Raw genomic sequence first — 56,214 nt, 5'->3', positions numbered from 1 at the left:
TCGGCGGCGGACTCCGCGGCCTGGGCCAGGGCGCCGGTGGTGCGCAGCGGCACCTCCTTGATGAACAGCGTCACGATGAAGGCCAGGGCGGCGATCGGCGCGACGTACAGGAAGATGTCCGCGATGCCGTGCCCGTAGGCGCTCTCCAGCCAGGTGCGGATGGGCGCGGGCAGCAGGTCCATGTCGGGGATCTGGCCGGAGCCCATGGCCTTGCCGGCCGCCAGCTGCTCCTCGGGCTTGAGCTGCCCGATGCTGTCCTTGGCGTAGTGGCTGATCCGGGTCGACATGATCGAGCCGAGCACCGAGACGCCGACCGCACCGCCGAGGGACCGGAAGAAGGTCACCGTGGAGGACGCGGCACCCAGGTCGCTCGGGGCCACCTGGTTCTGCGTGCACAGCACGAGGTTCTGCATCATCATGCCGACGCCGAGACCCATCAGCGCCATGAAGATGCCGATGTGCCAGTACGGGGTGTCGTAGCGCATGCTGCTCAGCAGGCCGAGGCCCGCCGTCAGCAGCACACCGCCGGCCAGCAGCCAGCCCTTCCACTTGCCGGTCTTGGTGATGACCTGACCGGAGACCGTGGAGGAGACGAACAGACCGCCGATCATCGGGATGGTCATGACGCCCGACATGGTGGGCGACTTGTCCCGGGCCAGCTGGAAGTACTGGCTGAAGTAGACGGTGCCCGCGAACATCGCGATACCGACGAACAGCGAGGCGATCGACGCCAGGGTGATGGTGCGGTTCTTGAACAGGCGCAGCGGGATGATCGGCTCGCTGGCCCTGGACTCGACGAAGAGGAAGATCAGCGTCAGGACGACGGCGCCGCCGACCATCACGCCGGTCTGCCAGGACATCCAGGCGTACTTGTCGTCGGCGAAGGTGACCCAGACGAGCAGCAGGCAGACGGCCGCCGTGACGAAGAAGGCGCCGGCCCAGTCGACCTTGACCTTCCGCTTGGTCACCGGCAGGTGCAGCGTCTTCTGCAGCACGATCAGCGCGATGATCGCGAAGGGCACGCCGACGTACAGGCACCAGCGCCAGCCGAGCCAGCTGGTGTCGGTGATGACGCCGCCGAGCAGCGGGCCGCCGACGGTGGCGACGGCGAAGGTCGCGCCGAGGTAGCCGGAGTACCGGCCGCGCTCACGCGGGGAGATCATCGCGGCCATGATGATCTGGGCCAGGGCGGACAGACCGCCGGCGCCCAGACCCTGGATGGCACGGGCGGTGATCAGCATGCCCGAGTTCTGCGACAGGCCGGCCACGACGGAGCCGAGGACGTAGACGCAGAGGGCTATCTGGACCAGGGCCTTCTTGCTGACCAGGTCGGCGAGCTTGCCCCACAGCGGGGTGGAGGCGGTCATCGTCAGCAGCGAGGCGGTGACGACCCAGGTGTAGGCGCTCTGGCCGCCACCGAGGTCGCCCACGATCTCGGGCAGGGCGTTGGTGACGATGGTCGAGGACAGGATGGCGCAGAACATGCCGAGCAGCAGCCCGGACAGCGCCTCCATGATCTGCCGGTGCGACATCGGAGCGTCTCCGGCGGAGCCTCCCCCGTGCTTGGCATGAGCCCGCACACCGGCTGGTGTGGTCGTTGCCATGGACTTCCTTTGCTTACGTGGTGACTGCGGGTGTACGGGTGGTCTGTTCGACCGCGGGTGGTACGGCGGGCCGGCCCACGGGGGACCGGCAGTCGTCGAAGCTCGCCCGGAGCCTGGTCATGAGCCGGGTGAGCTGGCCGACCTCCTCGTCGGACCAGTCGCTCAGGCGGTGGGCCAGCAGCTGGGTCGTCCGTTCGGACAGGTCGTCCAGCTGGGCCTGGCCCTCGGGCGTCAGGCGCAGGATGCGCGAGCGCTTGTCCGCCGGGTCCGGGGAGCGTTCGATCCAGCCCCGCTCGGCGATGTGGGCGACATGGCGGCTGGTCACCGACATGTCCACCGCGAGCAGCTCCGCGAGCTTGCTCATGCGCATGTCGCCATGGCGGCCCAGCAGCGTCAGTACGGCGGCCGATCCGCCGGGGCAGTCGGCCGGGAGGATCCGGCCCAGTTCCCGTTTCACGGCGCCGAAGGCGCTGAACTGGCGGATCAGCTCCTCGTACTGCGCCCTCTCGGCCATGCGCACCTCCCGCATTCGTTGCTTAGGGCAACCATAGGAGCGGTTGGTTGCTACAGGCAAATAAAAAGGGGCCCAGGGTCATAAAAAGTTGGCAAAGGCAAGTATTGCGATAGTAAACGCCCAGGTGGGCGGCGGTGACCTGGGACAACGGCTTGTCGGAGCCCCCCACTTGGGCCGGAACCGCGTATTCGCTAGTGTCTCGGCCCATGGCTAACAACCAGGGCCCCCAGGGCAACTACGACCCCGCAGGCAGCACCCAGATGTTCCGCGCGTTCGTCGACGAGGGCGCCCCCCAGGCCCGGCAGGCGGACCCCGTCGCCTCCTCGGGCCCCCGCATCGGCCTGATCGTCGGCGTCCTGGCCGCCGTGGTGGTCGTCGCGGCCGTTGCCTGGCTGGCGCTGAAGTAGCGGGCGGACCCCCTTACGACACGACCGCCGCGGCCCCCTGGAGGGTGCCGCGGCGGTCGTCGTGCCGTCACGGGGCGCCGCGGGCGGCGGCGCGGCGGTCTCAGTCCGAGATCAGGCCCTCGCGCAGCTGCGACAGGGTGCGGGTGAGCAGCCGCGAGACGTGCATCTGCGAGATGCCGACCTCCTCGCCGATCTGCGACTGGGTCATGTTGGCGAAGAAGCGCAGCATGATGATCCGCCGCTCCCGCGGCGGCAGCTTGGCCAGCAGCGGCTTCAGGGACTCGCGGTACTCCACGCCCTCCAGCGCCGTGTCCTCGTAGCCGAGCCGGTCCGCCAGCGAGCCCTCGCCGCCGTCGTCCTCCGGGGCCGGGGAGTCCAGCGAGGAGGCGGTGTACGCGTTGCCCACCGCGAGGCCGTCGACGACGTCCTCCTCGGACACGCCCAGCACGGCGGCCAGTTCGCCCACGGTCGGAGAGCGGTCCAGCTTCTGGGAGAGCTCGTCGCTGGCCTTGGTCAGCGCCAGGCGCAGCTCCTGGAGCCGGCGCGGGACGCGCACGGACCACGAGGTGTCCCGGAAGAACCGCTTGATCTCGCCCACGACCGTCGGCATCGCGAAGGTCGGGAACTCCACGCCCCGCTCGCAGTCGAAGCGGTCGATCGCCTTGATCAGGCCGATGGTGCCGACCTGGACGATGTCCTCCATCGGCTCGTTGCGGGAGCGGAAGCGGGCGGCGGCGTAGCGCACCAGCGGGAGGTTGAGCTCGATCAGGGTGTCCCGGACGTACGCGCGCTCCGGGCTGTCCTCGTCGAGGGCGGCGAGCCGCAGGAACAGGGAGCGGGACAGGGTGCGGGTGTCGATGTTCGTCGAGGCCGCCAGGGCGGGGGCTTCGGCTGCCGGGAGGGCCTGGGCCGGCACGGCGTCGAGGGTCGGGACGTCATCGATGGCGCCGAGCGCCTGGAGCGCGTCGGGCGCGGTCTCGCTCTCCGCGAGCGCGAGCACCTTCGAGCTGCCCTGGTCTGCGGACATGCCACCCCCTTTGGGTCGCGGGACGGTCGCGGCGGACGCTCCCACGGCGGGAACGCAGCCTTCACCTGAATTACCGGCGCCGGAGCCCCGGCAAACGCGTCTCCGGCAGAATGTCACATGTCGGCAACGCGCTGTAGTGACATGTCGACATGCGAGACGTGAAAACCCCCTGGAAACAGGGGGTATGACGGTCTGTCGGACGAAAACCGCCGCCAAAGACCCTGGTGAGCGATTCGCTCGTCCCGGTGACCGCTCGGTCGTGCTTTCGGTTGTGCGCCGGGTTGCGTATCCAGATTATGCGTCGATCCGGTTGGCGGACCTCAATCGCTGGAAACTACGCGCCAGTAGCCGCGACACGTGCATCTGCGAGACGCCGAGCTCCGCGCTGATCTGCGACTGGGTGAGATTGCTGTAGTAGCGCAGCAGCAGGATGCGCTGCTCCCGCTCCGGGAGCTGGACGAGCAGATGACGGACGAGGTCGCGGTGCTCGACGCCGTCCAGCGCGGGGTCCTCGTAGCCCAGCCGGTCGAGCAGCCCCGGCAGCCCGTCGCCCTCCTGCGCGGCCTCCAGCGAGGTGGCGTGGTACGACCGGCCGGCCTCGATGCAGGAGAGCACCTCGTCCTCGCCGATGCGCAGCCGCTCCGCGATCTCGGCCGTGGTCGGGGAGCGCCCGAAGGCGGTCGTCAGGTCCTCGGTCGCGCTGTTGACCTGCACCCACAGCTCGTGCAGGCGGCGCGGCACGTGCACGGTGCGCACGTTGTCGCGGAAGTAGCGCTTGATCTCGCCGACCACGGTGGGCATGGCGAAGGTCGGGAACTGTACGCCGCGGTCCGGGTCGAAGCGGTCGATGGCGTTGATGAGCCCGATGGTGCCGACCTGGACGACGTCCTCCATCGGCTCGTTGCGCGAGCGGAAGCGCCCGGCGGCGTAGCGGACCAGCGGGAGGTTGGCCTCGATGAGCGCCGCGCGCACGCGGTCGTGCTCCGGCGTGCCCGGCTCCAGTCCTTTGAGCTCCCCGAAGAGCACCTGGGTCAGGGCCCGGGTGTCGGCGCCCCGGCTGCGCTGCTGCGCTGCGGGCCGCGCGGGCGCCTCCTGGGCCTGTGCGGGGGGCGCGGGCGGTGCCTGAGGCGCAGTACTGGCCGGCACGGTCAACTCCACCTCGTGTCCGTCAACTCATCCGTCAACTCTCCGTCAAAAGCGGTCATAGCATCACAAGACATGCGCACGGTGTGCAAGCACCCCATAACGCCGTGTTGGGGACATTCGGGGCGGGCGGGGTGCGGTCGTCCCCGGACACGGACCAGCCCCCCGACGTTTCCGGCGGGGGGCTGGTCGGTGCGCGGTGCCTCAGAACTCGTAGTCGGCGATCACCCAGGTGGCGAACTCCCGCCACAGCGCGACGCCCGCCTGGTGCGCCGGGTGCTCGAGGTAGCGCTTCAGGGCGTCGGCGTCGTCCACGGCGGAGTTGATGGCGAAGTCGTAGGCGATCGGGCGGTCGCTGATGTTCCAGGCGCACTCCCAGAAGCGGAGCTCCTCGATCCGGCCGCCGAGGGCCCGGAAGGCCTCGACGCCCTTCACGACGCGCGGGTCGTCGCGCTCGACGCCCTCGTTCAGCTTGAACAGCACCAGGTGACGGATCATCACTTTCCTCCGTTGGCGGCCCAGGTCATGAAGTCCCCGACGGCTCCCGCGGCGTCGGAGATGCCCTGGAACCCGATCTGGACATAGTCGGCGGCCTTGGCCGGGTCCGTGATGATCACGTACAGCACGAAGACCACGAGCACGTAGACGGCGATCTTCTTCGCGTTCACCGCCACCGCGGCCTCCCCCTGGGACTTCCTCGGACTCTGCGCTACCGGCGGTGAGTGTAACTGTCCGCTCCCGTGTGCGATCAATGCCCCGTTTCGGCGGTGGGCCCCGGCGTCGCCCGGGAAAGGCGAAGGGCCCAGTCCTCGGACTGGGCCCTTCTGTGGCGGTAGCGGAGGGATTTGAACCCTCGGTGACTTGCGCCACACTCGCTTTCGAGGCGAGCTCCTTCGGCCGCTCGGACACGCTACCGAGAGAGACCTTACAGCACAGTGCGGCGTGGTTCGAAATCCATATCCCGCGGCCCCGCCGAGGGGGTCAGCGTTCGCGGAAGAAGTCGGTGAGCAGCAGGGCGCACTCCTCGGCGAGCACGCCCTCGATCACCTCGGGCCGGTGGTTGAGCCGCCGGTCGCGCAGCACGTCCCACAGGGAGCCGGCCGCGCCCGCCTTGTCGTCGCGGGCGCCGTAGACCACGCGGTCCACGCGGGACTGCACCAGTGCGCCCGCGCACATCGTGCACGGCTCCAGGGTGACGACGAGTGTGCAGCCGGTCAGCCGCCACCGGTCGCCGAGCCGCGCGGCGGCCCGCCGGACCGCCAGCACTTCCGCGTGGGCCGTCGGGTCGCCGGTGGCCTCGCGTTCGTTGTGCCCGGCCGCCAGCACGGTGGTGCCGTCCGGGGCCAGCACGACGGCGCCGACGGGAACGTCCCCGCCCCGGGCGGCCAGCCCGGCCTCGGCGAGGGCGAGCCGCATCGCGGGCCGCCACGGGTCGCGCACCGGGTCCGCCGCGGCCGGGCCGTACGCGGCGGGGTCCCGGTCCGGGGCCGGCGGCACCGGACCCGGACCCTCGTCGATCGGTGCGGTCAGCGGACCGCCTCCAGCACCTCGGAGACGCCGAGTGCCTCGGCGATCTCGCCGACCGCGTCCCCGGACAGCGACCGCAGCTCCTTCTCGCTGACGCCGAGGTCGTCGAGGACCTGGGCGTCACCGACCGGGCCGTGCGGCACGGAGGACTCGCCGGCGTCCGCGTCGTCGCCGTCGGCCTCGTCCTCGGGTTCGCCGTCCTCGGTGCCGTCGAGGTCGAGGGCGTCGAGGTCGGCGACGTCGTCACCGGGCTCCCGGCCGAGCAGCTCGTCGGTGAGGAGGATCTCGCCGTAGCTGCTGCGGGCGGCCGCGGCGGCGTCCGAGACGTAGATGCGCGGATCCTCCTCGCCGTCCACGCGGACGACGCCGAACCACGCGTCCTCCTGCTCGATCAGCACGAGCACCGTGTCCTCGTCGGGAGAGGCTTCCCGGGCCAGGTCGGTCAGATCCGACAGGGTCTCCACATCGTCGAGCTCCGTGTCGCTCGCTTCCCACCCGTCTTCGGTGCGCGCGAGCAGTGCGGTGAAGTACACCGTGACTCTCCCACTGGTCGTAGGCGTGCCGGTTGGGGGTCCCCCCGGCGGAGGTTGTGGGCGGGGCAAGCGGTCCTCCGAGCCCCACCCACTCGGAATCGTGGCAGAAACAAGGCTTTCGGGGGACGTCTTCGGCGCCCTGTGTCCCGCTGTTTTGATCGCGGGTCCGTGCGTACGTGTCCGTGCCGGACCCGGCGGCGCAGTACGTGCCGCCACTCGCGGATCGTACGCGGCTTTGCCCCGGGGCCGTGCACCCCCGTTCCCGTGCCGTCGGCGCGGCGCGCGATCTTCCCCCGACGGGCTCTGGAAAGGGACCCCGCGCTACCAGCGGAAGGTGCGCATGCGCATCGCGTGGCGCAGCCGGGCGGTCTTGGCGCGGCGCGGCTGGACGCGGTCCCGCAGCTCCCGGGCCTCCGCGAGGTCGCGCAGGAACTGGGCCCGGCGCCGTCGGCGCTCGGACTCCGCGTCCGGCCCCGGCCTGTGCTGCGTCCCCGTCCTTCGAGGCGTCCCCGGCTCCTCGCTCGGGGACGACGTGTCGCGTGTGTCCCGGTCAGGCACAGTCTCACCACCCAGCGTCCGTCCCTCCCACCTTCCCCCGGACGGACGGTTCGACGCCTGCGGGCGGGTGAAGGACCCGCCACGGACGCTTGCCCGCCCGCGGGGAGGCCGGGGAAGCCGGTGGGGGAAGCCGGTGGGACGGGGCCCGGTTACTGTGGGGGACATGCGTCTCCACGTCGTCGACCACCCCCTGGTCGCCCACAAGCTCACCACCCTGCGCGACCGGCGCACGGACTCCGCGACCTTCCGCCGCCTCGCCGACGAGCTGGTCACCCTGCTCGCCTACGAGGCCACGCGCGACGTGCGCACCGAACAGGTCGACATCCAGACGCCGGTGACACAGACCACCGGCGTCAAGCTCTCCCACCCGCGCCCGCTGGTGGTGCCGATCCTGCGGGCCGGCCTCGGCATGCTCGACGGCATGGTCCGGCTGCTGCCGACCGCCGAGGTGGGCTTCCTCGGCATGGTGCGTAACGAGGAGACGCTGCAGGCCTCCACCTACGCCACCCGCATGCCGGACGACCTCTCGGGACGCCAGGTGTACGTCCTGGACCCGATGCTGGCCACCGGCGGCACGCTGGTAGCGGCCATCCAGGAGCTGATCAAGCGCGGCGCCGACGACGTGACGGCCGTGGTGCTGCTGGCGGCGCCCGAGGGCGTCGAGGTGATGGAGCGCGAGCTGGCCGGCACCCCGGTGACGGTCGTGACGGCCTCGGTCGACGAACGCCTCAACGACCAGGGTTACATCGTGCCGGGCCTCGGCGACGCGGGCGACCGGATGTACGGAGCGGCCGAGTAGCGGCCCGACGTCACCGTACTGCTGCTCAGCAGTCCTTCTTCTCCGCGGCGGACGCCGGCTGCGGTGCGGCCATCCGGGTCAGCGCCGCGTCGGCGTCCGCTCGCGCCGCGAGCCCCTTGAAGCCGTCGCCGATGATCAGGTCCACGGTGGCGCCCTTGCGGGCCGCGTCGGTGCGGCGCTCGGCGGCCGGGAGCTGGGTGCCGAGCACGGGCAGCGAGCCCTTCAGGGCCGCGGCGGGCCCGAGCAGCACACCCGAGCCGGCGACCTTCTTGTCGAACTCCGCGGGCGCGTTGCTCACGTCGCCGATGCGGAAGCCGCGCTTCTTCAGCTCGTCGGCGGTCTGCTGGGCCAGGCCCTTGCGGGTCGTGGCGTTCAGGACGTTGACGGTGATCTGCGCCGGCTTCGGCACGGCCACGGCGGCCGGCGAGGCGCTGGCGCGGGCCGGGGCGGTCCGGCAGGCGGCGGCACCGGCCGCCGAGGCCTCGTCGCCGCCGGTGAAGACGTCGATGAGCTGCAGGGTGCCCCAGCCGAGGAGGCCGAGGACGGTGGCGCAGGCGACGCCGGCGAACGCGAGCCTGCCGCGTCGCCGGGCCGGGCGCATCCGCGGGTACTTGTCCCCCGTGATCTTGTACTGGCCGCCCATGCCAGGGGGAGTCAGCATGCTCATGGGCGCAGCGTAGTGCGCTTGGGCGGTGATGCCTATTAGATGATCAGTCGGTGTTCCGCGGTTCGGTGCAATGCAACCCGAAAGGGTCAAGCCGCGGCGTCGCGGGGCCGGGGCGGAGCTCGCCGGGGCCCGGTCAGTCGAGTTCGAGGACGCGCGCGTGCAGCACCTGACGCTGTTGCAGCGCGGCGCGGACCGCGCGGTGGAGGCCGTCTTCCAGATAGAGGTCGCCCTGCCACTTCACGACGTGCGCGAAGAGGTCGCCGTAGAACGTGGAGTCCTCGGCGAGGAGGGTTTCCAGGTCCAGTTGGCCCTTGGTCGTCACGAGCTGATCGAGGCGGACCGGGCGCGGCGCGACGTCCGCCCACTGCCGGGTGCTTTCCCGGCCGTGGTCGGGGTACGGCCGGCCGTTTCCGATGCGCTTGAAGATCACACGGAAAGCCTACCGGCCCGGGCGTCGCGGGCGCAGCCATGGCGGGGCAGTGCGGCGCCGGAAAGATGCCGTAAACGAGGGCAATCGGGAAGGCGGCCCGGGTGGGACGGCCGTGGGGGCGTCCCACCCGGGCGCGGTGACCGCGGACTCGCCGGTCAGTCACGCCTCTCTTCCCGCGCGGGCGGCCGCTGTTGGCGCGGGGTCCGCGGTCCGGGCTCGGGTCCCGTGGGCGTGCGGCGGGCGGCTTCGGCGCGCAGGAGGGCGCGCAGGACGGCGTAGGGGTCGTGGGGCATGGCTGTGCTCCTGAGGGTGCGTTCCGTGGGCGGGCCGGGGGACCGGTGCGGCGGTCCGGTCAGCAGCGCAGGACCACGGAGCGCGTGCCGCGCGGGGAGTGCGGCGGAGCGGGGGGTACCGGGCGGCCGTCGGCGCGGGCGGGCCCGGCGGTCCGGGGCAGGGGGGTCCTCCGGGGCGTCGGCAGGCGCCGGGCGAGCCGGTCGGGTGCCCTCGGGGCGGTGTCGAGGTGGTCGTACTCGGCGGCCGTGCCGCCCGCGCCGCCGGCTCCGCCGCTCTCGACGGCCGGCACCGGGGGCGGCGGCCCCGCCAGGGCCCGTGCGTGTGCGCAGGGCACGAGCAGGGCCAGCAGCAGGACGAGGGCCCGCACCCAGGCGTCGCGGTGCCCCGCGCGGGCGGCGTTGACGGGGCGGTCGGTGCGCCCGGCGCGGACGGTGCGAGCGGCACGGACCGGGCCGGCGGCGCTGACGGTGCGCCCGGCGTGGGCGGCGCCGACGGGGCGTGGGGTGCGTCGCGGGCTCGGGGAGGTGGGGGGCGGCATGGGCACGCAGCTCATGGCCGGGCTCGCGGTGCGGTGGCCCATGGCACCGGCGTGCGGTGGGGGCGGGTGGGGCGTGTCCGGACCGGCGGTGACGCGGTGTCCGGCGTGGCTCGGTGCGGTGGAGTGCGGTGCGGTGGAGTGCGGTGCGGTGGGGTGCGGCGCGGGTGTGCGGGGCGTGTACCGGATGGCCGTGCCGTGGCGACCGGTGCGGCTGGGGGCGCCGACGGGCGGTGCGGGCACACCCGGCGTGTCCCGGTGGCCGGCACGGCGCGTGGCCGGGGCGGGCGGCGCGGGGGCGTGCGGGTCGTGTCCCCGTCCGGCGTACGCCCTGCGGGGCGCGCCGGACGGTGGGGTGTGCCGTTCACACGGTGTGCGGGATCTGGCGGGCCCGGCCGCGGATGCCGAAGGCCGTGACGATCTCGACCACGCCGACGACCACGAGCCACCAGCCGCCCAGCAGGGTGAGGACGGCGACCGACTCGACCGGCGAGACGATCAGGACGATGCCGGCGAACACCGTGACGATGCCGAGGAAGAGGTGCCAGCCGCGCGCGGGCATCGCCGGGTCGTGGGCGGCGGCCACGGTCTGGGTGATGCCGCGGAACAGCCAGCCGACGCCGATCCACAGCGCGAGCAGCAGCACCGACTGGAGCAGGCCGCGGAAGCAGAACAGGCCCAGCAGGATCGACACGGCGCCGCTGATGAAGGCGAGGACGCGCAGCGAGGTCCTGCTGTGGGTGCCGAAGGCGGACGCGAGTTGCAGGACGCCGCTGACGACGAGGTAGAGGCCGAACAGCACCCCGGCGACCCGCAGGGAGGCGCCCGGCCAGACCAGGACGAGCACGCCGAGCACCAGCGAGGCGATCCCGGTGAGCAGGACCGCCTGCCAGGCGGTGCGGGACAGGGTGTGCAGGGGCCCTTCGAAGGGCGGCTCGGGCTCGTACCCGCCGGGCGGGCGGGTGTGCGTCCCGTGCCGGGCGTGGACCCCCCGGTCGTCGTACGACGGGCCCCCGGGGGAGCCGTTCGGTGGCTCGGTCATGGTCCATGCTGAAATCGGCCGCGGCGGTCCCGCCACCCGGAGCGGTCCACCGGACTGACCCGGCGGGCGGACGGGCGCCGCCCGACGGACCCGTCCGTCACTCGCCGGCGGCCTTCGCGGCCTTCGCCGCCGCCTTCATCTCCTGCTTGTGCGCACGCACCTTGGTCAGCGACTCGGGGCCGGTGATGTCGGCGACCGAGCGGAACGACTTGGGCTCCCCGTAGGCCCCCGCCGCCTCCCGCCAGCCCTCGGGACGGACGCCGAGCTGCTTGCCCAGCAGGGCCAGGAAGATCTGGGCCTTCTGCTTGCCGAAGCCGGGCAGCTCCTGGAGCCGCTTCAGCAGCTCCTTGCCGGTGCCGACGCCCCGCCAGACCGCCTCGGCGTCACCGTCGTAGGTCTCGACGAGGTACCGGCACAGCTGCTGGATGCGGCCCGCCATGGAGCCGGGGTAGCGGTGCACGGCGGGCTTCTCGGAGAGCAGGGCCGCGAACGCCTCGGGGTCGTACGCGGCGATGTCGTGGGCGTCCAGGTCCTCGGCGTTCATGCGGCGGGCGATGGTCGACGGGCCCTTGAACGCCCACTCCATGGGGACTTGCTGGTCCAGCAGCATGCCGACCAGCGCGGCGAGCGGGCTGCGGCCGAGGAGTTCGTCGGCCTCGGGGTCCTGGGCGAGGTGAAGAGTGACGTCCATGCCCCGATGATCGCCTGTGCGGGCTCAGGTCGCGCGCCAGTACCCCAGCGCGTTCACCCGCTGCCTGGGCACGCCCAGGTCCTTGCGGACGTGGCCGGCCAGGGCCCGGGTCGTCGCCGTGTCGCAGGCGATCCAGACATACGGCTCGGAGGTCTCGCGGAGCAGTCCGGGCAGCGCGTCCTTCACCTCGGCGACCAGGTGGGCGCCCTCGTCGCGGCGCGGGACCGTGCGGATCTCGTGCCGCGACGGGTCGGTGCGCAGTGGCAGGCCCTCGGTCTCGCCCTCGAACCAGATGGTCGCCGGGACCGTGTCCAGCGCGTCCAGGAGCGAGTTCAGGGCCGGCAGGGAGGCCGGGTCGGCGACGGCGAAGAGGCGCGTGGGCGCCGGGTCGGGGTCCTGGAAGCCGGTGCCCTGGACCGTCGCCTCGATGGTGTCGCCGGGCTTCGCGGCCCGCGCCCAGTCGCTGGCGCACCCCTCGTGCAGGGCGAACTCCATGCCGAAGGTGCCGGTCGCCGGGTCCGGGTCGACCAGCGTGTACGCCCGCTGGTGCGGTTTGCCCGCGTTGTCGAACCAGAGGCGCACCCACATCGTGGGGTGGACGCCGGTCGCCGCCAGCAGGCCGCCGTCGGACAGGCGCAGCCGCCGGAAGTGCGGGGTGACGTCCTCGGCGTCCGTCACGGTGAACTCGAAGTCCTTGGCGCGCATCAGCTTGAGGACCGCGCCCTCCCAACCCCGCCCCTGCCCCATGGGTCGCTCACCTTTCACGTACGATTCCGCCACGACGTCTGACTTAGGTGAGCCTAACCTAAAGGAAAGTAGAGGCACAGGGGTGAGCGCCGAGACCTACCGCGATGCCTGGGGGATCCCGCATCTGCGCGCGGACAGCGCGGGCGAGCTCGCCCGCGCCCAGGGCCGCGTGACCGCACACGACCGGGCCTGGCAGCTCGAGGTGGAGCGGCACCGCGCCCAGGGCACCTCGGCAGCCTTCCTCGGGGCCGAGGCGCTGCCCTGGGACCGCTTCGTGCGCCGGGCCCGGCTGGCCGACACCGCCCGCCGCTGCTTCGCGGCCCTGGAGGATCGGGACCCGGAGACGGCCGCGTGGGTGCGGGCGTACGTCGACGGCGTGAACGAGTCGCTCGCGCGGGACGAGCCCGCCCCCGAGTTCGCGGCGGCCGGCCTCGCCCCCGGCCGCTGGGAGCCCTGGACCCCGCTCGCCGTCTGGCTCGCCACCCACATCCTCTTCGCCGGCTTCCCCGCCAAGCTCTGGCGCGAGCACATCGCCGGACACCTCGGCCCGGACGCCGTCGCCCTGTTCGCCGCCGACGGGCCCGGCACCGCGGGCAGCAACGGCTGGCTGGTGAGCGGCGAACGGACCGTCACCGGACACGCGGTCATCGCCGGCGACCCGCACCGCTACATCGAGGACCCCGGCGTCTACCAGCAGATCCACCTGTCCTGCCCGGAGTTCGACGTCGTCGGCCTCGCCGTGCCCGGCGTCCCAGGCATCGCCCACTTCGGTCACACCGGCACGGTCGCCTGGGCCATCACCAACGCCATGGCCGACTACCAGGACCTGTACCGCGAGCGGCTGCGCCGCACCGGCGCCGGCGTCGAGGCGCTCGGCCCGGACGGCGCCTGGCACCGGGCCGCCCGGCACACCGAGCTGATCGAGGTCGCGGGCGAGGAGACCGTCGAGGTCGAGGTCATCGAGACCGACCGCGGCCCGGTGATCGCCGGCGGACCCGAGGGCCTGGACGACGGCACCCAGGTCGCCCTGGCCCTGCGCCACCCGCCCCGCGTCACCGCCGAGCTGGGCTTCTCCGCCCTGCTGCCGCTGCTGCGGGCCCGCCGGACCACCGACGTGGACCGGGCCCTGGACGCGTGGGTCGAACCGGTCAACGTCGTGCAGGCCGCCGACACCGAGGGCGGGCTGCTGCACCGGGTCGCGGGCCGGGTGCCGGTGCGGGCCGCCGCCAACGGCCTGGGCCCGGTGCCCGCCTGGGAGCCCGGCCACGCATGGCGGGGCTGGCACGAGACGCCCCGTGCCGGGCTCACCGACGGCGTCGCCGTGATGGCCAACCAGCGCGGCCCGGCCGCCCCCCTCGGCGTCGAGTTCGCCCCGCCGCACCGCGCCGAGCGCATCGCCGCCCTGCTCGCCGCCAGGGACCGCTGGTCGGCCGACGGCATGCCCGCCATCCACACCGACACCCACCTCGCCTCCTCCGCCCCGCTCCTCGACCTGCTGGCCACCCTGGACGCCCTCACGCCCGAGGCCGCCGCCCTGCGCGAGCGTCTCCTCGCCTGGGACCGCCGCATGGACGCCGGCAGCAGCGACGCCGCGGCCTACGCGGCCGTGCGCGGCGCGCTCGTACGGCACCTGGCGGCCCACCCGGCCCTCGCCGTGGCCGCCGTCCCGCCCGCGTACCCCGAGGTGCTCCTGCCCTGGCTCGCGCTCGTGCCGCGCGTCGCCTACGCCCTCGAACACCTGCTGCGCGCCGAGGACCTGTACGGCATCGACCGCGCCGCCACCGCCCGCGCCGCCCTGGAGGAGGTGGCCGCGCAGCAGCCCTCGGGCACCTGGGGCGACGTCCACCGCCTCGCCCCCTGGCGGGCCCTGCCGGACGCCGCCCGCGAGGAGCCCGGCCTCTCCGGCGACCACGACTGCGTGCTGTGCACCTCCGCCGTCCCCGGCCTCACCGACCGCGCCGCCCGCGGCCCCGCCGCCCGGTACGTCTGGGACCTGGCCGACCGTCAGGACAGCCGCTGGGTGGTCCCCCACGGCGCCTCGGGCCGGCCCGGATCGCCCCACCACCACGACCAGCAGCCCCTGTGGCTCGCGGGGGAACTCGCTCCGGTGGTCACCGACTTCGACCGGCTCGTGAAGGAGACCGATGTCTGACCCGTACCTCTCCCGTACCCCCGTCCACGAGCAGGTGATCGACGGCTTCGGCACCGTCCGCGTCCTGCCCGTCGACCCTGACGCCGACGCCGGGGTGATCCACGGCTGGGTCAGCGAGGAGCGGGCCGCCTTCTGGGGCATGAACGGCCTCACGCCCGGTCAGGTCGCCGATGTCTACGCCCACATGGCCGGTCTCGACACCCACCACGCCTTCCTGGTGGTCAAGGACGGCGAGCCCGTCGCGCTGTTCCAGACCTACGAACCCGGGGCCGACCGGGTGAGCGAGTGCTACGACGTCGAACCCGGCGACATCGGCGTCCACCTGCTGCTCGCCCCCAGCGGGACGGCCGGCCCGCGGCACGGCTGGACCGCCGCACTGACCGGGGCCCTCGTGGCCTACGTCCTGCTGGGGCTGGACCGCCGCCGGATCGTGGTCGACCCGGACGTGCGCAACGTCAAGGCCGTCGGCCGCTTCCTCCGGCAGGGCTTCACCGCCGGACCCGAGGTCCTGCTGCCGGAGATCGACCTCCCGGAGGTGCACCTGCCCGAGAAGAAGGCGCAACTCGCCTTCCTGCGCCGGGAGGTAGCCTTCCCGGAGTGACCCCGGTGACCCCAGAGGACCTCGTCGCGCACTACGGGCTGGAGCCGATCCCGAAGGAGGGCGGCCTGTTCCGGCGGACCTGGGCCGGACCCCAGGGCCCGGACGGCCGCCCCTCGGGCTCGGCCATCGTCGCCCTGCTGACCGCCCGCCCGGGCGACTTCTCCGCCCTGCACCGCCTGCCCGCCGACGAGGTCTGGCACTTCTACCTCGGCGACCCGCTGGAGCTGCTGCTCCTCGGTCCGGACGGCGGCACACGCACGGCGGTCCTCGGCCCGGACGTCCTGGGCGGGCAGCACGTGCAGTTCACCGTCCCCGCCGGGACCTGGATGGGCGGCAGGGTGACGGCGGGCGGCGGGTGGACCCTGTTCGGCTGCACGATGGCGCCCGGATTCACCTACGGGGACTACGAACACGGCGACGCGGACCTCCTCACGGCGCGCTATCCGGCCGAGGCCGCGCGGATCGTGGAACTGTGCCGGCCATGAATCTCCTCGACGGTCAGGTCGCCCTGGTCACGGGCGCGGGCGGCGGCATCGGCCGGGGCATCGCGCTGCGGTTCGCCGAGGAGGGCGCGGCCGTCGCGGTGCACTGCCGCACGGCGGTGGGACCGGCGCGGGACGTGGCCGGGCGGATCCGGGACCACGGCGGCCGGGCGGTGGTGCTGCGGGCCGGCCTCACCGACGAGGACGCCTGCCGGCGCCTGGTCGAGGACGCCGCCGACTGGGGCGGCGGACGGCTCACCGCGCTGGTCAACAACGCGGGCGTGCAGCCGGTGCGCGAGTTGCCCGGAATGACGGCCGCCGAGTGGCGGGCGGTGGTGGACACCAACCTCACCGGCGTCTTCGCCTGCACGCAGGCCGCGGCCCGGATCATGCGGGCCCAGGACGGCGGGGGCACGGTCACCCACATCGCCTCCGTCGAGGCCGGTGCCCCCGCCCCCGGCCACGCGCACTACAGCGCCTCCAAGGCCGCGGTCGTGATGCACGCCCGTGCGGCGGCCCTGGAATACGGCCCGTGGGGCGTCAGGGTCAACTCCGTCTCGCCGGGCCTCATCGACCGGGACGGACTGGAGGAGGCCTGGCCGGAGGGCGTACGCCGGTGGCGGCGGGCGGCGCCCACCGGACGGCTGGGGCGCCCGGAGGACGTCGGCGACGCGTGCGTGTTCCTCGCCTCGCGGCTGGCGTCCTGGATCACGGGCCACGACCTGGTCGTGGACGGCGGGGTCACGGCACGCCCGACGTGGTGAGGACGGATCCGACCCCGCGGTGAGCACGACGCCCGCCACGCCCGTACGTATCCCCGAGGCGGCGGGTTCCGGGGCGACGGAGATGTGACGTGAGGCGTGGCGGTGCTGGTGGTGCGGCCGGGGCGGGATACACGGGATGTGCGGCAAAGGGCCCCCGCCGGTTCCGGACACGGCCGGGGGCGCGGGGAGCCGTGCTGCTGGCGGCCCTGCTGGTCCTCATCCTCCTCGGCGGTGCCGGTCCGGCGTCAGCCCACGCCGCGCTCCGCTCCACCGACCCCGGCGACGGCGCCGTCCTCCGGCGGGCCCCCGGCACCGTCACCCTGACCTTCACCGAGTCCGTCGGCCTGCGCGACGACTCCTTCCGCGTCCTCGACCCCGGCGGCCACCGCGTGCGCACCGAGGACGCCGGGCACGCGGACGGCCGCTCCGACACGGCCCGCGTCACCCTGCCGGGCAAGCTCGCCGAGGGCACCTACACCGTGGCCTGGCGGGTGGTGTCGGCCGACAGCCACCCCGTCTCCGGCGCCTTCACCTTCTCCGTCGGCAAGCCCTCGTCGACCGCGGCCGCGATCGCCGCCGGGCCCACCGAGGACCCGCTCACCACCACCCTCCACCGGATCGCCCGCTACCTCGCCCACCTCGCCGCCGCCCTGCTCATCGGCACGGCCGCCTTCGTCGCCCTGTGCCGCCCGCCGGACCCCGCCGCGCTGCGCCGCCCGCTGGTGGCGGGCTGGTGGACGCTGCTGGCGGCCACCGTGGCGCTGCTGGTGCTGCGCGCCCCGTACGAGGCGGGGACCGGCCCCGCGACGGCCCTGGACGCCGCCGCCCTCGGCGACACCGTCACCGGCCGCCCCGGCGTGCTGCTGCTGACCCGGCTGGCGCTGCTCGTGCCCACCGCGCTCTTCCTCGCCCGCGCGTCCCGCCGCCGCGAGCACGGCCCCCTCACCATCGCGACGGGCACCGCCCTGGCCGCCGGCCTGGCCCTGACCTGGGCCGCCGCCGAGCACGCGGCCGCCGGCCCGCAGGTGCCCCTGGCGGTGACGTCCTCCGTACTGCACCTGCTGGCCATGGCCGTCTGGCTCGGCGGCCTCGTGGCCCTGCTCACCACGCTGCGCGGCTCCCCGGACGCCGCCACGGTCGCCCGCTTCTCCCGCACCGCCCTCGCCTGCGTGACCGTCCTGGCCGTCACCGGCGTCTACCAGTCCTGGCGCGGCCTCGGTTCCTGGCCGGCGCTGACCGGGACGACGTACGGGCGGCTGCTGCTGGCCAAGCTGGCCGGGGTGTGCGTCCTGCTGGCGGTGGCGGCGGTGTCGCGACGGTGGACGGGCGCGCTGGTGGCGACGGAGGCGGCGAGGACATCCGTACGGGAGCGGGAGATCCTCGTTCCGGCGGGCGCCGCGGCGGCACCCGCGGGAACGTCCGCGGGGCTGCCCGTTGGCCCGTCCGCAGGGGACGGGCCCGAGCCCGCCGACGAGGCCACCGCCCACCGCCGGGGCCTGCGCCGGTCCGTCCTGGCCGAGGCCGTCGTCGCGGGCGTCGTCCTCGTGCTGACGACCCTGCTCACCAGCACCCCGCCGGGCCGCGCGGAGACCGGGGCGGCGCGCTCGGCACCGGCGGGCGGGGTGCTGCCGGCGTCCGTCACCACGATCCCCTTCGACACGGGCGCCTCCGGCGGCCGGGGCACGGTCCAGATCACCCTGGACCCCGGCCGGACCGGCGACAACGCGGTGCAGGCCATCGTCTTCGGCCCCGACCAGAGCCTGGCCGCGGTCCCCGAACTCCGCCTCTCCTTCACCCTCCCCGACCAGGACATCGGCCCGATCTCCGCCGAACTGGTCGACCGGGGCGGCTACTGGAGCGCCAACTCCCTGACCCTCCCCCTCCCGGGCACCTGGACCATGAAGGCGACGGTCCGCGTCACGGAGGTGGACCAGGTGAGCGAGACGAGGCGGATCCGGGTCCTGCCCTGAGCGGAGAGGCCGTCGCTCAGGCCACCCGCAGCCCGGGGTCGGCGGAGCTCAGCCGTTCCCGCACGGCCGCCGCCTTCTCCCGGCTGTCGCTCAGGGAGTACGCGTTCCGCAGCCCCTTCCAGGCGCGGCCCAGTGCGGAGGAGCCGGCCGCGACCAGCTGGACCTCGCGGCCGTCCGTCCGGTCGGTGACGTAGATCTGCACCAGCCAGCCGCCGAGCGCCGTCTTGAGCGACGCGTAGGCCTGGAAGTCGGCGTTCCGCGCGAAGGGGTCGTCGCCTCCCGGGACGGTGCCGAACTCGACCTTCCGGGAGAGCTGGAGCGTCGAGCCGAAGATCTCCTTGATCGCCTCGACGCTGAGAGTGGTGTGCAGATGCAGAACGTCCTCGGCCATGTGCGGTCCCGTCCCCTGATTGGTGTCCCGGCGTGATGTGCTCGGCAGCGTGGCACGCGACCGGCCGGCGCGGGGCCGATGGACGGAGAACGACCACCCGGCCGCCAGAAGTCAGCCGGTTCCCGCCCGCTCACGACGCCGAAGGGCACTTTTGTGACGTACGGCATGAGCGGAAGAGGGGGGAGAGAGGGGGACGGGGGCCGGGGGCCGGGGACAACGTCGAAGGGCCCCACCGCGAACGGTGGGGCCCTTCGACATCGTGCCCGGTGAGGCACTGGCGGAGGATACGAGATTCGAACTCGTGAGGGGTTGCCCCCAACACGCTTTCCAAGCGTGCGCCCTAGGCCTCTAGGCGAATCCTCCGCGGCAAACATTACATGACGCCGGAGAGTGCTTGCGAACTCGTTCTCGGGGCCACCCATCGGGTAACCTGTGGCGCAGCCCCTCACGCGGCGCTATCTGACTGAACTCCCCCAGGGCCGGAAGGCAGCAAGGGTAGGTCGGCTCTGGCGGGTGCGTGGGGGGCGCTTGCGTTCTGCGGGCGGTCCGGTTGTCGGTGGGCGCCTATAACCTCGTATGCGTGTCGTCTCTCGCGCTCTACCGCCGTTACCGCCCGGAGTCCTTCGCCGAGGTCATCGGGCAGGGGCATGTCACCGACCCGCTGCAGCAGGCGCTGCGGAACAACCGGGTCAACCACGCGTACCTGTTCAGCGGTCCGCGCGGATGCGGCAAGACGACCAGCGCGCGCATCCTGGCCCGCTGCCTGAACTGCGAGCAGGGGCCGACGCCGACGCCGTGCGGCGAGTGCCAGTCCTGCCGCGACCTCGCGCGGAACGGGCCGGGTTCGATCGACGTCATCGAGATCGACGCCGCGTCGCACGGTGGTGTGGACGACGCCCGTGACCTGCGGGAGAAGGCCTTCTTCGGGCCCGCTCACAGCCGGTACAAGATCTACATCATCGACGAGGCCCACATGGTCTCCCCGCAGGGCTTCAACGCCTTGCTGAAGGTCGTCGAGGAGCCCCCGGAGCATCTGAAGTTCATCTTCGCGACCACCGAGCCCGAGAAGGTCATCGGGACCATCCGGTCGCGGACCCACCACTACCCGTTCCGGCTCGTGCCGCCCGGCACCCTGCGCGACTATCTCGCCGAGGTGTGCGGCAAGGAGAACATCCCCGTCGAGGACGGCGTGCTGCCGCTGGTGGTGCGGGCGGGCGCCGGTTCCGTGCGTGACTCCATGTCCGTCATGGACCAGCTCCTCGCTGGCGCCGGCCCTGAGGGTGTGACGTACGACATGACGACCGCCCTCCTCGGCTACACGGACGGTTCGCTGCTCGACTCCGTCGTCGAGGCGTTCGCCTCGGGGGAGGGCTCGGCCGCGTTCGAGGTCGTGGACCGGGTGATCGAGAGCGGCAACGACCCGCGGCGTTTCGTCACCGACCTCCTGGAGCGGCTGCGCGACCTCGTCATCCTCGCCGCTGTGCCCGACGCCGCGGAGAAGGGGCTGATCGACGCCCCCGCCGACGTTCTCGAGCGGATGCAGGCCCAGGCGCGCTCGTTCGGCGCGGCCGAGCTGAGCCGTGCCGCCGACCTCGTCAACGAGGGCCTCACCGAGATGCGCGGCGCCCACTCGCCCCGCCTCCAGCTGGAGCTGATCTGCGCGCGCGTGCTGCTGCCCGCCGCGTACGGCGACGAGCGGTCGGTGATGGCCCGGCTGGACCGGATCGAGCGCGGGGTGCAGTTCTCGGCGGGTGCCGGAGCGCCCGCCATGGAGTACGTGCCCGGGCCCGAGGCGCATGCCGGTCCCCCCAGTGCCGTGAGCCCGGCGCCCGCCGCGCCGGTCCCGCCGGGCGGCGGTCCGGCCGCGGCCCGTGCGGCGGTCCGGGGGTCCGGTGCCGGGGAGGGTGCCCCGGCTTCGGCGCCGGGTGCCGGTGCCGCTCCTACGCCCCCTTCCGCTCCTACGTCCCCTTCCGCGCCTGCGCCTACTCCCGCGCCCGGCGGTGGGCAGCCGTCGGCGCCTGCCCCTGCCGCCGCGCCGGGCGCCTGGCCCACCGCGGCGCCCGCGGGTGGCGGGCGGCGGCCCGGCGGCTGGCCCACGGCGGCACCGGCGGGCGGCGGACAGCCCCAGGCGTCGGCCGGCCGGCCCCCGGCCCCGCCCGCGCCGGCCCCCGCCGCGACGCCCGCAGCCCCGGTCCCGTCGCCGGTGCCGAGCGGCGGGCCCGACCCGCGCTCGCTGTGGCCGAACATCCTGGAGGCGGTCAAGAACCGCCGCCGCTTCACCTGGATCCTGCTCAGCCAGAACGCCCAGGTGACCGGCTTCGACGGCACCACCCTCCAGATCGGCTTCGTCAACGCCGGAGCCCGCGACAACTTCCTGAGCAGCGGCAGCGAGGACGTGCTGCGACAGGCCCTCGCCGAGCAGTTCAACGTGCAGTGGAAGGTCGACGCGGTCGTCGACCCCTCCGGCGGCTCGGCACCCCCGCCCTCCACCGGCCCGTCCGGCGGTTACGGAGGCGGTGGCTACGGCGGCCCGGCCGGCGGCGCGCCCGCGCAGCGTCCGGCGGCCCCGGCACCCGCCGAGCCGTCGCCCCGGGGCGACGGCCCGTCCGCGGCGTCCCCCGCGCACGGCTCGACGGCATCGGCGTCCGCCCCGGCCGCCCCCGCCGCCCGGCCCACGGCCCCCGAGCCGCCGCCCCCGGTCTCCCCGGAGGACGACATCCCAGAGGACGACGACCCCGACCTCGACGAGTCGGCCCTCTCCGGCAAGGACCTGCTCGTACGGGAGCTGGGGGCGACGGTGGTGGAGGAGATCGCGAACGAGTAGGCGCCCGCGCCCGCTCGCGCGGCGTCCGCACTGGAGGAACGCACAAGCCCTCCCGGCCCGCCCCTTCGGAAGCCCGCACAAACCGGCCCCGCCCGTTCCCATTAGGCTGGCCCCGTGAAGGTCCTTGTCATCGGCGGCGGCGCCCGCGAACACGCCCTGTGCCGTTCCCTGTCCCTCGACCCCGACGTCACCGCGCTGCACTGCGCACCCGGCAACGCCGGTATCGCCGAGGTCGCCGAACTGCACCAGGTCGACGCCCTCGACGGCGCGGCCGTCACCGCGCTGGCCACGGAGCTGGGCGCCGACCTGGTCGTCGTCGGGCCCGAGGCGCCCCTCGTCGCCGGGGTCTCCGACGCCGTGCGCGAGGCCGGTATCCCGGTCTTCGGCCCCTCCGGGCAGGCCGCGCGGCTCGAGGGCTCCAAGGCCTTCGCGAAGGACGTGATGGCCGGTGCCGGGGTGCCCACGGCCCGCTCGTACGTCTGCACGACCCCCGCCGAGGTCGACGCGGCCCTCGACGCCTTCGGCGCCCCCTACGTGGTCAAGGACGACGGCCTCGCCGCCGGCAAGGGCGTCGTCGTCACCGGCGACGTCGAGGCCGCCCGGGCGCACGCCAACGCCTGCGAGCGCGTGGTCGTCGAGGAGTACCTCGACGGCCCCGAGGTCTCCCTCTTCGCCATCACCGACGGCGAGAACGTGCGCCCCCTCCAGCCCGCCCAGGACTTCAAGCGCGCCCTCGACGGCGACGAGGGGCCGAACACCGGCGGCATGGGCGCGTACTCGCCGCTGCCGTGGGCCGACCCCAAGCTGGTCGACGAGGTCGTGCAGAGCGTGCTCCAGCCGACCGTCGACGAGATGCGCCGCCGCGGCACACCCTTCTCCGGACTGCTGTACGCCGGTCTCGCGATCACCTCGCGCGGGGTGCGCGTGATCGAGTTCAACGCCCGCTTCGGCGACCCCGAGACCCAGGTCGTGCTGGCCCGCCTGAAGACCCCGCTCGCCGGTCTGCTGATGGCCGCCGCCACCGGCAACCTCGCCGACCTCGAGCCGCTGCGCTGGAGCGACGAGGCGGCCGTCACCGTGGTCGTCGCCTCGCACAACTACCCCGGCACCCCGCGCACCGGCGACCCGATCACCGGCCTCGACGAGGTGGCCGCCGAGGACGCCCCGCACGCCTACGTCCTGCACGCCGGCACCCGCACCGAGGGCGACACCGTCGTCAGCGCCGGCGGCCGCGTCCTGTCCGTCACCGCCACGGGCAGCGACCTCACCGAGGCCCGCGACCGTGCCTACCGGGCCGTCGCCCGCATCGGCCTCGACGGCTCCCAGCACCGTACGGACATCGCGGCGAAGGCCGCCGCCGACGCGGCGGCGGGCACCACGGGGGCCTGACCGCCCCCGGAGCGGCCCGCTCCGCACCCCGCCCCACAGGCCCCGGCTCCCTCCCAGGAGCTGGGGCCTGATCCTTGCTGTCCGTCATCCACCTTTCCCCAAAGCCATTCCATCGGGTGACCGATGCACCATACGGCTGACGGGCGCTAAGGCCCCAACTATGGTGCCGCGCAAGCGTTCCGGCAGTGTTCCGGCACTTGGCCCACCGGCATTGCGATGTCAGTGGCGGGTGCCACAGTGGGGGAGTGAGCAACAGCGGGAGCGCCGTCCCAGGGCAGCAAGGAGGGGGTGAGGTCCGGCCGTGACCGGTATCGGTGGAGTGGAGTCGGGCGCGCGGGCCGCGCGCTCCCGGGCGCTGGCCGTGCTGCGGGTCCGCAGCCGGGCGCTGGCCGTCGCCCTGCTGCCCGCTGCCGCCGCCGTGATCCTGCTCGTGGGCGGTTCCACCGGGCACCTGGTGGGTGCCGGCTGGGACGCCGCCCGCTGGACGGTGTCCGTGCTGGCGCTCCTCGTCCTGGCGTCCGCCGCGGGGGTCGCCCTCGTCGTCGCCCGCGCCCGGCCCGCCATGACCCCGACGGTCCCGGTCACCGAGGAGTCGGCGCCGGACCTCTACCGGATGGTGCGCGACCTCGCCGACCGGCTCGAGGTGCCCGCGCCGTCCGCGATAGCGCTCACGCCGGACTGCGACAGCTGGCTGGAGGACCGCACCCACCCGGCCCACGGCCCGCCGTCCGGGGAGCGGCACGGCGACGTGGCCGGTCCGGGCGGACCGGTGCACCGCCGTGACCCCGCCGCGCCCGTCCTCGTCATCGGCTCGCCCTTCCTGTGGTGGATGCGCGTGGGCGAGCTGCGCGCGGTCCTCGCCCCGGTCGTCGCCGGTACGGGACCGTCGGCGCACCCCGACATAGCCGCGGCCCGGCGCTTCATACGAGGCCTGGACGCCGCGGTGGCGGTGGCCTCGGCGAGGGACCGAGGGCTGTCCCGCGCGGTGTGCAGAGGGCTCGGCCAGGTGTCCCGGCTGCTGCTGCACAGCTGCCGCGTCCACGCCGCCGAGATGGAGCGGGGGGTCGCCGCGGCGGCCGCCGAGCGCGCACAGGCTGTGGACTACGGGCTGCGGATCGTCGCCCAGGAGCAGGTCGGGCTGGCGTACGCGGGCTGGGACCGGCTGCTGACCCGGGTGGCGCTGCCCGCCTGGCGGATGGGCCGCTGGCCCGCCCGGCTGGACGTGGGCGTCGTCGCGGCGCTCACGGAGCTGTCCCGCCGCGACCGTCTGGCCGAGGGCTTCGCCTCGCGCCTGGGCGAGCGCCCCGCCTGCGACCTGCTGGAGGAGCCCGGCCTGATCGACGAGTCGGTCTCCCTGCTCGCCGCGCGCCTCTTCCACGGGGGACCCGCGAAGACCGGACCGGACTGGGCGCCGGTGGGCTGGGACGAGTATCCGGAGGAGGTCGTCGACCGGGCCTGGCGCACGGACGCGGCCCGCCTCCACCGCGTCCTCGACACCCTGGGCGTCCGTCGCACGGCGGAGGGCGCCTCCGCCGGCGCCGACGGCCCCACCCTGGCCCGCGTCCTGGACCACCTCACGGACCGCCCCGGCCCGACGCCGCCCGGCCCGGCACCGTCCGGCCCCACCCCGTCCGACCCGCCGGCGGACCGTGACGTGCAGGCGACCGGTGCCCCCACCTCCGGCGACGACGAGGACGACCTCGCCGACACCACTCCCCGGGGCGCCGCCCTGGCCGCCGGGCTGAGCGCGCAGCTGGCCCGCGAGGAGGCCGCGGCCCCGCCCCCCGCCGTGTCAGGGGCGGCGACGGGCCGGACCGGCCCCGACAGCGCCCTGTGGGACGACCGTGCGCTGCCCCTCCTCCCGCTCCAGCCGCCGCGCACCGGCCGCGAGGTCCTCACCGACCACATCACGGCGATGGTGTGCTGCGCCGCCATGGACACCGCCGGAGCCGCGCCCGGCCTCGACTGGCTCGACGGCCCGTCCCTCCTGGTCAACGGCGTCCGCGCCGCCGACCTGGCCCCCCGCGTCCGCAGCCTCGTCGAGACCGGCGACCCCGCCCCCCTGCGCGCCTGGCTGACCGAGCTCGGCATACGCGCGGAGAAGCCGGTACGCCTGGTCTGAGGCCGTGGCTCCAGGGAACCGGACCCTTCGACTCCACTTTCGGTCACTTCGCGACGAACAGTGACAGCACGCACGCCAGATGTGATGTGCTGGGGACCGATCGCGCACATGGCAAGGGCGTTCGTCATACGCACGACCACGGGGGCACGAGGGAGGGGGCGGTCCCATGGGGCCCGAGCACGTTCGCCGTTGGGAGTCGGGAGCACTCGCGCACGCCGTGACGGATCCCTTCGGCCAGGGACCCGTCCCGTGGCTGCGCGGCGGGGAGACCTACTTCAGCGACACCGGCCAGGTCGTCCCCTGGTACATCGACGCGGACCCGGAGCCGCCCGTGACCGGAACGGGCCGGCGGGGCGCGGCCACGGACCGGCGCTCCGCCACCGGAGGCCCTCGCGCCGCCGACGACGTGCACCGTCAGATCAAGGGCTTCACCGCCACGGGTGCCGCCGCGCCCGGCGAGGCCATCGACTTCCACATCACCGTCGACCCGCCGCAGCAGTTCAGCGTCGACGTCTACCGGATCGGCCACTACGGCGGAGACGGCGCCGCCAAGATCACCACCAGCCCCCGGCTCTCCGGCATCGTCCAGCCCCCGCCGCTCACCGCGGACCGCACGGTCTCCTGCCACCACTGGTGGCTGTCCTGGCGGCTGCAGATCCCGTCGTACTGGAACATCGGCGCGTACGTCGCCGTCCTCACCACCGCCGACGGCTACCGCAGCCACGTCCCCTTCACGGTCCGCGACGACCACCCGGCCGACCTGCTGCTGCTCCTGCCCGACATCACCTGGCAGGCGTACAACCTCTACCCGGAGGACGGCCGCACCGGCGCCAGCCTGTATCACGCCTGGGACGAGGAGGGCCGGCTGCTCGGCGAGGCGGACGCCGCGACGACCGTCTCCTTCGACCGCCCCTACGCGGGCGCCGGACTGCCCCTGCACGTGGGCCACGCCTACGACTTCATCCGCTTCGCCGAGCGCTACGGCTATGACGTGGCCTACGCCGACGCCCGCGACCTGCACTCCGGCCGCGTCGATCCGACCCGCTACCGGGGCCTGGTCTTCCCGGGCCACGACGAGTACTGGTCGACGGCCATGCGCCGCACCACCGAGCTGGCCCGCGAGCACGGCACGTCCCTGGTCTTCCTCTCCGCCAACACCCTGTACTGGCAGGTGGAGCTGGCCCCCTCCCCCTCCGGCGTCCCCGACCGCCTGCTGACCTGCCGCAAGCGCCAGGGCCCGGGCCGGCCGGTGCTGTGGCGGGAGATCGACCGCGCCGAGCAGCAGCTGCTCGGCATCCAGTACGCCGGCCGCGTCCCCGAACCGCACCCGATGATCGTCCGCAACGCCGGCCACTGGCTCTGGGAGGTCACCGGCGCCCAGGAGGGCGACGAGATCGAGGGCCTGGTCGCCGGCGAGGCCGACCGCTACTTCCCGCGCACCCCGCTCCCCGAGCACGACGAGCGCGTCCTGCTGGCCCACTCCCCGTACACCGACGTCCACGGCGCCCGGCGCCACCAGGAGACGTCCCTGTACCGGGCGCCGTCCGGTGCCTGGGTCTTCGCGTCCGGGACGTTCGCCTGGTCCCCGGCCCTGGACCGCCCCGGCCACGTCGACCCGCGGATCCAGCGGGCCACCGCCAACCTCCTGGACCGCATCTGCAAACGCGACTGACCAGGCCCTACGACCACCCCGCACGGAGATCGGCCGCCGCATACGGGAGAATCGACGTACATGGACAGAACCACGGGGAGGAACCGTGTCCGGATTCGTCGAAAAGCCCGAGCCGCTTGAGGTTCCGGGTCTGGTGCATCTGCACACCGGCAAGGTGCGCGATCTGTACCAGAACGAGGCGGGCGACCTCGTGATGGTCGCCAGCGACCGCATGTCCGCCTACGACTGGGTGCTGCCCACCGAGATCCCCGACAAGGGCCGGGTGCTCACCCAGCTCTCCCTGTGGTGGTTCGACCAGCTCGCCGACCTGGTCCCGAACCACGTCCTGAGCACCGCGCTGCCCGAGGGCGCGCCCGCCGACTGGCAGGGCCGCACCCTGGTCTGCAAGTCGCTGCGGATGGTCCCCGTGGAGTGCGTGGCCCGCGGCTACCTCACCGGCTCGGGCCTCGCCGAGTACCGGGAATCCCGCACCGTCTGCGGCCTCGCCCTCCCCGAGGGCCTCGTCGACGGCTCGGAGCTGCCCGCCCCGATCTTCACCCCGGCCACCAAGGCCGAGGTGGGCGAGCACGACGAGAACGTCTCCTACGAGGAGGTCGTCCGCCAGACCGGCGCGGACACCGCCGCCCGCCTGCGCCAGGCCACACTGGCCGTCTACTCCCGCGCCCGGGACATCGCCCGCGAGCGCGGGATCATCCTGGCCGACACCAAGTTCGAGTTCGGCTTCGAGGGCGACGACCTGGTCCTCGCCGACGAGGTCCTCACCCCGGACTCCTCCCGCTTCTGGCCCGCCGACCAGTGGCAGCCCGGCCGCGCGCAGCCGTCGTACGACAAGCAGTTCGTGCGGGACTGGCTGACCTCGGCGGAGTCCGGCTGGGACCGCAAGAGCGAGCAGCCCCCGCCGGCGCTGCCGCGGCAGGTCGTGGACGCGACCCGCGCCAAGTACGTCGAGGCCTACGAGCGTCTGACGGGCGTGCGCTGGTAGGACACCGGGACACGAGAAAGCCCCCGGCCTGGACCGGGGGCTTTCTCCTGTGGAGCGAACGACGAGGTTCGAACTCGCGACCTCAACCTTGGCAAGGTTGCGCTCTACCAACTGAGCTACGTTCGCCTGCGCCGCGGGCTTCGCCGTGGTGCGTGAGCCACTATACCCAACCTCGCTCCCGTGCGAGGCGCACTGCCGCGTGCCGGTTCTCCGCGCCGAGCTTCGTGGCGGCCGACGACAGGTAGTTCCGCACGGTCCCCTCGGCGAGCGCGGCCCGCTCGGCGATCTCCGCGACGGGCGCCCCGTCGGCCGCGTACTCCAGCACCTCGGCCTCCCGGGCGGTCAGCGGGGAGTCCCCTGCGGAGATCGCGTCCGCGGCCAACTCGGGGTCGACGTAACGGTTTCCGGCGTGGACGGTGCGGATCAGCTCGGCGAGCCGCTGGGCGCTGACCGTCTTCGGGACGAACCCGCGCACACCCGCCGCGAGTGCCCGCTTCAGATGCCCGGGCCGCCCGTGACCGGTGACGATCAGCACCTTGCAGCCCGGCAGTTCGGTGCGCAGGGATGTGGCGACCTTCACACCGTCGGCGCCGGGCATCTGAAGGTCGAGGACGGCCACGTCGGGCCGGTGTGCCCGCGCCATGGCCAGGGCCTCCGGGCCGGTGGCGGCCTCGGCGACCACCATGAGGTCGTCCTCCAGGGAGAGCAGGGCGGCCAGCGCGCCGCGGATCAGGTGCTCGTCGTCGGCGAGCAGCACCCGTACGGCGGTCGTCACGACACGGCCTCCAGTTCCGGCTCGGTGGTCAGCGGCGCCTGCGCGACCAGCCGGAAGGCGCCCTTGCCGACGCGTTCGGCCTCCAGCGTGCCGCCCACCGCGGACAGCCGCTCCCGCAGCCCGGCCAGGCCGGATCCGCCGGAACCGGTCGCCTCGTCCGTCCCGCCCGGGGGTGTGCCCACCCCGTCGTTCTCCACCGTCAGCACCACACGCCCCTCCGTCATCCGCACCGCCACGGTGCACCGTTCCGCCTCACCGTGCCGCAGCACGTTCGTGGTCGCCTCCCGCACCACCCAGCCGAGCGCCGACTGCACCTCGGCGGGCAGCCCGGCCGCCTCCCCGGTCACCCGGCAGTCGATGCCGGCCGCCGCCAGCACGCCCTGGGCGCCCATGAGTTCGACCTCCAGGTCGGCCTCCCGGTAGCCGCGCACCACGTCGCGGACCTCGCGCTGCGACTCCTGGGCGATGCGCTGCACCTCGATCATCTGCTCCACCGCCTCGGGCCGTTCGCGCCGGGCGAGCCGCACCGCCAGTTCGCTCTTGAGCGCGATGACCGCCAGGTTCCGCCCCATCACGTCGTGCAGGTCCCGCCCGAACCGGAGCCGCTCCTCGGCGACCGCCAGCCGGGCCCGGGTCTCGCGGGCCTCGTCGAGCGCGTACACGGCGTTGAGCAGCCAGACGGAGAAGACGGAGGTGAAGGCGAGGAACCCCGCGCCGAGCAGCACCATGCAGCCCGTCACCAGCGCGGCCGGGGCCGGCAGGCCCAGCGGGAACGCCACGACCCCCGCGCCCACCGCGAAGCCGCCGACGATCGCGCCGATCCGCCGCCGGTTGCGCACCCCGAGCGCGATGGTGCCCGCGCCGAAACAGAGCACCCCGCCGAATACCGAGCCCGCCGCGGTGTCGACGCCCTCACCGGCCGGGCCGCGCTCGGCGAGCCCGATGGCCCCGACGGCGAGTACGGCGGTGGCGGCGGCCAGCGTCCACAGCAGTCGCACCGGCTGGGGACGCGTGCCGCGCGTGAAGTCCAGGGCCCGTGAGGCGGTCGTCACACAGATCCCGGCGTGCACCGCGACCAGCAGCGTCAGCGTGCCCGCGAGCCGTGGGCCGACCTGGTCGAAGGTCGACAGCCCGATCGCGGCCAGCTCGATCACGCCGAAGAAGTGGAACGACCACCGTGTGTACGTCTCGACCTTCGCCGGCGTGCTCTTCCGCCGCCACCAGCCCCCCGGCCTGCGCATGTCCCCGCTCGCCCCGCTTCCCCGACCGTCCCGCATCAGCGCCGCGGCTCCCAGCGGAACCGCCGCCGTACAGCAAACACCGCGACGGCCGTCCAGGCCACCGCCGTGGCGAGCGCTCCGAGTGCCTCGGACGCCGACAGATCGCCGGTCCAGCCGCCGCGGACCAGGGTGATGATGCCGGTCAGCGGCAGCAGCTCGCAGACCGAGGCCAGCCGGTCGGGCAGCAGCTCCAGCGGGAAGGTGATGCCGGAGCCGATCATCGAGACGATCATCAGCGGCATCGGCGTGACCTGCGCGCTCTCCCCGGTCCGGGTGAAGCCGGCGGTGACCGCGGCCAGCGCCGCGCACAGCACCAGCCCCAGCAGCAGCCCGGCGACGGCGAGGTGCGGTGCGGACGGCGCGGACAGGTCGAGGAGGGCGGTGCACCCCGCCACCAGCAACAGGCACTGGACGAGGCCGGTCAGCGTGGCCGGCAGCGCGGTCCCGGCGAGGATCTCGGCGTCGCGCAGCTCGCCGGTGCGCAGCCGCTTCAGGACGAGTTCCTCGCGCCGGACGACGAAGACGCCGACGAGCGCCGAGTACACGGCGAACAGCAGCGAGAAGCCGACGGCCGCGGGCAGCACCACGGTGCCGACGGTGAGGCCGGCCCCGGCGAGGTCCATGTCCTCGGCGGCCGCCCGCACGCTGACCGGCAGGACCAGCGGCACGAACAGGGCGGCGACGAGGGTGCCCTTGCTGCGGCCGAACAGGGTCAGTTCGGCGCGGGCGAGCGCGGCCATCCGGCTCATCGGGGTGGTGGCCGCGGGGGCGGGGGCCGTAGGGGCGGGGGTGGTCATGCCGCGTACTCCTTCGTCGTCATGTCCGCGCCGGCCGCCGCCGACTCGGCCGCTTCCTTCGCGATGCCGAGGAACGCCTCCTCCAGGGAGGCCGAGCGCACGTCGAGCCCGCGCAGCTCCACGCCGGCCCGTTCGGCCCAGACCAGCAGCCCGGTGGCGGCCCGCTGGAGCTCGCGGGTGCGCAGCCGCACGCGCCGTCCGTCGGTGTCGTGACCGCTCACGCCGAGCGTGTCCAGCGGCGGCAGATCGCCCACGAAATAGCCCTCGGGCAGCTCGAAGGAGATCCGGGACGGCTGGGTGGCCGTCACCTCGTCCGGGGTGCCGGTGGCGGCGATGCGGCCCTTGTGCAGGATCGCGAGCCGGTCGGCGAGGCTCTCGGCCTCCTCCAGGTAGTGCGTGGTGAGCAGCACGGTGGTGCCGCCGTCGCGCAGTGCGCGCACCAACTCCCAGGTGTCGCGGCGGCCTTCGGCGTCCAGCCCGGTGGTGGGCTCGTCGAGGAAGAGCACCTCGGGCTCGCCGAGCAGGGCGAGCGCCAGGTCCAGCCGGCGCCGCTCGCCGCCGGAGAGCTGCTTCACACGGGTGCCCGTCTTCTCCGCCAGTCCGACCAGCGCCAGCACCTCCGCCTCGGGCCGGGCGCCGCTCACACAGCCCGCCCACATCCGCGCGGTCTCGGCGACGGTCAGCTCGGAGGGGAAGCCGCCCTCCTGGAGCATGACCCCGGTGCGGGGGCGCACGGCGGCGCGCTCGGTGTACGGGTCGTGTCCGAGGACGCGCACCCGGCCGCCGGCCGGCGCGGCGAGACCCTCGAGGAGTTCGACCGTCGAGGTCTTTCCGGCGCCGTTGGTGCCCAGCAGCGCGAAGATCTCGCCGCGGCGCACGGAGAAGTCGATCCCGCGCACCGCCTCGAACCCGCCCCCGTACACACGCCGCAGGCCGGTGACCTCGATCACGTGCTCGTGTTCGTTTGCTCGCATGTCCCCAGCGTCCCGGTGCAGAGGGCCGGGCATCAGTGCGAGCCGTCATCGCTCGGCATGACAAATGTCAGACGGCGTGCGGGAACCCGCGGTCACTCAGGGCGCACGAAAAGACCCCGGTCCTGGAGGACCGGGGTCTGATTCCCGAGCGGACGACGAGGCTCGAACTCGCGACCTCAACCTTGGCAAGGTTGCGCTCTACCAACTGAGCTACGTCCGCATTGCCCCCGACCGGCCTTCACCGATCGGTGCGAGCACCAGCCTACCTGATCCAATCGAGTGGCCGGTACGGCGATGCAGAGCGGGTGACAGGAATTGCACACTGCGCCTTCCCCCTGGAAGGGGGATGTTCTACTACTGAACTACACCCGCATGTTCCGTGAGCTGGGCCTTTCGGCCTCGCCCCTCGGCGTGCTCCAGACTTTAGCTGATCACCCGGGGTGCTGCGCAAGTCGGTTGCCGCGAGGGGCGGCTGAGCGGCCGTCGGCGCTCGCGCGGGCCGGGCCGCCGGCCGCCGGGGTGCGGCTGAGGGCGGCCGCCGGACGGGACCGCTCACTGCGCCTCGGCGAACGCCTCGTACACCTTCTTCGGGATCCGGCCCCGCGCGGGCACGTCCATCCTGTTGGCCTGGGCCCACGCCCGGACGGCCGCCGGATCGGGGGCGACCTCCGTCTGCCGGTACGCCTTGCCGGACCGCGACCGCTTCCGCCCCGCCGACACGTAGGGCTCGAGGGCCTTGCGCAGTTTCCGGGCATTGGCTTCGTTCAGGTCGATCTCGTACATCCGGCCGTCGACTCCGAAGGCGATCGTCTCCGCCGCTTCAGAGCCGTCGATGTCGTCAAAGAGAGTGACCACGACACGCTGCGCCACGAATATCGGTCCCTTCGTGCGGCATCTCCGCGATGACGTGCCCGAACATGCCGAGACGCCGCGATGATGCCGACTGTTCGCCAGTAATTGGGCAAAGTATCGGCTAATGACATTTCATTTGTACAGTGCCCGGCATTGAAATGGGAAGTCCGACTAAATCTCTCCGCGTGTCCGCCGCGCAATAGGTATCCAGGATGCGTCCGAGATCTTTCCCGAAGCTTTTCGTGAGGTCTCCCCCAGATGCCGGATCGTGACAGGGCTCACGTACTTTCCTCCAAGGCTACGCGCGTAGAAATTTTGTACGGGTAGTCTGAAGGGACCTGCTCAGCACCACACACCGGGAGTGCCAGTGGCACGCGTCGTAGTCGACGTCATGCTCAAGCCGGAGATCCTCGACCCCCAGGGCCAGGCGGTGCAGCGCGCACTGCCGCGACTGGGTTTCGAAGGGATCTCGGACGTCCGCCAGGGAAAGCGATTCGAACTGGAAGTGGACGGGCCGGTCGACGAGGCCGCCCTCGCCCGCATCCATGATCTTGCGGAATCCTTCCTCGCCAACACCGTGATCGAGGACTTCACCGTCAAGGTCGAGTCCGAGGATGTCGCCGCGGGGGCCGTGAAGTGACCGCTCGTATTGGCGTCGTCACTTTCCCCGGCAGCCTCGACGACCGGGACACGCAGCGTGCGATCCGCGTCGCCGGTGCCGAACCCGTGGCGCTCTGGCACAAGGACAAGGACCTCAAGCAGGTCGACGCCGTGGTGCTGTGCGGCGGTTTCTCCTACGGCGACTATCTGCGCGCCGGTGCCATCGCGCGCTTCTCGCCGGTGATGGACACCGTCATCGACCAGGCGAAGGCCGGCCTCCCGGTGCTCGGCATCTGCAACGGCTTCCAGATCCTCACGGAGGCCCACCTGCTGCCCGGCGGGATGCTCGGCAACGACCACCTGCACTTCATCTGCCGCGACCAGAAGCTGCGGGTGGAGAACGCGGACACCGCCTGGACCAGCGACTACAGCGCCGGCCAGGAGATCCACATCCCGCTGAAGAACATGGACGGGCGCTACGTCGCCGACGCCCGCACGATCGACGAGCTGGAGGCGGAGGGCCGGGTCGCCTTCCGCTACCTGGACGTCAATCCGAACGGCTCGCTCAACGACATCGCCGGCATCACCAACGCCGCCGGGAACGTGGTCGGCCTCATGCCGCACCCCGAGCACGCCGTCGAGCCGCTGATCGGCACCGGCCGCACCGACGGCCTCCCGTTCTTCACCTCGATCCTCAAGAAGCTGGTCAACGCATGAGCCGGACGCCTCTGGACACGGTCGAGCACGCGGCCGCGACCCCCGACGTCGAGCTGCCCTGGGCCGAACTGGGCCTGAAGAAGGACGAGTACGAGAGGGTCGTGGAGATCCTCGGCCGCCGCCCCACCGGCGCGGAGCTGGCCATGTACTCCGTCATGTGGTCCGAGCACTGTTCGTACAAGTCCTCCAAGGTGCACCTGCGCCAGTTCGGCGAGAAGGCCCCGCAGAACGACGCGATGCTCGTCGGCATCGGCGAGAACGCCGGTGTGGTCGACGTCGGCCAGGGCTACGCGGTCACCTTCAAGGTCGAGTCGCACAACCACCCGTCGTACGTCGAGCCCTACCAGGGCGCCGCGACCGGCGTGGGCGGCATCGTGCGCGACATCATCGCCATGGGCGCCCGCCCGGTCGCCGTCGTGGACCCCCTGCGCTTCGGCGCCGCGGACCACCCCGACACCAAGCGCGTGCTGCCCGGCGTCGTCGCCGGCATCGGCGGCTACGGCAACTGCCTGGGCCTGCCCAACATCGGCGGCGAGGTCGTCTTCGACGCCTGCTACCAGGGCAACCCGCTGGTCAACGCCGGTGCCATCGGCGTCATGCGGCACGAGGACATCCACCTCGCCAAGGCGTCCGGTGCGGGCAACAAGGTCATCCTCTACGGTGCCCGCACCGGCGGCGACGGCATCGGCGGCGCCTCGATCCTGGCCTCGGAGACCTTCGACGACGCCAAGCCGTCGAAGCGCCCGGCCGTGCAGGTCGGCGACCCCTTCCAGGAGAAGCTCCTCATCGAGTGCACCCTGGAGGCGTTCAAGGAGAAGCTCGTCGTCGGCATCCAGGACCTCGGCGCGGCGGGCCTGTCCTGCGCGACGAGCGAGCTGGCGTCGAACGGCTCCGGCGGTATGCGCGTCACCCTGGACGACGTCCCGCTCCGCGACTCCACGCTCTCGCCCGAGGAGATCCTCATGAGCGAGTCGCAGGAGCGCATGTGCGCGGTCGTGGAGCCCGACAAGGTCGACCGCTTCCTGGAGATCTGCGACAAGTGGGACGTCATCGCCACGGTGATCGGTGAGGTCACGGACGGCGACCGTCTCGAGATCTTCTGGCACGGCGGCAAGATCGTCGACGTCGACCCGCGCACGGTCGCCCACGACGGCCCGGTCTACGAGCGCCCCTACGCCCGCCCGGACTGGCAGGACGCCCTCCAGGCCGACGACGCGAACAAGCTGCCCCGGCCGCAGTCCGGCGAGGAGCTGAAGGACCAGGTCCTGAAGCTGGTGTCCTCCCCGAACCAGGCGTCCAAGCAGTGGATCACCCAGCAGTACGACCACTTCGTGCAGGGCAACACCGTCCTCGCCCAGCCCGAGGACTCGGGCATGATCCGCGTGGACGAGGAGTCCGGCCTCGGCGTCGCCATCGCGACCGACGGCAACGGCCGCTACGCCAAGCTCGACCCGTACACGGGCGCGCAGCTGGCCCTGGCGGAGGCGTACCGCAACGTCGCGACGACGGGCGCGAAGCCGCTGGCGGTCTCCGACTGCCTGAACTTCGGCTCGCCGGAGGACCCGGCGGTCATGTGGCAGTTCGCGGAGGCCGTGCGCGGCCTGGCCGACGGCTGCCTCCAGCTCGGCACCCCGGTGACCGGCGGCAACGTCTCGCTCTACAACCAGACGGGCGAGGCGGCCATCCACCCGACCCCGGTCGTGGCCGTCCTCGGCGTCATCGACGACGTGGCCCGCCGCACTCCGGTCGCCTTCCAGGAGGAGGGCCAGCTGCTCTACCTCCTCGGCGACACGCGTGAGGAGTTCGGCGGTTCGGCCTGGTCCCAGGTCATCCACGACCACCTCGGCGGCCTGCCGCCCGAGGTCGACCTGGAGCGCGAGCGCCTGCTCGCCGAGATCCTGATCTCCGCCTCCCGCGACGGCATGATCGACTCCGCGCACGACCTGTCCGACGGCGGTCTGGTCCAGGCGGTCGTCGAGTCGGCGCTGCTCGGCGGCAAGGGCGCGCGTCTGGTCGTCCCGGACGGTCTGGACGCCTTCACCTTCCTGTTCTCGGAGTCGGCGGGCCGCGCGGTCGTCGCCGTCCCGCGTTCGGAGGAGCTCCGCTTCACCGACATGTGCGGTGCCCGTGGCCTGCCGGTCACCCGCATCGGCGTGGTGGACGGCGACGCGGTGGAGGTCCAGGGCGAGTTCACCCTGCCGCTGACCGACCTCCGCGAGGCCCACGAGGGCACGATCCCGGCGCTGCTGGCGTAGCTGTACGCCCGCTGCGAGGCAGAGGTCCCGTCCGGCTGGTTCCGGGCGGGACCTCGTCGTCTCAGCGCACGTAGTTCTTGAGGATCTTCGTGTCGAGTTCGATGCCGACGGGGTCCGGCAGGACCAACGTCTCGCCGGACTTCGTGACGCGGGCCTCCCGGTAGCCGCCGGCCCTCCGGTCCGGGCCGCTGTGCACCGTGACTGTGCAGGAATCCGGGTCGATCAAGAGGTACACAGGAATTCCCGCCTCGCCGTAGGCGGCCGGCTTCAGGTACGAGTGACGCTTGCGCGAGATTACGCTCTTACGTAATCTCGAAGGGTGGAGCAACTGGAACAGCGCCTGGCCGACCTCGAACGACGGCTCGCGGCCCTGGAAGCCGCCGAGCGGTCCGTCCCCCGCCCCCGGGAGGGCGACCTCTGGGCGTTGGAAGGGCTCGAGGAACAGCTCGCGGAGCTGGGGGCGGCGGCCGGCGGGGTGCTCTTCACCGGCTCCGTACGCCTGTCGGCCGGGGAGCGGTACGCCTGGCAGCACGGGGCGCTGACCGAGGGGCTGCTGGAGGCCGACTGGTCCGAGTCCGCCGAGGTGTTCGCCGCGCTGGGACACCCTGTCCGCCTCCGCCTGCTGAGGGAGATCCTCGGCGGCCGGCGCACCGCGGCCGAGCTGGCCGAGCTGGACGGGGTGGGCACGACCGGACAGGTCTACCACCACCTGCGCCAGCTCACCGGCGCCGGCTGGCTGCACACCACCGGCCGGGGCCGCCACGAGGTGCCGCCGGGACGGGTCGTGCCGCTGCTGGTGGCGCTGTCGACCGCACGGAACTGACCCAGGACCGCCACGAGCACGCCGGGACCGGCACGAGCAAGGGGGAACGATGTCCGTACGCAAGCTCGCCATGATCACCTTCCGGGCGCTGCAACTCGCCTTCCTGGCCCTGGTGGCCGTCGGCGTCCTGTTCGACCCCGGGTATCCCTGGTGGTGCGTCTTCCTGCCCCTGGTCCTCGCCTACGTCCTGATCGCCGTGGTCAACCGCTGGGGCGGCACCCCCGACGCCCCGCGCACCGTCCGCGAGCCGGTCGAGGTCGCCCCGCCCGTCACCGGCCGCTGGTCCGCGCTGAACAGCCCGGCCGACCGCACCCCGAGCCACGGCGTCCACGCCTACGGACAGACCTTCGCCATCGACCTCGTCGCCGAACCGGAGCCCGGAGCCCGCCCCGGCTTCCGCGCCCTGTGGCCCCTCGCCCGGCGCGCCGGCGCCTTCCCCGCGTTCGGCGCACCACTCCTCGCGGTGGCCGACGGCACCGTCGTCCGGGCCGACGACGGCCAGCGCGACCACCTGAGCCGCACCTCGCTGCCCGCCCTGCTGTACCTGATGCTGGTCGAGGGCTCGGTCCGCGAGATGACCGGCGCCCGCCGCATCGTCGGCAACCACCTGGTGCTGGACCTCGGAGACGGCACGTACGCCATGTACGCCCACGTCCGGCGCGGTTCCTTCGCCGTGGGCGAGGGGGACCGGGTGCGCGCGGGCCAGATGGTCGCCCGCTGCGGGAACTCCGGCAACTCCACCGAGCCGCACGTCCACTTCCAGCTCATGGACGGCCCCGACCCGGACACCGCGCGGGGCGTCCCCTTCACGTGGCACGGCATCGGCGTCCCCCGCAACGGCGAGTTCATCGAGGCGTACTCGCCCGGCGCCGCGCCCGCATAGGCTCCCTGCATGTCCCCCGCCGGAAAGCGCCCCCGCAGCTACGACCCCGTCCGTACCCGTGCCGCCGTGCTCGCCCAGTTCGGGCAGGTCCGGGACGCCGTGCGCACCCTCACCGACGAGCAGCTCGCGCTGCCGACGCGGCTGGGGGACTGGTCCGTGCGGGAGCTGGTGGCGCACATCGGGATGGCCCTGACCGCCCTGCACCGCGCCGTGGAACGGCCCGCACCGGCCCGGCAGGACGTCCAGGTCGCCGAGTGGGTCTTCGCCACCGCCGGGAACGCCGCCGCGATCGCCGACTTCACCCGCGGGCTCGCCGCGGACCACCCCGACCTCGACGCGTACCTCGCCGACGTCGACGAGAGCCTGCGCGCGCTGCTCGCCGAGCACCCCGGCAGCCGGCTCCTGGAGACCAACGCGGGCGCGCTGCCGCTGGACGACTACCTCGTCACCCGTACGGTCGAACTCGTCGTCCACACCGACGACCTCAACGCCGCCGTGTCCGGCCTGGCCGTCCCGTACGACCGGCAGGCCCTGGCCGCCGCGACCCGGCTGCTCGCCGACGCGCTCGCCGTGAAGGCGCCCGGCGGGTCGACGGAGGTGCGGGTGCCGCCGTACGCCGTCGTGCAGTGCGTCGAAGGGCCCCGGCACACCCGCGGCACCCCGCCCAACGTGGTCGAGACCGACCCGCTGACCTGGGTCCGGCTCGCGACCGGGCGGCTGGCCTGGACGGACGCCGTGGCCGAGGCCCAGGTGAGCGCGAGCGGCGAGCGGGCCGACCTCGGCGGGCTGCTGCCGCTGCTGAGCTGAGGGGAACCAGACGCTCCGCGCCTCCGTCGAATCGGCATGTACAGGCAGAAGCAGCAGCGCAGCATGACCCTGACCATGGCCGTCGTCGCCGTGCTCGTCCCGCTCGCGGCGGCCTGCGGCAGCGAGAAGGCCGGCGGTGAACGGACCGGCAGCGGCTCCGTCGGCGCGGACCGGCAGGTCACCGGCGTCCGCTGGAGCATCGACAGCGTCACCGTCGACGGCACCACCCACCAGGCGCCCGGCGAGGCACGGGTCCGGATCGACGCCGGCGGTGAGGCGGCGGGCAGCACCGGCTGCAACACCTTCAGCGCCCGCGCCGACGTCGACGGCGAGCGCGTCCGGCTCAGCGACGCCGCGTTCACCGAGCGGGCGTGCGACAAGACGCCCCCGGAGTTCGAGAAGTCCCTCGGCCGCGTCCTCACCGCCGGCCCCCTCACCGCCGACGCGGAGAGCGGCCGGCTGACGCTCACCACCTCCGCCGGCGACACCGTCCGGCTGAGCAGGTCCGACGACGCGCCCCTGTACGGCACGGAATGGACCGTCACCACCCCCGGCGGGAAGGGCGAGGCCCGCCTCACCTTCGACCAGGAGAAGGGCACCCTCTCCGGCCGCCTCCCCTGCAACCGCGTCAACGCCGAGGCCACCGTCCGCGACGGACATATCACCCTGGGCGCCCCGGCCACCACCCGAATGATGTGCGAAGGCTCACTCATGGACGCCGAGAAGCGGATGCTCCGCTTCCTCGAGGGTCGGCTGGACTACCGGATCGATCACGAAACCCTGACGCTGACCAGCGAAGACGGCACGGTTGTACGCGCCGCGGCCGACGGGTGATCCGCAGGTGAGCCGATATCCCCAATTCGGACCAGTGGTCGATCTCGCCTACACTCGGGGGCGTGCCACGTGGTGACGGTCGACTCAATCACGATCTACTTCCCGGCGAGAAGGGCCCCCAGGACGCTTGCGGCGTCTTCGGTGTCTGGGCCCCGGGTGAAGAGGTCGCAAAGCTCACGTACTTCGGGCTCTACGCCCTCCAGCATCGGGGTCAGGAATCCGCGGGAATCGCGGTCAGCAACGGCTCCCAGATCCTCGTCTTCAAGGACATGGGCCTCGTGTCCCAGGTCTTCGACGAGACCTCGCTCGGTTCGCTCCAGGGTCACATCGCGGTCGGTCACGCCCGCTACTCGACCACCGGTGCCTCCGTGTGGGAGAACGCCCAGCCAACCTTCCGGGCCACCGCGCAGGGCTCCATCGCGCTCGGCCACAACGGCAACCTCGTCAACACCGCCCAGCTCGCCGAGATGGTCGCCGACCTGCCCAAGCAGGAAGGCCGGTCCACCCGCGTCGCGGCGACCAACGACACCGACCTGCTGACCGCGCTCCTCGCGGCCCAGGTCGACGAGGACGGCAAGCCGCTGACCATCGAGGAGGCCGCTCACACGGTCCTCCCGAAGGTCATGGGCGCCTTCAGCCTCGTCTTCATGGACGAGCACACCCTCTACGCCGCCCGTGACCCGCAGGGCATCCGCCCGCTGGTCCTCGGCCGCCTCGAGCGCGGCTGGGTCGTGGCCTCCGAGTCCGCCGCCCTCGACATCTGCGGCGCGTCCTTCGTCCGCGAGATCGAGCCGGGCGAGTTCGTCGCCATCGACGAGAACGGTCTGCGCACGTCGCGATTCGCAGAAGCGAAGCCCAAGGGCTGTGTCTTCGAGTACGTGTACCTGGCCCGCCCGGACACCGACATCGCCGGCCGCAACGTGTACCTCTCGCGCGTCGAGATGGGCCGCAAGCTGGCCAAGGAGGCTCCCGCCGAGGCCGACCTCGTCATAGCGACCCCGGAGTCCGGCACCCCCGCCGCGATCGGGTACGCCGAGGCCTCCGGCATCCCCTTCGGCAACGGCCTGGTGAAGAACGCCTACGTGGGCCGCACCTTCATCCAGCCCTCGCAGACCATCCGCCAGCTCGGCATCCGCCTCAAGCTGAACCCCCTGAAGGAAGTCATCAAGGGCAAGCGGCTGGTCGTCGTGGACGACTCCATCGTCCGCGGCAACACCCAGCGCGCCCTGGTCCGCATGCTCCGCGAGGCCGGCGCCGCCGAGGTCCACATCCGGATCTCCTCCCCGCCCGTGAAGTGGCCCTGCTTCTTCGGCATCGACTTCGCGACCCGCGCCGAGCTCATCGCCAACGGCATGAGCATCGACGAGATCGGCACCTCGCTCGGCGCCGACTCCCTGGCGTACATCTCCATCGACGGCATGATCGACGCGACCACCATCGACAAGCCGAACCTGTGCCGCGCCTGCTTCGACGGCGAGTACCCGATGGAGCTCCCCGACCCCGAGCTGCTCGGCAAGCAGCTCCTGGAGACCGAGCTGGCCGCCGGGCCCGCCGGCACGGCCGCCGCCGACGCCATCCGTCGCCCGTAGCCGTCCGTCCGCAATACCTGCCGTACGACACAAAGGTTCTCATCGTCATGCCTGACACAACTGGTGCCAGCTACGCAGCCGCGGGCGTCGACATCGAGGCGGGCGACCGCGCCGTCGAGCTCATGAAGGAATGGGTCAAGAAGACGCAGCGTCCCGAGGTCCTCGGCGGCCTCGGGGGCTTCGCCGGCCTCTTCGACGCCTCCGCCCTCAAGAAGTACGAGCGCCCCCTGCTCGCCTCCGCCACGGACGGCGTCGGCACCAAGGTCGACATCGCGCGGCAGCTGGGCGTCTACGACACCATCGGCCACGACCTGGTCGCCATGGTCATGGACGACATCGTGGTGTGCGGCGCCGAGCCGCTGTTCATGACCGACTACATCTGCGTCGGCAAGGTCCACCCCGAGCGCGTCGCCGCCGTCGTCAAGGGCATCGCCGAGGGCTGTGTGCTGGCCGGCTGCGCCCTGGTGGGCGGCGAGACGGCCGAGCACCCCGGACTGCTCGGCCCGGACGACTTCGACGTCGCCGGAGCCGGTACGGGCGTCGTGGAGGCCGACCGGCTGCTCGGCCCGGACCGCATCCGCGAGGGCGACGCGGTCGTCGCGATGGCCGCCTCCGGCCTTCACTCGAACGGGTACTCACTCGTCCGCCACGTCCTGCTGAACGAGGCCGGAATGGCCCTCGACGCGCACGTGGACGACCTCGGCCGCACCCTCGGCGAGGAGCTCCTGGAGCCGACGAAGATCTACTCGCTGGACTGCCTGGCCCTGATGCGCACCACCGAGGTGCACGCCTTCAGCCATGTCACCGGCGGCGGCCTCGCGGCCAACCTGGCCCGCGTGATCCCCGACGGCCTGCACGCCACCGTCGACCGCTCCACCTGGACGCCGGCCCCGGTCTTCGACCTCGTCGGACGGACCGGCAAGGTCGAGCGCCTGGAGCTGGAGAAGACCCTGAACATGGGCGTCGGCATGATCGCCGTCGTGCCCCGGGAATCCGCCGACGTGGCCCTGGCGACCCTCGCCGACCGCGGCGTCGACGCCTGGGTGGCCGGCGAGATCACCGACCGCGGCGACCACGCGACGGGCGCCACGATGACCGGCGACTACGCCCGCTGAGCCGAGCCCGGCACGGCGATGCGGGTAGCACAGAACCCGGTCGGTGACGGAAGTCACCGACCGGGTGGGTGTTCAGTGCAGGGTCAAGCGCCGCGACGATGCTGCGGGGACTGGCCGTCCTCGTCCTCGTCGTCCTCGTAGAGGTCGGCGTACTTTGCGTACAGCTCGTCGTCCTGCTCATCGTCCTCGAACCGCTCGCCGTTAGGCGGTTGCGGACTCGACGTCGATGCGCCCAGCTCCTCGGCCAGGCGGGAGAGATCAGTCCCACCGCTGTTGTACTTCAGCTGGCGGGCGACCTTCGTCTGCTTGGCCTTGGCCCGGCCGCGCCCCATGGCTCGACCCCCTCAACGACGGGGCTCGACGGCCCCAGAGTCTTGACACGCGTTCATGGTCCGGAACGGGCTCTCCGTGGAGAGACCGGTCCGTAGGGCTTCCACGGTACCTGAGCCCACGCCCATACGGTACGTCGCCCGCAGGACGTGGCTACGCCCAGGACCTTCGAGGCGCCCCGTCCTCGCTGGTCAAAGGCGATTTTAACCACGTTTCGACGGTCGACCCGCCGGGAGAAGTGAGAGTTCTCTCCAACCGCCCCCCGGCGGGTACCGCTCATACTTTCGAATAGCGCCCTCCGGGCTCACTCCCTCCGGAGGGCGGTCGAGCGCCGTCGCCGGTCAGCGACGCGCGCGTGCCTCCGACATCCGCTGCTCGGCGATCCGGTCGGCCGCGGCGGCCGGCGGGATGCCGTCTTCCTTCGCACGTGCGAAGATCGCGAGCGTCGTGTCGTAGATCTTCGCAGCCTTGGCCTTGCACCGCTCGAAGTCGAAACCGTGCAGCTCGTCGGCGACCTGGATGACACCGCCCGCGTTCACCACGTAGTCGGGCGCGTAGAGGATCCCGCGGTCGGCGAGGTCCTTCTCGACGCCCGGGTGGGCGAGCTGGTTGTTCGCCGCACCGCACACGACCTTCGCGGTCAGCACCGGCACGGTGTCGTCGTTCAGCGCGCCGCCGAGCGCGCAGGGGGCGTAGATGTCCAGGTTCTCGACCCGGATCAGCGCGTCCGTGTCCGCCACGGCGATGACCGACGGGTGCCGCTCGGTGAGGGCCCGCACGACGTCCTTGCGCACGTCCGTGACGACCACGTGCGCACCCTCGGCGAGCAGGTGCTCGACCAGGTGGTGGCCGACCTTGCCGACGCCGGCGATGCCGACCGTGCGGTCGCGCAGCGTCGGGTCGCCCCACAGGTGCTGGGCGGCGGCGCGCATGCCCTGGTAGACGCCGAAGGAGGTGAGCACGGACGAGTCGCCCGCGCCGCCGTTCTCGGGGGAGCGCCCGGTGGTCCACTGGCACTCGCGGGCCACGACGTCCATGTCGGCCACATAGGTGCCGACGTCGCAGGCGGTGACGTACCGGCCGCCGAGCGAGGCGACGAACCGGCCGTAGGCGAGCAGCAGCTCCTCGCTCTTGATCTGCTCCGGGTCGCCGATGATCACGGCCTTGCCGCCGCCGTGGTCGAGACCGGCCATGGCGTTCTTGTACGACATCCCGCGCGCGAGGTTCAGCGCGTCGGCGATGGCCTCCGCCTCGTTCGCGTACGGGTAGAAGCGCGTACCGCCGAGCGCGGGGCCCAGGGCGGTGGAGTGGAGGGCGATGACGGCCTTGAGGCCGCTGGCACGGTCCTGGCAGAGCACGACTTGCTCATGACCCCCCTGGTCCGAGTGGAACAGGGTGTGCAGTACATCAGCAGGTGCGCCGGTTACGTCGGTCACGGTGGTGACTCCTGTGTAGGTGCGGCGGGTGAAGAGGGTCCCCGTGCGGGTGGCGGGGACTGTGGCATGAGATTAGAGCCTGGCGGTGCCCGCCCGCCGCACAGTGCTCAGGATCACCTCCGCACGGAGTACAGGCGTGCGACGATTTGCAGAGATTCCCGCGCGTTTGTGATCGGCTCCCGCAGGTTTTCGAGACGGTGCGCGGGGGAGGGAGCAGGCGTGCCCAAGGTGTCCTCGGTGATCGTCCCCTACGCGGCGTACCTGCGCGTGTACGAGCCGCTGGCCGCCTTCCCCGAGCCGGAGCGCGCCCACTGGTCGCGCTACGCCCGCCGCACCGACCTGCCCTCCTACCAGGACGAACTGCGCCGCTCCCTGGCCGACCTGCTGCCCACCCCGCCGGTGCCGGTACCGGTGCACGAGAGCGGCGACGCCTTCGTGGCCGAGGTCGACGGCGTGGTCTGCGTGTGCCCCTGGCGGACCCGGCTGCGCGGCTGGCAGGCCCTCGGAGAACTGGCCGAGGACTTCCCCGCCCCCGTCCTGGACGCCCTGCTCCCCCCGGTGGTACGCCGCCAGACCGCCCAGGACTACGAGCGGTGGCTGGAGGGCAACCCCGACGCCCGCCCCTGGATCCGCACCGCCACCTGGCAGGTACCGATCAACTGGTTCGTCCTGGTCTCCGACGAGGAGCGGGAGTACGACAAGGGCGGCGGCGGTCCCGGGGCTCCGGCGCCGGTGCTGCGCTACCGCACGCCCATGGTGCAGGCGCGGCGGCGGGTGGCCCGGGGGCTGCGGGCGCTGAAGGAGGCCATGGACGAGGGTCCGCTGATCGACGGCCTCGTGGACGTGGGGCGCTGGCTCGAGGAGTTCCACCCGCGGTCGCTGGTGGAGCTGGACTACGGCGGACTGGTGCACGCCCTGCCGGCCGGCGAGCTGGAGGACGACCACTCGGCGGCGGACGTGGCCGAGGGCATCGAGGCGCTGCGCCGGGGGGACGGGACGACGGCGGGCGCCGCGTACGGGCGGCTGGTGGAGCGGTGGCGGTCGGTGCGGGACCGGCGCTCGGCGAACTGACGTTTGACGTACCGCCCGATTTGGGGTTTCGTCTCTCGCTCCAACACCTGTTCGGTGTGACCTGATACTTCGTCACCAGGGGACGGAAGTCCCGTTCCGGGCGTATGTGTCAAGCGTGACGGACCGCACGTACGCCACTCTTGCGCCGCTTCCCCCTCCTCATGCCAAAATAGGACAAGGAGTCCGGGGAGGGCTCCATCCGTCCTGCTGTGGTGCACTGTGGGCGGAATCTCAGCATTGCACGCTTTGGGGGGTCTGGTGACTCCTGATCGCCCTGTGACTGATCGTCACAGTGGCGTGACTGTCCGCTATGGCATGGTCCATCGGCATCCGTCGCTGATGAACACCTGGGAGGGCAATTCCATCGGTTTGGCCGACGCGGCTGGACAGATGGTGTAGTTGTAGTGCCGAGGACAAGCCGTTCGTCCTATAACCGACTCGACTCGCGTCCGCCATTTCGGGCAACGCGGGTCAAGGTGCAGAATTTAGAGGAAAGAACCGAGAAGGTTCGGTTCTCCCGAGGAGGCCGCTCATGACCGCTCGCACCCCTGATGCCGAGCCGCTGCTGACCCCGGCTGAGGTCGCCACCATGTTCCGCGTCGACCCGAAGACGGTCACGCGCTGGGCGAAGGCCGGCAAGCTCACGTCGATCCGCACGCTCGGCGGGCATCGCCGCTACCGCGAGGCCGAGGTCCGCGCTCTGCTCGCGGGCATTCCGCAGCAGCGCAGCGAGGCCTGAACAACTGCATAACCGGGCATAACGGCAGGCCCCCCAACCTGCCGGAGCGCCTGGAACCACAGCTCCAACCGACGTGGGACCTGCCCCAACAGGCCCCCTCGCCCAAGCCGTTCGGCCCTGTCGGACGACCGGCCGGCTTCGTCGTCGATCGCGCTGGACTCCGCCGGGTCCAGCGCGATTTTTTGTGCCCGGTGACGGCCCGCTGAGAGCGGCCTTGTCGGAGTCTGGGGGAGGCTGTCGGATCCGCTGTGGGCGGGACTGGGGGATGGTGTGGGAGCGCCCTCCGAGAGAGTGCAATTGCACATATAAAATCAACTAGTTGTAGGAGGGGCGTAAGTGCCACGGTTTCAAAAACTCATGCGGTGACACCCGTCACACGTGCGGGCGCTTGTTGGCTCTGGCATATGTGCGCTAGAGGAGCCGGCGGTTCCAGCAGCCCACGGCGGCAGGGGTGTTGAGGGCCGACGGACGTCACGTGGCCGCCGGAGGAGGCGCCGGGGCCGGTGGCGGGGAGACGGGCTGGGCCGGCGGCGCGGCGGAGTCCCACGCGAGGCGCAGCAGCCGGTGGCAGATCGGACAGTGGCGCGTCAGGTGACGGTACGACGACGCGGCCGACAGATGCGCGCGGAGCAGTGCCCGCGTCTCGTGCCTGACCGATGCCGCCATACGCCACCTCCAGGAACCGCACGGAGAACGTGCCCTGCCTTTGGAGTACCGAGCGAATGTGACGCCGTCAAGGCCGCGAGAGGGGCGCTGAGGGCTTCCGGGTGCTCGAGGGGGGCTTGGAGGATGACGTGAGCCGTCTGAGCCGTCCTGGCGGCCTGTGGGCGGCAACGCAGAAGGCCCGCACCGAGTGGCGCTGGCCTTCTTGCTGCGGTCTGACGGGATTTGCCGTACCCCACTGCGGCTGGGCCGCGGGCGCGAACGCGGAAGGCCCGCACCGATCGGTGCGGGCCTTCCTTGCTGCGGTCCTGACGGGATTTGAACCCGCGGCCTCCACCTTGACAGGGTGGCGAGCACTCCAAACTGCTCCACAGGACCAGGTTTTGCGGCGCCCTCGCGACGGAGTCACTTGGTGTTACTGCGTGCGGTGCGCTGCGAGAAGAGACTCTACAGGAGGGTGGGCCCAGGGTCGAACTCACCCTCCGTACGCACCTCGTCACCGCGCCGTCGCTACGGCGCCAGCGCGTCGATCGCCTTCACGATCCGCTTGTCGGAGATCGGATACGCCGTCCCCAGCGCGTGCGCGAAGTAGCTGACCCGCAGTTCCTCGATCATCCAGCGGACGTCCAGGACCTGCCGCGGGACCGGCCGCCCCTTCGGCATCTGCTCCAGCAGCCACGCGTACTCGTCCCGCATCTCGTGGACCTTCTCCATGCGGGTCGTGTCCCGCTGGACGTTGGCCGCCATCTGCTGGAGGCGGCGGTCGGCGGCGACCAGATAGCGCATCAGGTCGGGCAGCCGGCGGATGCCGGCCTCCGTCACGAAGCCGGGCTTCACCAGGCCGTCCAGCTGCGTCCGCACGTCCTGGAGGTTCGCCAGCAGCGCGGGACTGCGCACGGATTTCAGGCGGCGCTCACAGGCCTGCCAGGCGGCCAGCACCTGCTGCACCTGCCCCACCGTGCGGACGGTCGTGTCGACGATCTCCGCGCGGACCTTGTCGTAGAGCTTGCGGTACGACTCCTCGTCCCACGCCGGCCCGCCGAAGTCCGCGATCAGCTTGTCGGCCGCCGCCATGGCGCAGTCGTCGAACAGGGTCTGGATCGAGCCGTGCGGATTCGCTGACAGGCCCAGCTTCTGCTGGTTGGTCAGCTTCTCGGACGCGAACTTCGCAGGGTTGACCGGGATGTTGCGCAGGATCAGCCGGCGCGTGCCCTTCCACATCGCCTGTGCCTGCTCGGCCTCGGTGTCGAAGAGCCGCACGGACACCGTGTCGCCGTCGTCGACGAGGGCCGGGTAGGCCTTCACCGGCTGACCGGCCCGGCGCGTCTCGAACACCCGGGTCAGGGTGCCGATCGTCCAGTCCGTCAGGCCGGTGCGTTCCAGCGACTCGCCGCCGCTGCGCTCCGCCGTGGCCGCCGCGGCCTGCGACAGCGCCTTGCGCGCCTTCGGCTTCAGCCGGAGCTTCAGGGCCTCCAGGTCCTTGTCCTCGGCCAGCTTGCGGCGCCGCTCGTCGACGATCCGGAAAGTGATCTTCAGATGGTCGGGGACCTTCGCCCAGTCGAAGTCCTCCGCGTCGAACGGCACCCCGACCATGCGCTTGAGCTCCCGCGCCATGGTCACCGTCAGCGGCTCCTGGAGCGGTACCGCCCGCTCCAGGAACTTCTGCGCGTAGTTGGGGGCCGGTACGTAGTTGCGGCGGACCGGCTTGGGCAGGGACCGGATCAGCTCCGTGACGACCTGCTCCCGCAGGCCCGGGATCTGCCAGTCGAAGCCCTCGTCGGTGACCTGGTTGAGCACCTGGAGCGGGACGTGGACGGTCACACCGTCAGCGTCCGCCCCCGGCTCGAACTGGTAGGTCACCCGGAACTTCAGCGGCCCCTGGCGCCAGGAGTCCGGATAGTCGTCCTTGGTGACCGCCCCCGCCTTCTCGTTGATGAGCATCTCGCGCTCGAAGTCGAGGAAGTCGGGCTGCTCGTGCCGCTTGTGCTTCCACCACGAGTCGAAGTGCGCGCCGGAGACGACGTGTTCGGGCACCCGCTGGTCGTAGAAGTCGTACAGCGTCTCGTCGTCGACCAGGATGTCCCGGCGCCGGGCGCGGTGCTCCAGCTCCTCGACCTCGGTCAGCAGCCTGCGGTTGTCCGCGAAGAACTTGTGGTGCGTGCGCCAGTCGCCCTCGACCAGGGCGTTGCGGATGAACAGCTCGCGGCTGACCTCCGGGTCGATCCGGCCGTAGTTCACCTTGCGCTGCGCCACGATCGGCACGCCGTACAGCGTCACCTTCTCGTACGCCATCACGGCCGCCTGGTCCTTCTCCCAGTGCGGTTCGCTGTAGGTGCGCTTGAGGAGGTGCCCGGCGAGCGGCTCCACCCACTCGGGCTCGATCTTCGCGTTGACGCGGGCCCAGAGCCGGGAGGTCTCCACCAGCTCGGCGGACATCACGAACCGCGGGGGCTTCTTGAACAGCGCCGAGCCCGGGAAGATCGCGAACTTGGCGTTGCGCGCGCCCAGGTACTCGTTCTTCGCCGTGCTCTTCCCGCCCTCCCGGCCGGCTTCCTTCACGTCCTTCATGCCGACGTGGGAGAGGAGCCCGGCCAGCAGCGAGACGTGGATGCGGTCGTCGGGGGCGGCGTTGTCGTCGTCGTTGAGATGGAGGCCCATCTGCCTGGCGACCGTGCGCAGCTGTGTGTAGATGTCCTGCCACTCGCGGATCCGCAGGAAGTTGAGGTACTCCTGCTTGCACATCCGGCGGAAGGACGACGAGCCGCGCTCCTTCTGCTGCTCGCGCACGTACCGCCAGAGGTTGAGGAAGGCGAGGAAGTCGCTGGTCTCGTCCTTGAAGCGGGCGTGCTGCTGATCGGCCTGCGCCTGCTTGTCCGAGGGCCGCTCGCGTGGGTCCTGGATGGACAGCGCCGCGGCTATGACCATGACCTCGCGGACGCAGCCGTTCTTGTCGGCCTCCAGCACCATCCGGGCCAGCCGCGGGTCGACGGGCAGCTGCGCCAGCTTGCGGCCGGTGTCGGTGAGCCGCTTGCGTACGTCCTTCTGCGCCGGGTCCAGCGCCCCCAGCTCCTGGAGGAGCTGCACGCCGTCGCGGATGTTGCGGTGGTCCGGCGGGTCGATGAACGGGAACTTCTCGATGTCACCGAGGCCGGCCGCGGTCATCTGCAGGATGACGGAGGCCAGGTTCGTCCGGAGGATCTCCGCGTCCGTGAACTCCGGGCGGGCGTCGAAGTCGTCCTCGGAGTACAGCCGGATGCAGATGCCGTCGCTGGTGCGTCCGCAGCGGCCCTTGCGCTGGTTGGCGCTGGCCTGCGAGATGGGCTCGATCGGCAGCCGCTGCACCTTGGTGCGGTGGCTGTACCGGGAGATCCGGGCGAAGCCGGGGTCGATGACGTACTTGATGCCCGGCACCGTCAGCGAGGTCTCGGCGACGTTCGTGGCGAGGACGATCCGGCGCCCGGTGTGCTGCTGGAACACCCGGTGCTGTTCGGCATGGGACAGGCGGGCGTACAGCGGAAGGATCTCCGTGAACCTGTACTTCTTCTTCTCCAGCGCGTCGGCCGTGTCCCGGATCTCCCGCTCACCGGAGAGGAAGACGAGGATGTCGCCCTTGCCCTCGCCCATCAGCTCCTCGACGGCGTCGGTGATCGCGGTGATCTGGTCGCGGTCGGCGTCGTCGCCGTCCTCCTCGAGGAGCGGGCGGTACCGCACCTCGACGGGGTACGTCCGGCCGCTGACTTCGATGATCGGCGCGTCGCCGAAGTGCCGCGAGAAACGCTCGGGGTCGATCGTCGCCGAGGTGATGACGACCTTCAGGTCCGGCCGCTTCGGCAGCAGCTGGGCCAGGTACCCGAGCAGGAAGTCGATGTTGAGGGACCGCTCGTGGGCCTCGTCGATGATGATCGTGTCGTAGGCGCGCAGCTCGCGGTCGGTCTGGATCTCGGCGAGCAGGATGCCGTCCGTCATCAGCTTGATGAAGGTGGACTCCGGGTTCACCTGGTCGGTGAACCTGACCTTCCAGCCGACGGTCTCCCCGAGCGGGGTGTCCAGCTCCTCCGCGACCCGCTCGGCGACGGTGCGGGCGGCGATCCGGCGGGGCTGGGTGTGCCCGATCATGCCGCGGACGCCACGGCCGAGCTCGACACAGATCTTCGGGATCTGCGTGGTCTTCCCGGACCCGGTCTCGCCGGCGACGATGACGACCTGGTGATCGCGGATGGCCTCCGCGATCACGTCCTTCTTCTGGCTGACCGGAAGCTGCTCGGGGTAGCTGACGGCGGGCACACGGGCCCGGCGCTCACCGATGCGCTGCTCGGCCTTGGCCACCTCCGCCTCGATCTCGGCGAGAACGGCGGCACGGGCCTCCGGTTTACGGATCTTCCGCGCACCCTCGAGCCTCCGGCCGAGCCGATGCGCGTCGCGCAGCGACAGCTCGGTCAGGCGGGGAGCGAGGGTGCCGAGGGCGGGGGCGGGGTGCGTAGACATACGGCTTCCAGGATCGCATCCCCGGGAAATTCCTGGCGAACGCTTTTGCCCGGCATACAACAAGGCCCCGATCCGAAGATCGGGGCCTCACTGTGGCTGGGGCCGGGGTCGAACCGGCGACCTATCGCTTTTCAGGCGATCGCTCGTACCAACTGAGCTACCCAGCCGCGAGGTTTCACGTGAAACCTCAGCGGTCCTGACGGGATTTGAACCCGCGGCCTCCACCTTGACAGGGTGGCGAGCACTCCAAACTGCTCCACAGGACCAAGCTTCGTACGACAGTGTCGCACATGTACTACGTGCCCCCAACGGGATTCGAACCCGTGCTACCGCCTTGAAAGGGCGGCGTCCTAGGCCGCTAGACGATGAGGGCTATCGGCCCGCCTGCGCGCTTCGCAGCGCGTCGGGGACGTGAGAAGCATATGGGATGGCGGGAGGTATCGCCAAAACGGTTTACGGAGTGCCGGAAGCCGGGCCGCCCGGGGTGCCGGCGGAGTCCGTCGGGGACGGCCCCGTGCCGGTCGGGGACGGCGTCGCGCCGGGCTGGTTCTCCTTCGGCAGATGACGGCTGACCTCGGCCGTCGTCAGACCCAGGCCGCCGAGCTCGATCTCGTCCCAGGCCTGCAGGCGCCGGCTGTCCCGGTCGAAGTAGAGGATCGACGCCTGGACCGGGTCGGGGTGTTTGCCCTCGACGGCACGCAGCCCGCTGCCCCCGGTGGAGCCCTCGATGCGGAGCCGGGTCCCGTACTTCATGACCTCCATGTCCTCGTGGTGGACATGGCCCGCAAGGATCAGCGGGACGGTGCCGTCGACCTCGCGGGCCGCCGAGGGCTCGTGGGCGACGGCGACGTCCACGGGGGTGCCGGCCCGGGTCTGGTCGCGCAGGGCGGAGGCCAGCCGGGCGCCGGCCAGTTCCTGGGAGGCCTCCGCGCCGGGCTTGGCGGAGCGGTCCGGGGTGTACTGCGGGTCGCCCATGCCGGCGAAGCGCAGACCGGAGATCGTGACGGCCCGGCCGTCGTCCAGGACGTGCACGTTCCTGAGGCCCTTCAGATACTCCTGGGTGACGCGCGAGTCGTGGTTTCCGCGGACCCAGACGTAGGGGGCGCCGAGGTCCTCGATGGGGTCCAGGAAGCCGTTCTCCGCCGCCGTGCCGTGGTCCATGGTGTCGCCGGAGTCGACGATCACGTTCACCCGGTACTGCTCGACGAGCGAGGCGATGATCTTCCAGCTCGCCGGGTTCAGGTGGATGTCCGACACGTGCAGGACGCGGATCGTGGTCGGGTCGGGCTGGTAGGCGGGGAGCGTGGACGTGACGTCGTAGAGCTTGGTCACGTTCGTCGCCAGGCGGGCCAGCTCCTGCTGGTAGACGTCGAACTCGGTGACGATGCTGCGCGCGTTGCCGACCAGGGAGGGCGCGGAGGAGAGCAGGCCGGAGAACTTCGGTTCCAGGACCGAGTCGGGGTTCCAGGTCGCGTACGCCGTGCCGCCCGAGGCGACCAGGAGGGTCAGGGCGAGTCCGCCGGCCGCCAGGGCGCGGCGGGGGCGGCGGTAGACGGCGAGGCCGAGGGCGGTGGCGCCGGTGACGACGGCGACGCAGGACCGGGCGGCCAGGTCGAACGTGCCGCGCTCGACGTCCTTCGCGACCTCGTCCTGGAGACCGGAGAGGCGTTCGGGGTGGTCGACCAGAGCCTGGGCGCGGTCCGGGTCGAGCTGGTCGACGTTGACGTCGAGGCGGACGGGGGCCACGTGGCTGTCCAGCTGGAGGGCGCCCAGCGGCGAAACGTTGATCTTCGTGCCGCCGGCGAGGGAGGGGCGCAGGGTCATCGTCGTGTTCATGGGGCCGACCGGCACCCGCACATTGCCCACGATCAGCAGGCCGAGCCAGGCCCCGAGCAGGACGACGGCGACGAGGCCGAGGGCGCGGGTCCAGGGGCGGGAACGGGGGACGAGCTCCGCCGTCGTGGGCGCCGGGCGGGCGCGGAGGCGGCGGGTGAGGGCGCGTGGGGCGCTGCGGATGCGGTTCATCACCTCGGCCAGGACGTGCAGGACTGCGGCGGGGACGCGGGCCATTGGTCCCGTATGCCCATGTCCCGGGGCGGATATGCGAAGGGTCGAAGGCGGCGGTGGCGGTGTCGTACCTGATGTGTCGTACCCGACAATGGGCCTGTGCTGGAGATGACGCGCGAGGAGTTCGAGGAACTGGTCGCCGAGGCGCTGGACCGGATCCCGCCGGAGCTGACGCGGCTGATGGACAACGTCGCGGTGTTCGTCGAGGACGAACCGCCGGCGGACGATCCCGAGCTGCTCGGGCTGTACGAGGGGACCCCGCTGACCGAGCGCGGGGAGTGGTACGCCGGTGTGCTGCCCGACCGGATCACCATCTACCGGGGCCCGACGCTGCGGTTCTGCGACACCCGGGAGGACGTGGTCGCGGAGACCGAGGTGACGGTGGTGCACGAGATCGCGCACCACTTCGGGATCGACGACGCGCGGCTGCACGCCCTCGGGTACGGGTGAGGTCACCGGCGCGCGGCGCGTGTCCTCCTGCGGGTGACGGGAGTTGGGCACGGCGACTCCTGACCCCCGGAGGTGGCCGCCCGTGCGCCCCTTGTACGTACCCGTCCGTCTGGCCGCCACGGTGGTGGCCGTCGCCGCTGCCGCCGGCTGCATGAGTGTCGGCGACGAGTCCGGCGGGGACGCGAAGCCGTCGCACTCGGCCGGGGAGCGAGGCGGCGGGGCGCCGGGCGGCGGGCCGGAGGTGTCGGGCGGCACCGGGTACGGTCCCGCGGCGGCAGGCGAGGGCGGTCGGCACGGCAAGGGCGGCAAGGGCGAGGACGACCGCGGCAAGGGGAAGGGCAAGGGCCGCGGCAAGGACGGCGAGGGTGAGGGCACCGGCAACTCCGGCTCGCCCTCCGCGCACCCGACCGGCTCCGCCCCGCCGAAGGGCGGACCGGAGGAGCCGACGCCCCCGCGGACGGCCGACCCGGAGCCCCCGGGGACGGTGGACCCCGAGCCGACCCCGCCCCCGGAGCCGCCGGCCTCCCCGACGCCGGAGCCGACGCCCGAACCGTCCTCGTCGGCGCACGAGCCGCCGGGGACGCAGCTGGCGCAGCGGGAGCCGGCGCCGGAGGCCGGGGCGCCGGTGTAGCCCGGACGGGCGGTGCCGTTCACCGCGTGCCGGGGTCCGGACGGAGGGCCGGAGTACCCGCTGAGCTGGGCATGTGCTACCCGGTTTGCCTTCAGGGGTGGTGGGTGCGTATGGTGGTAGATCGTTTGATCCCATTTGCCCGGCGCCACCGCAGAGCGCGCCGTGTGGCGCGTACTCTCCCTTGCCGTGGTGGACCGCATCGAGGCGGTCGTATTGCGAATCGCGATTCACGGAGTTGACGGGCGCGTGCCGACTGAGAGACTCCGGAAGGTTTCGCATTCGCATGTCCATCATCAGTACTGATCACGTCGTCGTGCCCGAGAACGCCGAGGGCGTCTCCGAGGCCCAGCAGGCTCCCGAGGTCGTCGAGACCCCCGAGTCCACCGGCGCCCCCGAGACCACCTTCGCCGACCTGGGCCTGCCCGAGGGCATCGTGCGCAAGCTCGCGCAGAACGGCGTGACCACCCCCTTCCCGATCCAGGCCGCGACCATCCCGGACGCGCTGGAGGGCAAGGACATCCTCGGCCGGGGCCGCACCGGTTCCGGCAAGACCCTCTCCTTCGGTCTGCCGACCCTGGCCACGCTGGCCGGCGGCCGCACCGAGAAGCACAAGCCGCGCGCCGTCATCCTGACGCCGACCCGTGAGCTGGCCATGCAGGTCGCGGACGCGCTCCAGCCGTACGGCGACGTCGTCGGCCTGCGCATGAAGGTCGTCTGCGGCGGCACCTCGATGGGCAACCAGATCTACGCCCTGGAGAAGGGCGTCGACATCCTGGTCGCCACGCCGGGCCGGCTGCGCGACATCATCAACCGCGGCGCCTGCTCCCTGGAGAACGTGCAGATCGCCGTTCTCGACGAGGCCGACCAGATGTCCGACCTGGGCTTCATGCCCGAGGTCACCGAGCTGCTCGACCAGGTGCCGCCGGGCGGTCAGCGGATGCTGTTCTCCGCGACCATGGAGAACGAGATCAAGACCCTCGTCGACCGGTACCTGAACAACCCGGTCAGCCACGAGGTCGACGCGGCCCAGGGCGCGGTGACGACCATGTCGCACCACATCCTGGTCGTGAAGCCCAAGGACAAGGCGCCGGTCACCGCGGCCATCGCCTCCCGCAAGGGCCGCACCATCATCTTCGTCCGCACCCAGCTCGGCGCCGACCGCGTCGCCGAGCAGCTGCGCGACGCGGGCGTGAAGGCGGACGCGCTGCACGGCGGCATGACGCAGGGCGCGCGCACCCGTACGCTGGCCGACTTCAAGGACGGCTACGTCAACGTCCTGGTCGCCACCGACGTCGCCGCGCGCGGCATCCACGTCGACGGCATCGACCTGGTGCTGAACGTGGACCCGGCCGGCGACCACAAGGACTACCTGCACCGCGCCGGCCGCACGGCCCGCGCCGGCCGCACCGGCACGGTCGTCTCCCTCTCCCTGCCGCACCAGCGCCGCCAGATCTTCCGGCTGATGGAGGACGCGGGCGTCGACGCCACGCGCCACATCATCCAGGGCGGCGCGGCCTTCGAGCCGGAGGTCGCCGAGATCACCGGTGCCCGGTCGATGACCGAGGTCCAGGCCGAGTCCGCGGGCAACGCCGCGCAGCAGGCCGAGCGCGAGGTCGCCCAGCTCACCAAGGAGCTGGAGCGCGCCCAGCGCCGCGCCACCGAGCTGCGCGAGGAGGCGGACCGGCTGGTCGCCAGGGTCGCGCGGGAGCGGGGCGAGGACCCGGAGACGGTACTGGCCGAGGTGGCCACCGCCGCCGCCGAGGCCGTCGAGGCCGAGGTCTCGCTGCCGGCTCAGGCGTCGGGCCCGCGCGAGGTCGAGAAGACCGAGCGGTTCGAGCGTCGTGACGACCGTGGCGGTTTCCGCCGCGACGACCGTGGCGACCGGGGTGACCGTGGTGGTTTCCGTCGCGACGACCGTCGTGACGACCGTGGTGGCCGTTCGTTCGAGCGTCGTGACGACCGGGGTGACCGTGGTGGTTTCCGCCGGGACGACCGTCGTGACGACCGTGGTGGCCGTTCGTTCGAGCGTCGTGACGACCGGGGCGGTTTCCGCCGCGACGACCGTGGTGACCGCGGGGACCGTGGTGGTTTCCGTCGCGACGACCGTCGTGACGACCGTGGTGGCCGTTCGTTCGAGCGTCGTGACGACCGGGGTGACCGTGGTGGTTTCCGCC

53 protein-coding genes, 9 tRNA genes, 1 other RNA gene and 1 pseudogene (1 of these 64 cut by a window edge) are annotated in these 56,214 nt (G+C 72.4%); 27 read left to right on the top strand and 37 right to left on the bottom strand.

Features of this window, described 5'->3' with window-relative positions:
• Together AB0E77_RS23710 and AB0E77_RS23705 are read right to left on the bottom strand one after the other, a co-directional pair.
• Positions 1–1,604 carry the 5' portion of an MFS transporter gene (locus AB0E77_RS23710; RefSeq protein WP_361573715.1) on the bottom strand. The gene continues 931 nt to the left of window position 1, outside the view, so the window shows 1,604 of its 2,535 coding nt (coding positions 1–1,604); it begins with the start codon at positions 1,602–1,604; its stop codon lies beyond the left edge, outside the window.
• Between the two features lie 13 nt (positions 1,605–1,617).
• A complete protein-coding gene (locus tag AB0E77_RS23705; RefSeq protein WP_361573713.1) occupies positions 1,618–2,118 on the bottom strand; it encodes a MarR family transcriptional regulator in 501 nt (166 codons plus the stop codon).
• Positions 2,119–2,324: 206 nt separating this feature from the next.
• Between AB0E77_RS23705 and AB0E77_RS23700 the strand changes: the two genes are divergently transcribed.
• Positions 2,325–2,525 carry a hypothetical protein gene (locus AB0E77_RS23700; protein WP_361573711.1) on the top strand — a complete coding sequence of 67 codons (201 nt, stop codon included), beginning with the start codon at positions 2,325–2,327 and terminating at the stop codon, positions 2,523–2,525.
• 100 nt (positions 2,526–2,625) lie between these two features.
• Here the strand turns inward: AB0E77_RS23700 and AB0E77_RS23695 are convergent, their stop codons facing one another.
• From AB0E77_RS23695 to AB0E77_RS23660, 8 genes are all read right to left on the bottom strand, one after another.
• Positions 2,626–3,552 (bottom strand): RNA polymerase sigma factor SigF, encoded by a 927-nt coding sequence (locus tag AB0E77_RS23695; protein WP_361573709.1) that lies wholly within the window; start codon positions 3,550–3,552, stop codon positions 2,626–2,628.
• Positions 3,553–3,846: 294 nt separating this feature from the next.
• A complete protein-coding gene (locus AB0E77_RS23690) occupies positions 3,847–4,698 on the bottom strand; it encodes an RNA polymerase sigma factor SigF (protein WP_361573708.1) in 852 nt (283 codons plus the stop codon).
• Positions 4,699–4,899: 201 nt separating this feature from the next.
• Complete coding sequence (locus AB0E77_RS23685) at positions 4,900–5,193, bottom strand: Dabb family protein (RefSeq protein WP_361573706.1); 294 nt, start codon at positions 5,191–5,193, stop codon at positions 4,900–4,902.
• Positions 5,193–5,369 carry a hypothetical protein gene (locus AB0E77_RS23680; protein WP_077801305.1) on the bottom strand — a complete coding sequence of 59 codons (177 nt, stop codon included), beginning with the start codon at positions 5,367–5,369 and terminating at the stop codon, positions 5,193–5,195. The genes AB0E77_RS23685 and AB0E77_RS23680 overlap by 1 nt, the downstream gene beginning before the upstream one ends.
• Before the next feature lie 153 nt (positions 5,370–5,522).
• Positions 5,523–5,610, bottom strand: a tRNA-Ser gene (locus tag AB0E77_RS23675).
• Positions 5,611–5,676: 66 nt separating this feature from the next.
• On the bottom strand, positions 5,677–6,111 hold the full coding sequence (gene tadA / locus AB0E77_RS23670; protein WP_361573779.1) for a tRNA adenosine(34) deaminase TadA: 435 nt from the start codon (positions 6,109–6,111) through the stop codon (positions 5,677–5,679).
• Positions 6,112–6,221: 110 nt separating this feature from the next.
• On the bottom strand, positions 6,222–6,755 hold the full coding sequence (locus tag AB0E77_RS23665) for a hypothetical protein (RefSeq protein ID WP_361573704.1): 534 nt from the start codon (positions 6,753–6,755) through the stop codon (positions 6,222–6,224).
• A 321-nt stretch (positions 6,756–7,076) separates the two neighbouring features.
• A complete protein-coding gene (locus AB0E77_RS23660; RefSeq protein WP_361573702.1) occupies positions 7,077–7,313 on the bottom strand; it encodes a hypothetical protein in 237 nt (78 codons plus the stop codon).
• A 163-nt stretch (positions 7,314–7,476) separates the two neighbouring features.
• Here AB0E77_RS23660 and upp point away from each other — a divergent pair, with 163 nt between their 5' ends.
• Positions 7,477–8,112, top strand: a complete 636-nt coding sequence (gene upp, locus AB0E77_RS23655; protein ID WP_361573700.1) for a uracil phosphoribosyltransferase — start codon at positions 7,477–7,479, stop codon at positions 8,110–8,112.
• A gap of 25 nt (positions 8,113–8,137) precedes the next feature.
• On the opposite strand, the gene AB0E77_RS23650 is transcribed toward upp, so the two are convergent.
• The 7 genes from AB0E77_RS23650 to AB0E77_RS23620 all read right to left on the bottom strand — a co-directional run bounded on the left by AB0E77_RS23650 (position 8,138) and on the right by AB0E77_RS23620 (position 12,518).
• The gene (locus tag AB0E77_RS23650; RefSeq protein WP_361573777.1) at positions 8,138–8,755 is read right to left on the bottom strand and encodes a LytR C-terminal domain-containing protein; all 618 of its coding nucleotides are present in this window, start codon (positions 8,753–8,755) and stop codon (positions 8,138–8,140) included.
• A gap of 157 nt (positions 8,756–8,912) precedes the next feature.
• Positions 8,913–9,209: a type II toxin-antitoxin system VapB family antitoxin gene (locus tag AB0E77_RS23645; protein WP_003999914.1), complete on the bottom strand. Its 297-nt coding sequence runs from the start codon at positions 9,207–9,209 to the stop codon at positions 8,913–8,915.
• 155 nt (positions 9,210–9,364) lie between these two features.
• Positions 9,365–9,502: a hypothetical protein gene (locus AB0E77_RS23640; protein WP_361573698.1), complete on the bottom strand. Its 138-nt coding sequence runs from the start codon at positions 9,500–9,502 to the stop codon at positions 9,365–9,367.
• A gap of 59 nt (positions 9,503–9,561) precedes the next feature.
• On the bottom strand, positions 9,562–10,281 hold the full coding sequence (locus AB0E77_RS23635) for a hypothetical protein (RefSeq protein WP_361573696.1): 720 nt from the start codon (positions 10,279–10,281) through the stop codon (positions 9,562–9,564).
• A gap of 121 nt (positions 10,282–10,402) precedes the next feature.
• Positions 10,403–11,080: an HdeD family acid-resistance protein gene (locus tag AB0E77_RS23630; RefSeq protein WP_361573694.1), complete on the bottom strand. Its 678-nt coding sequence runs from the start codon at positions 11,078–11,080 to the stop codon at positions 10,403–10,405.
• 97 nt (positions 11,081–11,177) lie between these two features.
• Positions 11,178–11,771: an HhH-GPD-type base excision DNA repair protein gene (locus AB0E77_RS23625; protein ID WP_361573692.1), complete on the bottom strand. Its 594-nt coding sequence runs from the start codon at positions 11,769–11,771 to the stop codon at positions 11,178–11,180.
• A gap of 24 nt (positions 11,772–11,795) precedes the next feature.
• Positions 11,796–12,518 (bottom strand): siderophore-interacting protein, encoded by a 723-nt coding sequence (locus AB0E77_RS23620; RefSeq protein WP_361573690.1) that lies wholly within the window; start codon positions 12,516–12,518, stop codon positions 11,796–11,798.
• Between the two features lie 82 nt (positions 12,519–12,600).
• On the opposite strand from AB0E77_RS23620, the gene AB0E77_RS23615 reads away from it, so the two are divergent.
• The 5 genes from AB0E77_RS23615 (at position 12,601) to AB0E77_RS23595 (ending at position 18,487) form a co-directional block, all read left to right on the top strand.
• Positions 12,601–14,670, top strand: coding sequence for a penicillin acylase family protein (locus AB0E77_RS23615; protein ID WP_361573688.1), 2,070 nt, complete (start codon positions 12,601–12,603; stop codon positions 14,668–14,670).
• Positions 14,663–15,271, top strand: a complete 609-nt coding sequence (locus tag AB0E77_RS23610) for a GNAT family N-acetyltransferase (protein ID WP_361573686.1) — start codon at positions 14,663–14,665, stop codon at positions 15,269–15,271. Before AB0E77_RS23615 ends, AB0E77_RS23610 begins: the two co-directional genes overlap by 8 nt.
• A 5-nt stretch (positions 15,272–15,276) precedes the next feature.
• Positions 15,277–15,756 (top strand): cupin domain-containing protein, encoded by a 480-nt coding sequence (locus AB0E77_RS23605; protein ID WP_361573684.1) that lies wholly within the window; start codon positions 15,277–15,279, stop codon positions 15,754–15,756.
• Positions 15,753–16,517: an SDR family NAD(P)-dependent oxidoreductase gene (locus tag AB0E77_RS23600; protein ID WP_361573682.1), complete on the top strand. Its 765-nt coding sequence runs from the start codon at positions 15,753–15,755 to the stop codon at positions 16,515–16,517. The genes AB0E77_RS23605 and AB0E77_RS23600 overlap by 4 nt, the downstream gene beginning before the upstream one ends.
• Before the next feature lie 191 nt (positions 16,518–16,708).
• Positions 16,709–18,487, top strand: a complete 1,779-nt coding sequence (locus AB0E77_RS23595) for a copper resistance protein CopC (protein ID WP_361573680.1) — start codon at positions 16,709–16,711, stop codon at positions 18,485–18,487.
• Between the two features lie 16 nt (positions 18,488–18,503).
• Here the strand turns inward: AB0E77_RS23595 and AB0E77_RS23590 are convergent, their stop codons facing one another.
• Together AB0E77_RS23590 and AB0E77_RS23585 are read right to left on the bottom strand one after the other, a co-directional pair.
• Positions 18,504–18,878, bottom strand: coding sequence for a hypothetical protein (locus AB0E77_RS23590; RefSeq protein ID WP_361573678.1), 375 nt, complete (start codon positions 18,876–18,878; stop codon positions 18,504–18,506).
• A gap of 275 nt (positions 18,879–19,153) precedes the next feature.
• A tRNA-Ser gene (locus AB0E77_RS23585) sits at positions 19,154–19,241 on the bottom strand.
• A gap of 73 nt (positions 19,242–19,314) precedes the next feature.
• On the opposite strand from AB0E77_RS23585, the gene ffs reads away from it, so the two are divergent.
• From ffs to AB0E77_RS23555, 6 genes are all read left to right on the top strand, one after another.
• An RNA gene (gene ffs, locus AB0E77_RS23580) (signal recognition particle sRNA small type) lies at positions 19,315–19,413 on the top strand.
• A 45-nt stretch (positions 19,414–19,458) separates the two neighbouring features.
• A complete protein-coding gene (locus AB0E77_RS23575) occupies positions 19,459–21,702 on the top strand; it encodes a DNA polymerase III subunit gamma and tau (RefSeq protein ID WP_361573676.1) in 2,244 nt (747 codons plus the stop codon).
• Positions 21,703–21,816: 114 nt separating this feature from the next.
• Positions 21,817–23,091 (top strand): phosphoribosylamine--glycine ligase, encoded by a 1,275-nt coding sequence (purD, locus tag AB0E77_RS23570; RefSeq protein ID WP_361573674.1) that lies wholly within the window; start codon positions 21,817–21,819, stop codon positions 23,089–23,091.
• Positions 23,092–23,392: 301 nt separating this feature from the next.
• Positions 23,393–25,213 carry a hypothetical protein gene (locus tag AB0E77_RS23565; RefSeq protein ID WP_361573672.1) on the top strand — a complete coding sequence of 607 codons (1,821 nt, stop codon included), beginning with the start codon at positions 23,393–23,395 and terminating at the stop codon, positions 25,211–25,213.
• 166 nt (positions 25,214–25,379) lie between these two features.
• The gene (locus AB0E77_RS23560) at positions 25,380–26,885 is read left to right on the top strand and encodes a N,N-dimethylformamidase beta subunit family domain-containing protein (RefSeq protein ID WP_361573670.1); all 1,506 of its coding nucleotides are present in this window, start codon (positions 25,380–25,382) and stop codon (positions 26,883–26,885) included.
• Between the two features lie 85 nt (positions 26,886–26,970).
• Positions 26,971–27,867 (top strand): phosphoribosylaminoimidazolesuccinocarboxamide synthase, encoded by an 897-nt coding sequence (locus tag AB0E77_RS23555; RefSeq protein ID WP_361573668.1) that lies wholly within the window; start codon positions 26,971–26,973, stop codon positions 27,865–27,867.
• Positions 27,868–27,917: 50 nt separating this feature from the next.
• Here the strand turns inward: AB0E77_RS23555 and AB0E77_RS23550 are convergent.
• The 8 genes from AB0E77_RS23550 to AB0E77_RS23515 form a co-directional block, all read right to left on the bottom strand.
• Positions 27,918–27,993 (bottom strand) — tRNA-Gly (locus tag AB0E77_RS23550).
• A 34-nt stretch (positions 27,994–28,027) separates the two neighbouring features.
• Positions 28,028–28,642: a response regulator transcription factor gene (locus AB0E77_RS23545; protein WP_361573666.1), complete on the bottom strand. Its 615-nt coding sequence runs from the start codon at positions 28,640–28,642 to the stop codon at positions 28,028–28,030.
• Positions 28,639–29,883: a histidine kinase gene (locus AB0E77_RS23540; RefSeq protein WP_361573664.1), complete on the bottom strand. Its 1,245-nt coding sequence runs from the start codon at positions 29,881–29,883 to the stop codon at positions 28,639–28,641. Before AB0E77_RS23540 ends, AB0E77_RS23545 begins: the two co-directional genes overlap by 4 nt.
• A gap of 35 nt (positions 29,884–29,918) precedes the next feature.
• Positions 29,919–30,719 (bottom strand): ABC transporter permease, encoded by an 801-nt coding sequence (locus tag AB0E77_RS23535; protein ID WP_361573662.1) that lies wholly within the window; start codon positions 30,717–30,719, stop codon positions 29,919–29,921.
• Positions 30,716–31,693, bottom strand: coding sequence for an ABC transporter ATP-binding protein (locus tag AB0E77_RS23530; protein WP_361573660.1), 978 nt, complete (start codon positions 31,691–31,693; stop codon positions 30,716–30,718). The genes AB0E77_RS23535 and AB0E77_RS23530 overlap by 4 nt, the downstream gene beginning before the upstream one ends.
• Positions 31,694–31,840: 147 nt before the next feature.
• Positions 31,841–31,913 (bottom strand) — tRNA-Gly (locus AB0E77_RS23525).
• A gap of 80 nt (positions 31,914–31,993) precedes the next feature.
• Positions 31,994–32,065 (bottom strand) — tRNA-Gly (locus AB0E77_RS23520).
• A 180-nt stretch (positions 32,066–32,245) separates the two neighbouring features.
• Positions 32,246–32,563, bottom strand: coding sequence for an Lsr2 family protein (locus AB0E77_RS23515; RefSeq protein ID WP_127894179.1), 318 nt, complete (start codon positions 32,561–32,563; stop codon positions 32,246–32,248).
• 349 nt (positions 32,564–32,912) lie between these two features.
• Here AB0E77_RS23515 and purS point away from each other — a divergent pair, with 349 nt between their 5' ends.
• From purS to purL, 3 genes are read left to right on the top strand one after another with little or no spacing between them, the layout of a single operon-like run.
• Entirely contained in the window at positions 32,913–33,185 is a 273-nt protein-coding gene (gene purS / locus AB0E77_RS23510; RefSeq protein WP_361573658.1) for a phosphoribosylformylglycinamidine synthase subunit PurS, read from the top strand.
• Entirely contained in the window at positions 33,182–33,862 is a 681-nt protein-coding gene (purQ, locus tag AB0E77_RS23505) for a phosphoribosylformylglycinamidine synthase subunit PurQ (protein ID WP_361573656.1), read from the top strand. Before purS ends, purQ begins: the two co-directional genes overlap by 4 nt.
• A complete protein-coding gene (gene purL, locus AB0E77_RS23500; protein ID WP_361573654.1) occupies positions 33,859–36,117 on the top strand; it encodes a phosphoribosylformylglycinamidine synthase subunit PurL in 2,259 nt (752 codons plus the stop codon). Before purQ ends, purL begins: the two co-directional genes overlap by 4 nt.
• A 61-nt stretch (positions 36,118–36,178) precedes the next feature.
• Here purL and AB0E77_RS23495 read toward each other — a convergent pair.
• A pseudogene (locus AB0E77_RS23495) lies at positions 36,179–36,385 on the bottom strand (Uma2 family endonuclease); the annotation flags it as partial.
• 72 nt (positions 36,386–36,457) lie between these two features.
• Here AB0E77_RS23495 and AB0E77_RS23490 point away from each other — a divergent pair.
• The 6 genes from AB0E77_RS23490 to purM all read left to right on the top strand — a co-directional run bounded on the left by AB0E77_RS23490 (position 36,458) and on the right by purM (position 42,168).
• Positions 36,458–36,940, top strand: coding sequence for a helix-turn-helix domain-containing protein (locus AB0E77_RS23490; protein ID WP_361573775.1), 483 nt, complete (start codon positions 36,458–36,460; stop codon positions 36,938–36,940).
• A gap of 49 nt (positions 36,941–36,989) precedes the next feature.
• A complete protein-coding gene (locus tag AB0E77_RS23485; RefSeq protein WP_361573652.1) occupies positions 36,990–37,823 on the top strand; it encodes a M23 family metallopeptidase in 834 nt (277 codons plus the stop codon).
• A 9-nt stretch (positions 37,824–37,832) separates the two neighbouring features.
• Positions 37,833–38,630: a sterol carrier family protein gene (locus tag AB0E77_RS23480; RefSeq protein WP_361573651.1), complete on the top strand. Its 798-nt coding sequence runs from the start codon at positions 37,833–37,835 to the stop codon at positions 38,628–38,630.
• Between the two features lie 36 nt (positions 38,631–38,666).
• A complete protein-coding gene (locus AB0E77_RS23475) occupies positions 38,667–39,464 on the top strand; it encodes an META domain-containing protein (protein ID WP_361573649.1) in 798 nt (265 codons plus the stop codon).
• Between the two features lie 62 nt (positions 39,465–39,526).
• Positions 39,527–41,053 (top strand): amidophosphoribosyltransferase, encoded by a 1,527-nt coding sequence (gene purF / locus AB0E77_RS23470; RefSeq protein ID WP_361573647.1) that lies wholly within the window; start codon positions 39,527–39,529, stop codon positions 41,051–41,053.
• Between the two features lie 47 nt (positions 41,054–41,100).
• Positions 41,101–42,168 carry a phosphoribosylformylglycinamidine cyclo-ligase gene (purM, locus tag AB0E77_RS23465; protein WP_361573645.1) on the top strand — a complete coding sequence of 356 codons (1,068 nt, stop codon included), beginning with the start codon at positions 41,101–41,103 and terminating at the stop codon, positions 42,166–42,168.
• Between the two features lie 83 nt (positions 42,169–42,251).
• Here the strand turns inward: purM and AB0E77_RS23460 are convergent, their stop codons facing one another.
• The gene (locus AB0E77_RS23460) at positions 42,252–42,500 is read right to left on the bottom strand and encodes a DUF3073 domain-containing protein (protein WP_161165701.1); all 249 of its coding nucleotides are present in this window, start codon (positions 42,498–42,500) and stop codon (positions 42,252–42,254) included.
• Positions 42,501–42,839: 339 nt separating this feature from the next.
• Complete coding sequence (locus AB0E77_RS23455) at positions 42,840–43,934, bottom strand: Glu/Leu/Phe/Val dehydrogenase dimerization domain-containing protein (protein ID WP_361573643.1); 1,095 nt, start codon at positions 43,932–43,934, stop codon at positions 42,840–42,842.
• A 219-nt stretch (positions 43,935–44,153) separates the two neighbouring features.
• Here AB0E77_RS23455 and AB0E77_RS23450 point away from each other — a divergent pair, with 219 nt between their 5' ends.
• Both AB0E77_RS23450 and bldC read left to right on the top strand, forming a co-directional pair.
• The gene (locus AB0E77_RS23450; protein ID WP_361573641.1) at positions 44,154–45,005 is read left to right on the top strand and encodes a hypothetical protein; all 852 of its coding nucleotides are present in this window, start codon (positions 44,154–44,156) and stop codon (positions 45,003–45,005) included.
• Between the two features lie 532 nt (positions 45,006–45,537).
• Positions 45,538–45,744, top strand: coding sequence for a developmental transcriptional regulator BldC (bldC, locus tag AB0E77_RS23445; RefSeq protein ID WP_003949541.1), 207 nt, complete (start codon positions 45,538–45,540; stop codon positions 45,742–45,744).
• A 471-nt stretch (positions 45,745–46,215) separates the two neighbouring features.
• Here the strand turns inward: bldC and AB0E77_RS23440 are convergent, their stop codons facing one another.
• The 7 genes from AB0E77_RS23440 to AB0E77_RS23410 form a co-directional block, all read right to left on the bottom strand.
• Entirely contained in the window at positions 46,216–46,410 is a 195-nt protein-coding gene (locus tag AB0E77_RS23440; RefSeq protein ID WP_361573639.1) for a DUF6274 family protein, read from the bottom strand.
• A gap of 300 nt (positions 46,411–46,710) precedes the next feature.
• Positions 46,711–46,785: transfer RNA gene (locus AB0E77_RS23435), tRNA-Asp, on the bottom strand.
• Positions 46,786–46,917: 132 nt separating this feature from the next.
• Positions 46,918–50,892, bottom strand: a complete 3,975-nt coding sequence (gene hrpA / locus AB0E77_RS23430) for an ATP-dependent RNA helicase HrpA (RefSeq protein WP_361573637.1) — start codon at positions 50,890–50,892, stop codon at positions 46,918–46,920.
• Positions 50,893–50,985: 93 nt separating this feature from the next.
• Positions 50,986–51,059: transfer RNA gene (locus AB0E77_RS23425), tRNA-Phe, on the bottom strand.
• A gap of 24 nt (positions 51,060–51,083) precedes the next feature.
• Positions 51,084–51,158: transfer RNA gene (locus tag AB0E77_RS23420), tRNA-Asp, on the bottom strand.
• A 34-nt stretch (positions 51,159–51,192) separates the two neighbouring features.
• Positions 51,193–51,265 (bottom strand) — tRNA-Glu (locus AB0E77_RS23415).
• Between the two features lie 80 nt (positions 51,266–51,345).
• Complete coding sequence (locus AB0E77_RS23410) at positions 51,346–52,962, bottom strand: metallophosphoesterase (protein WP_361573636.1); 1,617 nt, start codon at positions 52,960–52,962, stop codon at positions 51,346–51,348.
• A gap of 96 nt (positions 52,963–53,058) precedes the next feature.
• On the opposite strand from AB0E77_RS23410, the gene AB0E77_RS23405 reads away from it, so the two are divergent.
• The 3 genes from AB0E77_RS23405 to AB0E77_RS23395 form a co-directional block, all read left to right on the top strand.
• Positions 53,059–53,409: a metallopeptidase family protein gene (locus tag AB0E77_RS23405; RefSeq protein WP_161165491.1), complete on the top strand. Its 351-nt coding sequence runs from the start codon at positions 53,059–53,061 to the stop codon at positions 53,407–53,409.
• Between the two features lie 82 nt (positions 53,410–53,491).
• Entirely contained in the window at positions 53,492–54,040 is a 549-nt protein-coding gene (locus tag AB0E77_RS23400; RefSeq protein WP_361573634.1) for a hypothetical protein, read from the top strand.
• A 283-nt stretch (positions 54,041–54,323) separates the two neighbouring features.
• Positions 54,324–56,214 (top strand): DEAD/DEAH box helicase (locus tag AB0E77_RS23395; protein ID WP_361573632.1); only part of this gene is annotated, 1,891 nt, incomplete at its 3' end.

Source organism: Streptomyces sp. NPDC032940, assembly GCF_040636935.1.
GTDB lineage: Bacteria > Actinomycetota > Actinomycetes > Streptomycetales > Streptomycetaceae > Streptomyces.
The sequence above is the reverse complement of the archived record's forward strand: the minus strand, read 5'-3'. Positions and strand labels throughout refer to the sequence as shown.

Bases quoted from the DNA above. Each gene is read 5' to 3' on its own strand.
- AB0E77_RS23440 (WP_361573639.1), bottom strand. From the start codon at position 46,410: ATGGCGGCATCGGTCAGGCACGAGACGCGGGCACTGCTCCGCGCGCAT.
- tadA (WP_361573779.1), bottom strand. From the start codon at position 6,111: ATGCGGCTCGCCCTCGCCGAGGCCGGGCTGGCCGCCCGGGGCGGGGAC.
- AB0E77_RS23620 (WP_361573690.1), bottom strand. From the start codon at position 12,518: ATGGGGCAGGGGCGGGGTTGGGAGGGCGCGGTCCTCAAGCTGATGCGC.
- AB0E77_RS23540 (WP_361573664.1), bottom strand. From the start codon at position 29,883: ATGCGCAGGCCGGGGGGCTGGTGGCGGCGGAAGAGCACGCCGGCGAAG.
- AB0E77_RS23590 (WP_361573678.1), bottom strand. From the start codon at position 18,878: ATGGCCGAGGACGTTCTGCATCTGCACACCACTCTCAGCGTCGAGGCG.
- AB0E77_RS23610 (WP_361573686.1), top strand. From the start codon at position 14,663: ATGTCTGACCCGTACCTCTCCCGTACCCCCGTCCACGAGCAGGTGATC.
- AB0E77_RS23695 (WP_361573709.1), bottom strand. From the start codon at position 3,552: ATGTCCGCAGACCAGGGCAGCTCGAAGGTGCTCGCGCTCGCGGAGAGC.
- AB0E77_RS23530 (WP_361573660.1), bottom strand. From the start codon at position 31,693: ATGCGAGCAAACGAACACGAGCACGTGATCGAGGTCACCGGCCTGCGG.
- AB0E77_RS23600 (WP_361573682.1), top strand. From the start codon at position 15,753: ATGAATCTCCTCGACGGTCAGGTCGCCCTGGTCACGGGCGCGGGCGGC.
- AB0E77_RS23640 (WP_361573698.1), bottom strand. From the start codon at position 9,502: ATGCCCCACGACCCCTACGCCGTCCTGCGCGCCCTCCTGCGCGCCGAA.
- AB0E77_RS23625 (WP_361573692.1), bottom strand. From the start codon at position 11,771: ATGGACGTCACTCTTCACCTCGCCCAGGACCCCGAGGCCGACGAACTC.
- upp (WP_361573700.1), top strand. From the start codon at position 7,477: ATGCGTCTCCACGTCGTCGACCACCCCCTGGTCGCCCACAAGCTCACC.
- AB0E77_RS23700 (WP_361573711.1), top strand. From the start codon at position 2,325: ATGGCTAACAACCAGGGCCCCCAGGGCAACTACGACCCCGCAGGCAGC.
- hrpA (WP_361573637.1), bottom strand. From the start codon at position 50,892: ATGTCTACGCACCCCGCCCCCGCCCTCGGCACCCTCGCTCCCCGCCTG.
- AB0E77_RS23685 (WP_361573706.1), bottom strand. From the start codon at position 5,193: ATGATCCGTCACCTGGTGCTGTTCAAGCTGAACGAGGGCGTCGAGCGC.
- AB0E77_RS23705 (WP_361573713.1), bottom strand. From the start codon at position 2,118: ATGGCCGAGAGGGCGCAGTACGAGGAGCTGATCCGCCAGTTCAGCGCC.
- purM (WP_361573645.1), top strand. From the start codon at position 41,101: ATGCCTGACACAACTGGTGCCAGCTACGCAGCCGCGGGCGTCGACATC.
- bldC (WP_003949541.1), top strand. From the start codon at position 45,538: ATGACCGCTCGCACCCCTGATGCCGAGCCGCTGCTGACCCCGGCTGAG.
- AB0E77_RS23460 (WP_161165701.1), bottom strand. From the start codon at position 42,500: ATGGGGCGCGGCCGGGCCAAGGCCAAGCAGACGAAGGTCGCCCGCCAG.
- AB0E77_RS23560 (WP_361573670.1), top strand. From the start codon at position 25,380: ATGGGGCCCGAGCACGTTCGCCGTTGGGAGTCGGGAGCACTCGCGCAC.
- AB0E77_RS23485 (WP_361573652.1), top strand. From the start codon at position 36,990: ATGTCCGTACGCAAGCTCGCCATGATCACCTTCCGGGCGCTGCAACTC.
- purL (WP_361573654.1), top strand. From the start codon at position 33,859: ATGAGCCGGACGCCTCTGGACACGGTCGAGCACGCGGCCGCGACCCCC.
- AB0E77_RS23535 (WP_361573662.1), bottom strand. From the start codon at position 30,719: ATGACCACCCCCGCCCCTACGGCCCCCGCCCCCGCGGCCACCACCCCG.
- AB0E77_RS23480 (WP_361573651.1), top strand. From the start codon at position 37,833: ATGTCCCCCGCCGGAAAGCGCCCCCGCAGCTACGACCCCGTCCGTACC.
- AB0E77_RS23475 (WP_361573649.1), top strand. From the start codon at position 38,667: ATGTACAGGCAGAAGCAGCAGCGCAGCATGACCCTGACCATGGCCGTC.
- AB0E77_RS23410 (WP_361573636.1), bottom strand. From the start codon at position 52,962: ATGGCCCGCGTCCCCGCCGCAGTCCTGCACGTCCTGGCCGAGGTGATG.
- AB0E77_RS23630 (WP_361573694.1), bottom strand. From the start codon at position 11,080: ATGACCGAGCCACCGAACGGCTCCCCCGGGGGCCCGTCGTACGACGAC.
- AB0E77_RS23650 (WP_361573777.1), bottom strand. From the start codon at position 8,755: ATGGGCGGCCAGTACAAGATCACGGGGGACAAGTACCCGCGGATGCGC.